Here is a 40,972-nt window from a genome sequence, read left to right as displayed (position 1 = left end):
CCTCTGGAACATCGCTGGCCTTCTTACTCCAGTCTGCTGTAGCCACGTCGCATACCTCCGAGATCAGGGTGTTGCGACGACCAGTTGAATCCGCCCTGACTTCCCCTGTCGGAGTGCACCACGGTGGCCGTGGGCTTCCGCCGGTTCACCGCATCCTCGAGCGCGGCGACCGCCAAGGAGGCTTTCATGCGGGAATCGATCGAATAGCCGACGATCCGATTGGAGAACAGGTCCTTGACCGCGCAGAGGTAGATCTTGCCTTCGGCAGTGCGGTGCTCGGTGATGTCGGTGAGCCAGATCGTGTTCGGTGCACCGGTGGCGAACACCCGTTTCACCAAGTCGTCGTGGACAGGTGGGCCGGCCTTTCTGGTCAGTCCTCTCTTCCTGGAGAACACCGAGAAGATTCGCTCCTGGGCGCACAACCGGGCCACACGGTTCTCCCCAGCGGTGATCCCGCGGTCGGGGAGTTCGTCGGCGATGAAGCGGTACCCGAACGCCGGGTCGTCGGCATGGATGTCGCGGGCGGCGTCGATCAGATGCGCATTGTCCCAATCCCGTTGTGATACCGGGTCTTTGCGCCATTTGTAGAACGCTTGAGTGGAGAATCCGAGCACCCGGCAGGTCACCGTGACAGGAATCTTGTCCGCGGCAAGGTCGAGGACCAGCGGGTACATCATTTTGGGTTGATGTCCTTCGAGAGGTAGGCCACCGCTCTGCGCATCACCTCCGCTTCCTGCTCGAGCAAGCGGATCCGTTTGCGGGCCTCCTTGAGCTCGTCGGTGGCCGACGCGCTGTCGTCCGGACGGACCCCGTCCGCGATGTCGGCGAGCTTGAGCCAGCGATGCAGGCAGGTCTCGGAGATTCCGAAGTCCTGCGCGACCTGACGGATCGGCGCCTCGCCCTTACGGGCGACCGCGACGACATCGGCCCGGAACTCCGGAGTGAATGCTTTCGGCACGAGGATCATCCTTCCACCGTGCGGAACGATCCGCACAGATCAGATGTCAACCGAACCGGGGGCAGTCCCCTCACCCTCGCCGGCAACCACCCCGACGACCTCGACACCTGGCTGTGCATCACCGACCTGCACGACCGACCCCTCCACCTCGGCCGAAGCCGCCGCACCGCCAACACCGACCAGCGCCTCGCCCTGTTCGCCACCGACCACGGCTGCACCTTCCCCGGCTGCACCGCCCCCGCCACCCGCACCCAGGTCCACCACGTCACCGACTGGGCCGACGGTGGCACCACCGACATCGAGTACCTCACCTACGCCTGCGACCGCCACCACCGACAGATCCACACCGGACCCCTCGGCTGGGCCACCACCACCGCCCCACCCGGACACCGCTACGCCGGCCGCACCCTCTGGCACCCACCCGCCCTCGCCGACCCCACCAGAGAAGGCCGCGTCAACCACCACTTCCACCCCGGCGACCTCCTCCGCGACCCCGACCCCGACCCCGGAAGCAGCTGATCCCGAGACGCAGAACACCCCGAACCGCAATGCGGTTCGGGGTGCTCGTCGTGCCTTGCTATGCCCGCTGGCCGGCGAGGACGGCCAGTGCGGCCAGCCACTTCTGCGCCAACGCGTCCACCTCGTCCGCATCGAACACGTCCGGCGGGAACGACAGGAACGCCTTGATGCGCGATCCGGTCTCGTCGGTCTCGGCCATGGACTGGATGTCCAACTCGGCCTGCGCCGGCATGCGATTGCGCGCCACGTCGGTCAGGTCCGGGGTGTCGAAGTCCGGCAACCAGGCCGATCCCCGCAACTCCTCCGGCACGCCCGTCTCGGCCACGCGTCCGATGTAGTTGAACACGATCTGCGGTTCCGCGAACCCCCGCAGCACCGCCGCGGAATCCTCGTCGAGATACCGCAGCATGCCGTAGCCGATGCCGTGGTCGGGCACATCAGCGAAGCTCGCCCGCGTCCGCGCCACCACGTCGTCGCCGCCCGATCGACCGTCGACGATCGCCGCCGGATCGAGGCCCGCCAGATCCACCCGAGCCGGGTACATCGTGGTGAACCAGCCGACGGTCCGAGCCAGGTCGGATCCGGGAACCACGGACTCCTCGCGCCCGTGACCCTCGAGGGTCAGCAGCGGCGCGGCCGCCGTGTCCCCTCGCTCGGCCCGCCACGCCGCCACCGCGACGGACAACGCCGCGACCAGCATCTCGGCGGTGGTGGCGGACTCCACCCCACGCGGCGCGAGAAGCGTCTCGGACAGCTCGTCCGGGACGACGACCGTGGTCCGGGTCAGTCGATCCGCCGTGTCCACGGCCGGGTCGAGGCGACGACGGCCCAGAGTCGGATCGTCCGATTCCAGCACCGATCGCCAGTAGCCCAGCTCCCCGCGGCGATCCGACGCCCGACGCACCAACTCGGTGCTCCAGGTCCGCCAGGAGGTGTCGACGGGAGCGAGGCTCGGGGCCTGTCCCGACGACACGGCCACACCGGCGGTGACCAGATCGGTGACGAGGATGCGCCACGACACCGAGTCGATCACCAGGTGGTGCGGGAGGACCAGCAGTCGACCTGCTGCGGCGTCGTCCTCGGGAGCGAACCACAGCAGTTCGAGCATGTCGCCGCGTTCGGGGTCGAGCCTCGACAGGGCGGCGTCGAACTCGCGCCGCAGCACGTCCGCGTACCCGTCGGTGCCCGGCTCGGACCCGGCCGCCAACGGGATCCGGCGGATACGCGAGGCCAGGTCGTACTCCGTCGCCGGCGGCACCACCAGGGCATGATCCGCGACGTTCACCCGCGCCCGCAGCACGTCGTGACGCTCGATCACCGCGGACAGGACCGCGGTCAGCGCGTCGCCGGTGACCCCCGCGGGCAACGTGAGCATGAGCGGCATGACGAAGCCCGACCAGTCACCGCCGCGCTCGACCATCTTCTCCGCGACGGGCGAGAGCGGAGCGACACCCACGCCGTCGTCCGCGACCGTCCGCGTGGTGGTCCCACGCGAGTCGACCGCCGCGGCAATCGCGGACACCGTCCGCAGCTCGAACACCTCGCGCGCCGTGAACGCGACACCCGCGGCTCGGGCCCGTGCGACCAGCTGCATCGAGACGATGGAGTCACCGCCGAGGTCGAAGAAGGAGTCGTCGGCACCGACCTGTTCGACGCCGAGCACCTCGGCCACGACACCCGCCACGGTGACCTCGGTCGGCGTGGACGGCGCGCGGTACTGCCCGCCGGACAGCTCCCGCACCGGCAGCGCACGCCGGTCGGTCTTGCCGCTCGCCGTCGACGGGAACGAGTCCAGGACGGTGACGACATCGGGAACCATGTAGCCGGGCAGCACCCGCGCCGCCGCGTCGGTCACCGACTGCGCATCCACCGTGGCACCGGCACGCGGCACCACGTACCCGGCGAGGACCGAGGCCGCCCCGATCTGGTGCACCACCACCGCGGCCTGCGCCACGTCGGGATGACCGGCGAGCACCGATTCGATCTCCTCGAGCTCGACCCGCAGACCGCGCAGCTTGACCTGGAAGTCGACGCGCCCGACGAACTCGAGATCGCCGTCGTCGGTCCACCGCACCAGGTCGCCGGTGCGGTAGAGGCGCTCACCCGCACCGCCGAACGGATCGGCGACGAAGCGTTCCGACGTGAGGTCGGCGCGCCCCGCGTAGCCGCGGGCCAGCTGTGCACCGGCGAGATACAGCTCGCCGGCGGCGCCGGGAGCGACGGGACGCATCCGGTGGTCGAGCACCCGCGCGGTGACGTTCCACGCCGGGTGTCCGATCGGCATCGCCGGCCCGGCGACGTCGGCCCGGGTCCCGTCGGTGGTCACAGCGTCGAAACTGGTCGCGTCGACGGTCACCTCGGTGGGGCCGTAGAGATTGACCACCCGCGCGTCGGTCACACGTCGGACCCGCTCGGTGAGCGCGACGGTCAGTGCCTCACCGCCGGAGAACACGGTGCGCAGCGAGCGCAGGGTGTCCGATCCGAGCTCGGCCGCCGCGTCGACGAAGAGCGCCAGCACCGACGGCACGAACTGCACCACGGTGACTCCACGGTCCGCGACCGTCCGCGCCATGTACGCCGGATCGCGGTGACCGTCCGGCTCGGCGACGACGGTGCGTGCACCGACCACGAACGGCGCGAACAACTCCCACACCGACGCGTCGAAGGTGTACGGCGTCTTCTGCAGCACCACGTCGGACTCGTCGAGCGCGAACTCGTCGATCAGCCAGAGCAGCTGATTGACCAGCGCACCCTGCGTGACCTCGACGCCCTTCGGCACACCGGTCGATCCGGAGGTGAAGAGCACGTACGCCAGGGAGTCCGGCCGCACGGCCCCGCGTCGATCGGCGTCGGTCACCGGCGCGTCGGACCGCCCGTCGGACAGCGTGGCGACGTCGACGTAGTCGACGCCGGCGATACCTGCGGTCCCGGCAGCGGCGATCACGCAGCGCGGCGACGAGGCGTCGAGCACCGCGCGGGTGCGTGCCTCCGGGTTGTCCGGATCGATCGGCACGTATGCCGCCCCGGCGGTCGCGACGGCGGCGAGCGCCACCATCAGATCGACCGAGCGCGGCAGCGAGATTCCGACGCGGTCGTCGGGCCCGACGCCGCGATCCACGAGACCGCGGGCCACCCGGGCAACGCGGGCGCCGAACTCGGCGTACGTCAGCGACTCGCCGGCGAACTCGACCGCCACGGAATCGGGCGACTGCCGCACACGATCGGCCAGCAGGTCGGCCACGGTCGTCGTCGGGACGTCCCGGCGCGTGTCGTTCCACGTCTCGAGCACGGCCCGACGCTCGTCGGCCGACAGAACGTCGATCTCACCGACGGACGCCGACCCGCGGGACGCGACGGCCTCGAGGATGTGTCCCAGTCGTGCGGCGATCGCGGCCACCCGAGCCTCATCGAGGATCGCGGGCACGTACTTCAGCGTCACGTGCAGCGCCGAGTCGGTGTGCGCGAGCACGGTGAGCGGGTAGTGCGAGGCGTCCTCGACGTCGGCGCCGGCGAACTGCATGCCGTCGATGTCGGTGGTCTCGTCGATCCCGGCGCTCTCGATCGGATAGGACTCGAACACCGTCAGGGTGTCGAACAGACCCGCCGTGCCCACCGCCTGCTGGATGCGCGGCAGCCCCAGGAAGTGGTGCTCGATCAGGTCGGCCTGCTCGGACTGGATGCGTTCGAGCAGCGCGTGGATCGACTCGTCCTCGTCGAGGCGCACCCGCACCGGGATGGTGGTGATGAACAGCCCGAGCATCGACTCGATGCCGCTGATCTCCGGCGGACGACCGGACACGGTGGCGCCGAAGACGACGTCCTCGGACGCGACGGTGCGAGCGAGCAGGATGCCCCACGCGGCCTGCACGATGGTGTTCATCGTGACGCCGCGCTCGCGAGCGACCGAGGACAGCGCGTCGGAGACCCCGTCGGGTAGCACAACGTCGAGCTCGGCGGGGACCACGTCGGCACCCTCGGCCGGGAGGTTCGGCGCGAGCAGCGTGGGCTCGTCGAGTCCGTCCAGCGCGTGGGTCCAGGCCGTGGTGGCCGCCGCGAAGTCCCGCTCCGACAGCCACGTCAGGAAGTCCTTGTACGGCCGCACGCGCGGCAGCACCGAGCCGTCGCCGCGGGCGGCGTACAGCACGATCAGGTCCTTGAGCATCAGCGGCATCGACCAGCCGTCGAGCAGGATGTGGTGGTTGCTCACCGAGAAGACGTACGACGACGGGCCGGTCGTGATCATGAGGAACCGCATGAGCGGCGGCGCCGCGAGATCGAACCGGGCGACGCGGTGCTCGTGCAGCAGGGCGGCGACCGTCTCGTCGCGGGTCGACGGGTCGGCGTCGGTGAGATCGACGGTCCGGAAGTCGATGTCGCGCACCGGGTCGTCGAGGTCGACGACCACCTGCACCATCGCCCCGTCCGCGTCGGTGACGAACCCGGCCCGCAGGTGCGGATGCCGCTGGATCAGCGCCGCGGCGGCCGACCGCATGCGGTCGATGTCCACTGCGCCGGTCAGACGCAACGCGACCTGAGCGGTGTAGACGTCGGTTCCGGCACCGGCCGTCCCCTCCTCGCCCGCGAGAACCGAGTGGAAGAGCATGCCCTCCTGCAGCGGCGCGAGCGACCACACGTCCGACAGTCGCGGATACCGCGACTCGAGCCGGTCGAGGACCGGCTGCGTCACCGACACCAGCGGAACGTCGGACGGCGTGAGCCCACCGGCGTCGGGACGACGTGCGTGCTCGGCCAGCGCCGTCGCCGCGGCGACGAACAGATCCGCGAGTCGACGCGCGTCGGCATCCGGCAGCACGCCCGTCGCGTGGGCGAACGAGGCGGTGAGCACCGGACCCGACGCGGTGTCGGAGGTCGCGGCGTTGATCGACAGCACCGCCGGAACCACCATGCCGGGATCCTGCGCGCCACCGAGCTGTCCGCCGTCGGACGCGGGCTGCCAGCCGAACGCCGCGTACTGCTCGGCATCCGACCCGGACGGCCCGGAGACCCGACCGAGGTAGTTGAACCCGATCTCCGGTGACGGCAGGGCTGCCAGGTCGTCGGCCGTGGCGGTGTTCAGGTGGCGGAGCAGCCCGTACCCGATGCCGCGCTCGGGCACCGCGAGCAGCTGCTCCTTGACGGCCTTGATCGCCGCACCGGCGGCGGGTCCGCCGCGCAGTGCGTCGTCGAGGTCGGCGTCGGTGACGTCGAGACGCACGGGGTAGAGCGTCGTGAACCAACCCACGGTCCGGCCGAGCTCGGCGGAACGGCCGACGGCGTCCTCCTCGCGCCCGTGGCCCTCGAGATCGAGGGTCACCGCACCCGAGTCCTGTCCGCGCTCTCGACGCCAGGCGCCGACGGCCAGGGCCAGCGCGGTCAGGAGTGCGTCGTTGACGCCGCCTCGGTAGGCCTCGGGCAGCGGTCCGAGAAGGGCCTCGGTGACCGGGACGGGCAGCTCGATCTCGAACCGTTCCGTCGTCGACACCGTGTCCACCGTCGGATCCATCGGCCGCGATCCCAGCTGCGGGCCGGCGTCGGCGAGCACCGATCGCCAGTACGGGAGCTCGGCGACGCGGGACTCCGACGCGGCCTCCTCGACCAGCGCGTGCGCCCACGTGCGCATCGAGGTGCCGACGGCGGTGAGCGACGGCTCCTGGTCGCTGGTGACCTGCGCCCAGGCGGTCGCGAAGTCGGGCACGAGAACGCGCCAGGAGACACCGTCGACCACCAGGTGGTGGATCAGGATCAGCAGGCGGCCGGTGCCGCCGGCCTCACCGGACGCGGGATCGAACCAGACGATCTGCACCATCCGACCGTCGGCGGGCGAGAGCCGCGACGCCGCTCGGTCGAGCTCGGCCTCGGCCAGCGCGACGAACTCGTCGCTACCCGGCGCCACGTCGGTCGCAACGCGAGTGACCACGTCGGCCGGGTCGATCGAGCCGGCCGGCAGGACCTCGAGCGTGTCGACGCCGAGCCGGGTGCGCAGCTGGTCGTGGTGGTCCAGGACGGCCGCGACGGTGCGATGCAGCGGGTCGGCGGCAACGCCCTCGGGGAGGGTGAGGAAGACGGCCTGCGAGAACCGGTCGTACTCGCGTCGGGTGTCCACCAGCCAGCGCATGATCGGGGTGAGCGGCATCGTGCCGACGCCCCCACCCTCGATCTCGGCCAACGTCTCACCGGCGACGGCGTCGTCGGCGAGGGTCGCGACCTCGGCGAGAGCCGCGACGGTCCGCCGCTCGAACACGTCGCGGGCGCGGAAGAGCACACCGGCGGCCTTCGCCCTGGTGACCAGCTGAATCGAGACGATGCTGTCGCCGCCGAGGCCGAAGAACGAGTCGTCGACACCGACGCGCTCGAGCCCGAGCACCTCGGCGAACAGACCGGCGAGGGTCTCCTCCATCGGTGTCGCGGGCGCGCGGTACGAATCCTCGGCCGAGGTGAAGACCGGCTCGGGCAGGGCGCGGCGGTCGAGCTTGCCCGCGGGGGTCAGCGGCACGCTGTCCAGGACGACGATCGACGACGGCACCATGTAGCCGGGCAGCGACGCGCCGACGTGCTCGGCCAACGCCGAGACGTCGACCGTGCGGCCACGCACGGGCAGCACGTAGGAGACCAGGACCGTCTGCCCGGTGTGCGATCGCTTGTGCCCGACGGTGACGGCGAAGTCGACGTCGTCGTGCCGGCCGAGGACCGAGTCGATCTCGCCCAGTTCGATGCGGTAGCCGCGCACCTTGACTTGGAAGTCGCTGCGCCCCACGTACTCGAGGTCGGCGGTACCGGACTCGGTGCCCGCGTCGACCCAGCGGACGACGTCGCCCGTGCGGTACATCCGCGCACCGGGTTCGCCGAACGGCGCGGCGACGAACCGCTCGGCCGTGAGCGACTCGCGATCGTGGTAGCCGCGCGCCACGGACGGACCGGCGACGTACAACTCACCGGGCACGCCGACGGGGACGGGCTGCAGACGCTCGTCCAACACCGCGAGCTCGACGCCGCGCGTCGGGCCACCGATGGTGACCGGGCGATCCGGTGACATCGGGATCGACGACGTGCTCCAGATGGTCGCCTCGCTGGGCCCGTACAGGTTGAACATCTTCCGGCCGGGCGCCCAGCGACGCATGACCTCGGGCGGGCACGCCTCGCCGGCGACGGCGAGGACGGCCAACTCGTCGAGACCCGACGGGTCGACGGTGGTCAGTGCCGCCGGGGTGACGAAGGCGTGGGTGACGTGGGCCCCGCGCAGCAGGTGCACGAGGTCCTCGCCGCCGATGATCGACGTCGGCGCGATCACCATGGTCGACGCCGCGGCGACGGCCATGAGGATCTCGAAGACCGACGCGTCGAAGCTCGGGGACGCGAAGTGCAGCACCCGCGCGTCGGCGGTGAGGCCCATCCGCTCGCGCTGTTCGACGACAACGTTGGCCAGGCCCGTGTGCGTGACCACGACGCCCTTGGGTCGGCCGGTCGAGCCGGACGTGTAGATCATGTACGCGGCGTCGGTCAGGCGCGTCGGGCGCGACGGTGCGACGAGCGGGTCGGCGGCGTCGATCTCGGCGACGACGGCGGGGTCGTCGACGGCGATCCAGCGCACCGTGTCGGGCAGGGAGTTCACCGACGCGGCCAGGGTCAGACCGACGGTGGTGCCGGAGTCGGCGACCATGTACTCGATGCGGTCGGAGGGGTAGCCCGGGTCGACGGGCACCACGGCGCCGCCGGCCTTCGCGACGGCCCAGAACGCCACCACCGAGTGGATCGAGCGCGGCAGCGCGGACGCCACCACGGTCTCCGCACTCACGCCGCGGTCGACGAGGAGTCGCGCGAGACGTCCTGCGCGCGCGTCGAGTTCGCGGTAGGTGACGCGCTCGTCGCCCAGCATCACCGCGATACCGTCGGGATTCGCGGCCACCGAGTCGGCCAGCAGCTCGGCGAGGGTGCGCGGGTCGGCGTTCTCCGGCCCGCGGACCGGCAGCAGCGCGCGCCGCTCGGCCGGATCGAGCAGGTCGATGTCGCCCACGGCGACGGTCGGGTCGGCGACGACGGCCTCGAACAGCCACACCAGACGCTCGCCGAGGCGGGCGACGGTCGCGGCGTCGAACAGGTCGGTGGCGTAGGTGATGACGGCGTCGATGCCGGCCGGGGACCGGTCCTCCCCCACGTTCTCGGCCAGCGAGAGCTGCAGGTCGAACTTCGAGGTGCCGGTGCCGCCCTCGAGTCCCTCGACGGTGAGGCCGGGGAGCTCGAGCCGCGCCTGCTGGTTGTTCTGCAGTGCCAGCGCCACCTGGAACAGCGGCGAGTGCGCCGTGGACCGCTCGGTAGCGATCACCTCGACCAGCCGCTCGAACGGGATGTCCGTGTGGGTGAACGCCGCCAGGTCGGTGCTGCGGACGCGGGCCAGCAGGTCGCGGAACGACTCCGCCGGGTCGATCTGCGTGCGCAGCACGAGGGTGTTGACGAACATGCCGACGACGTCGTCGAGCTTCTCGTCCGGGCGGCCCGCGATGGCGGTGCCGACGGCGATGTCGTCGGTGGTCGAGGAGCGCGCGAGCAGCACCGCGAGCACGGCGTGCACCACCATGAACAGCGACGCGTTGTTCCGGCGCGCCAGATCGTCCAGTGCCGCTTGCAGTTCCGCGGGGATGGTGAAGGTGTGGTCGGCGCCGCGCATCGACTGCGTGGCGGGCCGCAGGCGGTCGGTGGGCAGGTCGATCGCGTCCGGAAGGCCGTCGAGTTCTCGCGTCCAGAACCGGAGTTGGCGTGCGGCGAGGGATTCCGGGTCGCTCTCGTCGCCGAGCAGCTCGCGCTGCCACAGGGCGTAGTCCGCGTACTGCACGGCCATCGGCGACCAGGTCGGCTCACCGCCACCGACTCGAGATCCGTAGGCCAGCATGATGTCTCGCGCGAGCGGGGCCATCGAGGCGCCGTCGGCGGAGACGTGGTGCACGACGAGCACCAGCACGTGGTCCTCGGGCCCCGCGGCGAGCAGGCCGGCGCGCACGGGCACGCGCTGCGCGACGTCGAAGCCACCGGTGACCAGCTCGGTCACCCGGGCCAGGATCGCGCCGTGATCGGCGAGGTGCTCGACCTCGACGTCGGTCAGCACACCCTGCTCGGCGAGACCGGCGGTGGTGAGGATGCGCTGCACCGGACCGTCGCCGTCGTCCGGGTAGTAGGTGCGCAGCGACTCGTGCCGGTCGATCACGTCCTCGACGGCGGCACGCAGGGCGTCGACGTCGAGAGTGCCGGTGAGCCGGATGACCATCGGGATGTTGTACGCGGCCGACGTGGTGTCGAACTGGTTGACGAACCACATCCGAGACTGCGCCGTGGACAGCGGGATTCGGGCGGGGCGGTGCTGCGCGGTCAGGGCCGGTCGGGCCGTGCCCGCGCCGTCCCGGTGTTCGGCGCGCGACGCCAGACCACCGACGGTGGGGGCCTCGAACAGCTCGCGCACACCGAGATCGACTCCGAGGGCCTCGTTGATACGTGCGACCACCCGCGTGGCGCTGAGGGAGTTGCCGCCGAGCGCGAAGAAGCTGTCGTCCAGACCGACGCGGTCGGTGCCGAGCACGTCCGCGAACACCGACGCCACCACGTCCTCGACGGGCGTGCGCGGGGCGCGGTACTCGCCGCCGCCGAGCTCGAACTCGGGCTCCGGCAACGCCTTCCGATCCAGTTTGCCGTTGACGTTGAGCGGCATCGCGTCGAGGACGACGACGGTGGCGGGCACCATGTACGTCGGCACCCGCGACCCCACGAATGCGAGCAGTGCCGTGGTGTCGACGACGGCGCCGGCGCGCGGCACCACGTAGCCCACCAGCTGATCGCCGGTGCGCTGGTCACCGCGGACCGCCACGACGGCGGACTCGACGTCGTCGTGGGCGAGCAGGGCCCGCTCGATCTCCTCGAGCTCGATGCGGAAGCCGCGCACCTTGACCTGGAAGTCGCTGCGGCCCACGTAGAGCAACTCCGAGCGGCCCGATCCGTCGGTCGATCGGCTCCAGCGCACGAGGTCGCCGGTGCGGTACATCCGGGTCCCGGTCGCGCCGAGTCCGGCCGCGAACGGATCCGCGACGAAGCGTTCGCTCGTGAGGTCGGGTCGGCCGACGTAGCCGCGGGCCAACTGATCGCCCGCGAGATAGAGCTCACCCGTGACCCCGACCGGCACCGGATGCAGACGGTCGTCGAGCACGTAGACGCGACTGTTCCACTCGGGACGTCCGATGGGAACGGACGAGTACGCCGCCGTGTCGGTCGGCGACACCGGGTGGTGCGTGATCGACACAGCCGCCTCCGTGGGTCCGTACAGGTTGTGGAGCTCGACCCGCTGCTCGCGGTCGTCCGACCCGTCACCGAACACCTCGAACACGCGCCGCGCGGTGTCCGGTGTCAGCGCCTCGCCGATCGCGAGGATCCGGCGTAGCGAGGAGAGCCGGGCGGGATCGGCGACGGCGAGGAACGACGCAAGCAGGGACGGCACGAAGTGCGTCGTCGTGATGCGGCGGTCGTGCACCAGGTTCGCCAAGTACACCGGGTCGCGGTGCCCGTCGGGCTTCGCGACGACGAGCGTCGCACCGACGGTCGGCGCCCACCAGAACTCCCAGACCGAGAGGTCGAAGGTCGCCGGTGTGCGCTGCAGCACGGCGTCGTCGGTGGTCAGCGGGTACTGGAACTGCTTCCAGCGCAACTGGTTCGCGATGGCGCCGTGCGGGACCGCGACACCCTTGGGTCGTCCGGTGGAGCCGGAGGTGAATATCAGGTAGGCGGTGTTCTCGCTGCGCAGCGGGCGCACCCGTTCCGCGTCGGTCACCCGCACGTCGGTGACGGGCACGGAGTCCACGTCGAGCGTCCGCACACCGTCGGGCAGCTCCACCGGGCGGGCGGAGGAGGTCAGCACGACCGCCGGTCGTGCGGTCTCCAGCACGTACACGGTGCGCTCCGCCGGGTGGTCGGGGTCGATCGGAAGATAGACCGCTCCCGCGACCGCGACCGCGTACATGCCGACCAGCAGTTCGACGGACCGTTCGAGAGCCAGGCCCACGACGTCCTCGGTACCGAGGCCGTCCTCGATCAGCCGCGTGGCCACCGAGTGCACCCGCGCCGCGAACTCGGCATAGGTCAGCTCGGTGTCCTCGAAGACGATCGCGGTCCGCTCGGGATGCGCCGAGACGGCGTCGTCGAACAGGCTCGCCAGCGTGGCCGGCGGCAGGTCGACGTCGGTCGCGTTGCGCTCCTGCAGCACCGCGCGCGTCTCGTCGGCCGACAGCATCGGCAGATCGCCCACCAGCGCCGCGGGTTCGGCGACGATCGCGTCCACCAGCCGCACGAAGCGGTCGGCGATGTCGCGCACCGTCGACTCGTCGAACAGATCGGTGGCGTAGGTGAAGACGGCCGACATTCCGGCCGCGGCACCGTCCTCGTAGAAGTCCGACAGGATCAGGTGCAGGTCGAACTGTGCGTTGTCGCCCTCGACGTCGAGCGCCTCGATCCGTAGGTCCGGAAGGACCAGCTCGCCGCGCTCGATGTTCTGGAAGGACAGACCCACCTGGAAGAACGGGTGCCGGGCGGTGGAGCGCACCGGGTTCAGCACCTCGACCAGCCGCTCGAACGGCACGTCGGCGTGCGAGAACGCCGCGAGGTCGGTGTCCTTCACCGAATCGAGAAGGTCGCCGAACGACGCCCCGAGGTCGATCTGCGTCCGCAGCGCGAGGGTGTTGACGAACATGCCGACGACGCCCTCGAGCGCCTCCTCGCCGCGTCCGGCGATCGGGGTGCCCACGGCGATGTCGGTGGTCCCGGACAGCCGGGCCAGCAGCACCGCGAACGCGGCGTGCGTGGCCATGAAGGTACTGGCGCCGTGGGCGCGCGCGACGGCTTCGAGGCCGCGGTGCGCGTCGGCGGACAGGGCGAACTCGACGCGCTTGCCGCGCAACGACTGCACCGGCGGGCGCGGACGATCCGTCGGCAGCTCGAGTTGATCGGGCGCGTTCGCGAGCGCACGGCGCCAGAAGGACACCTGCGCGGTGAGGACGGACGACGGATCGTCCTCCTCGCCGAGCACCTGCCGCTGCCAGACGGCGTAGTCCGCGTACTGCACCGCGAGCGGGGCGAACTCCGGGGCGTGCCCGGCGGCGCGGGCGACGTACGCCGTGGCGACGTCGCGAACGAAGGGCGCCATCGACTCGCCGTCGGCGGAGACGTGGTGAACCACGAGCGCCAGGACGAAGGTGTCGGCGGCGGTGCGGTAGAGCCGCACCCGCACCGGCACGGCGGCGGTGACGTCGAAGCCCCCGGTCGCCAACTCGTACAGATGGCCGGGCAGGGCGTCCTCGGTGACGTCGATCGGCGTCAGATCCGGGGTCACGTCGGCCGCGGGCAGGATCACCTGCACCGGACCGTCGGCGGTGTCCGGATAGACGGTGCGCAGCGACTCGTGCCGCTCGAGGACGTCCGCCACGGCGGTGGTGAGCACGTCGACGTCCAACGCGCCGACCATCTTCACCGCGAGCGGGATGTTGTACGCCGCGCTGTCCGGATCGAAGCGGTTCAGGAACCACATGCGGGACTGCGCGAGCGACAAGGGAATCCGCTCACCACGGGGGACGCGTCCGAGCACCGGACGGGCCGTGGTGTCCGCGGCGCGGTCGGCCAGGGCGACCGCGAGTTCGGCGACGGACGGGGCCTCGAACAGCTCCCGCACCCCGACCCGCGTGCCGACGACGGCGCCGGCGCGGGAGACCACGCGCGTGGCGGACAGCGAGTTGCCGCCGAGTTCGAAGAAGCTCTCGTCGACGCTCACGCGGTCGAGTCCGAGCACGTCCTCGAACACGCCCGCCAGCGCGCGCTCCAGATCGGTGGTGGGCGCGCGGTATTCGGTCCGCGTGGAGACGAATTCCGGCTCCGGCAGGGCGCGTCGGTCCAGCTTGCCGATGGGGGTCAGCGGGATCTCGTCGAGCACGATCACCGCGGACGGCACCATGTGCGCGGGCAGGTGCTCGGCCACCACGGCCGTCATGTCCTCGGGCTCGATCACGGCACCGGAGGCGGGTAGAACGTAGGCGGCCAGCGCGGTGTCGCCGTCGGGGCCGGGGGCGCCGACGGTGACGGCGAACTCGACGCGATCGTCCGCGGACAGCACGGCGTCGATCTCGCCCAGCTCCACGCGGAACCCACGCACCTTGACCTGGAAGTCACTGCGACCCACGTATTCCACCGAGTCGGCGGGCACGTCGTGCCGACCGCTCCACCGCACCACGTCGCCCGTGCGGTACATCCGCGAGCCGGGCTCGCCGTACGGGTTGGCGACGAAGCGCTCCGCGGTGACGCCGGGACGCTCGTGATAGCCGCGGGCCAGTCCCGGACCGGTGAGGTAGAGATCGCCGCGCACCCCCCGCGGCACCGGCCGGAGCCGGGCGTCGAGGATCAGCGCCGACACCCCGCGCAGGGGCGCGCCGATGGTGACCGCGTCGCCGTGCGAGAGCGCCGGGGTGATGGTGACGATGACCGTGGTCTCCGTGGGGCCGTAGGCGTTCCGGAGTTTCCCGGACCACCGGGTGGCCAGCTCGGGCGGGCACACGTCGCCGCCCACGACGACCGAGCGGACCGTGTCCAGTCCCGTCGGATCCACCGTCATCAGCGCCGTCGGGGTCATGACGACGTTGGTCACCGACTCGCGGGCGATCAGGGCTGCGAGCTCGTCGCCGCCGAACACGTCGTTCGGGGCGACCACGAGCGTCGCGCCGGCCGTGAAGCAGGCGAGGAGCTCACCGACGGAGGTGTCGAAGCTCGGCGACGCGACGTGCAGGAACCGCGAGTCCGCCGAGACGTCGTAGTGCTCCCGAACGTCGGTCGCGAGGTTGGCCAGACCGCCGTGCGTCACGACGACGCCCTTCGGCTTGCCCGTCGATCCCGACGTGTAGATGAGGTACGCCGGATGCTCGGGTCGCAGCACGGCCGTGCGGTCGGCGTCCGTCACGGGGGCGGTGTTCGCCCCTGCAGCGCCGTCTCCGATCACCGTGAGGGCAGCGGTGAGGTCCATCGTCGCGACGCCCGCCGGAATCACCCCGGCGTGCTCGTCCGTGGTGAGGGCGAGGATCGCGCCGGAATCGCGCAGCATCTCCTCGATGCGCTCCGCGGGATACTCGGGGTTCACCGGCAGATAGGCACCGCCGGTCTTGGCCACCGCCCAGATGCCGAGGATCGACTCCAGCGAGCGAGTCGCGACCAGCGCGACGAACGCCTCCGGACCGACGCCGGCCTCGATCAGCCTGCGCGCCAACGCCGTCGACGCGTCGTCGAGGTCTCGGTACGTCAGCGTCTCGCCGCGGAAGGTCACCGCGTCGGCCGACGGGTCGATCGCGGCGCCGGCGGTCAGCAGCTCCGCCAGCGTGCGCGTGGGCACACCCTCCGCGCCGCGGACCGGCGCCAGGGTGCGGCGCTCGTCGGCATCGAGGATCTCGATGTCACCGACGATCGCGGTGGGATCGGCCGTCACCGTGCCGAGAATGCGTCGGAAGCGGTCCGCGAACGACGCCACCGTGCGCTCGTCGAACAGATCGGTGGCGTAGTCGAACGACGCCTCCAGTCCGGCGGGCCGACCGTCGGCGTCGACGTTCTCGCCGAGGGAGAGCTGGAGATCGAACTTGGCCGCCTCGAGCGACGTCTCGATCGGCGCGATGCCGAGGCCGGGGAGCGCGAAGTTCGGACGCTCGGTGTTGTTGAACGCGAGCGCCACCTGGAACAGCGGCTGATGCGCGGTCGACCGCGGCACCTTCAGCACCTCGACCAGCCGCTCGAACGGAATGTCCGCGTTGCCGAACGCCGACAGGTCCGTCTCGCGAACCTGTGCGAGCAGGTCGACGAAGCGGATGTCCGCGTCGACGTGCGCCCGCAGGACCAGGGTGTTGACGAACATGCCGACGAGCGGGTCGAGTTCCGCGTCGCCGCGGCCGGCCACCGGGGTGCCGACGGCGACGTCGTCGCTGCCGGACAGTCGCTCCAGGAGCACGGACAGCGCCGCGTGGATCACCATGAACAGCGAGACGTCGTGTGCGCGAGCAATGTCCGCCAGCGCCGCGTGCGTGTCCGCGTCGACGGTGAACCCGTGCGTGGCTCCGCGCAACGACTGCACCGCTGGGCGCGGGCGATCCGTCGGCAGATCGATCGCCTCGGGCAGGCCGTCGAGAGCCCGCCGCCAGTGCTCGATCTGCTGCGCCGCCACGGACGTCGGATCGGACTCGTCGCCGAGTACCCGGCGCTGCCAGATCGCGAAGTCGGCGTACTGCACCGCCAGCGGAGTCCACTGCGGCGCTTGTCCCTCGACACGCGCGAGGTAGGCGGTGAACACGTCGGTGAACAGCGGCGTCATCGACGCACCGTCCGCGCTGATGTGGTGCGCGACCAGCATGAGGACGTGCTCGGCGTGCGCGTCGTCGTCGTTGTCGCTGCCCGAGTTCTCCAGGGCGAAGAGGGCGACCCGCAGCGGAACCGACTCGGTGACGTCGAAGCCGGTGAGCGCCAACTCCCGCATGCGAGCGACGAGCGCGCTCTCGTCCGCGAGCGTCTCCACCTCGAGGTGCGGTGCCACCTCGTCGGTCGGGCGGATCACCTGGTGCGGTCCGTCCGCCGCGTCCGGGAAGACGGTGCGCAGCGACTCGTGGCGGTCGAGGACGTCTCGCAGCGCCGACCGCATGGCGGCGACGTCGAGCGCACCCGTCACCCGCACGGCGAGCGGCAGGTTGTAGGCGGGCGACTCGGGATCGAAGCGGTTGATGAACCACATCCGCTGCTGGGCGAGCGAGAGCGGGATCGTCTCGCCACGCTCCTGCGGTTCGAGAACCGGACGCGCGCCGGTGTGGTCGCGACCGCCGGTCAACTCGGCTACCTCGGCCACGGTCGGGTGGTCGAACACCTCACGCACGGTCAGGGCGACGCCCAGCGCGGCCGACACGCGGGCCGCGACGCGCGTGGCGCCCAGCGACGTACCGCCGATCTCGAAGAACGAGTCGAGGGCACCGACGCGCTCGGCGCCGGTCACCTCGGCGAACACCGCGGCGACGGCGCGCTCGGTCTCCGTGCGAGGCTCGACGTACTCCGCCGTGGAGGACCCGAACTCCGGCTGCGGCAGCGCCCGGCGATCGAGCTTGCCGTTGGCGGTCACCGGCAGGGCGTCGAGGAGCAGGACGACGTCCGGAACCATGTACTCGGGCAACCGATCCCCGAGTGAAGCCGTCAGCTCGGCGGGGTCGAGCGCTGCCCCCGCGACCGGCACGACGTACGCGACCAGGTGCTGGTCACCCGCGGCGTCGATCACCAGCGCGACCGACTCGGAGACCCCGTTCAGGTCCGTCAGCGCGGTCTCGATCTCGGGCAGCTCGATGCGCAGGCCGCGCAGCTTCACCTGGAAGTCGGTGCGCCCGAGGTAGTCGAGCTCGCCGTCCGGCCGACGGCGCACGAGGTCGCCGGTGCGGTACATCCGCGCGCCGGCATCCTGCGGGTCGGCGACGAAGCGGTCGGCGGTGAGGTCGGGGCGTCCGACGTAGCAGCGCGCCAGCTGGACCCCGGTCAGGTACAGCTCGCCGGCGACGTTCGGCGGAACGGGCCGCAGCCGCTGATCCAGCACGCGCACATCGGTGTTCGCGACGGGTCGACCGATGGGCACGCTGTCCACGTCGGCCGGGACGTACTGGTGGTACGTGACGTCGACAGCGGCCTCGGTGGGGCCGTAGAGGTTGTGCAGACCCGCGTCCGTGAGCCCGGCCAGTCGGGCCGCGGTGGCCGGCGGCAGCGCCTCACCACTGGCGAAGACCAGTCGGAGCGAGGCGATGGACTCGGAGTCCGCAGCGGCCACGAAGACCGAGAGCATGGACGGCACGAAGTGCAGCGTGGTCACACCCTCGGCCGCGATCAGCTGCGTCAGGTACGCCGGATCACGATGACCGCCGGGCTCGGCGACCACCAGGCGGGCGCCGATCTGCAAGGCCCAGAAGAACTCCCACACCGACACGTCGAACGTGGCGGGGGTCTTCTGCAGCACGACGTCCGACTCGGTGAGGCGGTACTCGTCCTGCATCCACACGATGCGGTTGACGATCGAGCGGTGCGAGACCGCGACGCCCTTGGGGCGACCGGTGGAGCCGGAGGTGTAGATGACGTAGGCGGTGTGGTCCGGTCGCAGCGGAGCGCGACGATCGGCGTCGGTGAGCGGGGCGGTGTTCCGCGCCGACACGTCCAGCGAGGTGAGGTCCAGCAGCGGGACGTCCGCGACCTCGTCGGGGAGCGTGAATCCGCTGTCTGCGGTGGTCAACACCAGCGCGGGGCGGGCACTGCCCACGACGTACGCGATGCGATCGGCCGGGTGCTCGAGGTCGAGCGGCACGTAAGCACCGCCCGCGGCGACCACCGCGTACATGCCCACGAGCAGCTCGATCGAGCGCGGAAGAGCCAGCGCCACATGCACGTCCGGTCCGACGCCGCGGTCGACGAGCTCACGGGCGAGCGCGAACACCCGCGCGCCGAACTCGGCGTAGGACAGAGTCGTCCCCTGGAACGTGATCGCCGGCGCGTCCGGTGACGCGGTGAGCCGGTCGACGAACATCGACGCGAGGGTGGCAGTGGACCCGGCGGAAGACGCGTCGCCTGCGGACCCGGCCGCCGACGACTCGGCGATGGCCGAGGCCAGCATGGTCGAGAAGCGGTCCGCGAACCCCTCGGCGGCGGCGCCGTCGAGGATGCCGGGCAGCAGGGTCGACAGGGCCACGGTGACCGCCGCCTCCGGCCCGACGCCGACGGCCGCCAGGGTCACGGCCAGCTCGGACGACTTCTGCTGCAGCGCGCCGTAGGTCACGTCTGACCCGTTGTGCGAGATCGCGATGCCGTCCGGGTTCACCCGGGCGGCCCGCTCGAGCAGCTCCGCGAGCGAGAGTCCCTCCAACTCCGCCAGGGCGGACCCGAGAGCCGGCGCCGGCGCCGCGGCCACCGGTGTGCCGCGCTCGGCGTCGGTGAGGATGTCGATGTCGCCCACCACGACCCGGCGATCGGCGACCACCGAACGCAGGACCGCGAGGAACCGCTCGGCGAACGTCTCGATCGACTCGTGGTCGAGAATGTCGGTGGCGTAGGTGAAGTGGGCGGTGATGCCGGCGGGGGCACCGTCGTCGCCGAACTCCTCGTGCAGCGCCAGGCCCAGGTCGTATTTCGCGTCGCGCAAGCCACCGTCGACGGCCTGCACCGTGAGCGCGGGCAGCTCCACCGAGGGGTACTCGACGTTCTGGAACGTGAGCAGCACCTGAACCAACGGCGAGAAGGACTTCGAGCGCGTCGGGGACAGCAGTTCGACCACGCGCTCGAACGGCAGATCGGCGTGACCGAACGCGCCGAGGTCCGTCTCCTTGGCCGTCGCCAGCACCTGCTCGAACTCGGCGTCGGCGTCCACCCGCGTGCGCAACGCGAGCGTGTTGACGAACATGCCGACCAGCCCGTCGAGTGCTTCCTCGCCGCGACCGGCGGTGGGCGTGGCCACGGCCACGTCGTCGGTGCCCGACAGTCGTGACAGCAGCACCGCGAACGCCGCGTGCATCACCATGAACAGCGTGGTGTCCGTCTCGCGGGCGAGATCCGTGAGGGCGGACTGGATCTCGGCCGGGATCGTCGTCTCGACGGCACCGCCCTCGATGGACCGCACGGACGGACGCGGACGGTCGAGCGGGAACTCGAGCAGATCCGGCAGTCCCGCGAGGTTCTCGCGCCAGTACCGCGCCTGCTCGGCGGCGAGGGACTCGGGGTCCTCCTCGACTCCGAGCACCGCACGCTGCCACAGCGCGAAATCGGCGTACTGGACGGGCAGCGGCGACCAGTCCGGCGCGCCGCCCGAGACCCGAGCGGCGTACGCGCGCACCAGATCCGCGGCGAGCGGGGCCATCGACGACCCGTCCGCGCTGATGTGATGGACGACCAGCAACAGGACGTGCTCGTCCGTGTCCCCGGTCCGGAACAGATGCACCCGCACCGGCGGTGCGGCCGTCACGTCGAAGCCGGCGCTCGCCGCGGCGACGATCCGGCCGTGCAGGTCCTGCTCGTCGGCCACGGTCTCGGCCTCGAGATCCACGGCGGCGAGGGTCTCCTCGACCCCCAGAACCTCCTGGGACGGACCGTCGACCGAATCGGGGAACCGTGTCCGCAGCGACTCGTGGCGCGCCAGGACGTCGGTCAGCGCCGCACGCAGCGCCGTGACGTCGAGGTCGCCGGTGAGCCGCAGGCCGAGCGGGATGTTGTACACCGCCGACTCGGGATCGAGTCGGTTCACGAACCACATGCGCTGCTGCGCCAGCGACAGCGGCACCCGATCCGGGCGCGGACGGGCCACCAGCGGCGGGCGACCGCCGCTGCCGGCGACGTCACCGAGCCGGCGGGCGAGGCCGGCAACGGTGGGGTTCTCGAAGATCTCGCGCACCCCGAGCCGAGCGCCGACGGCGGAGTTGAGCCGCGCGATCACCCGCGTCGCGCCGAGCGAGTTGCCGCCGATCTCGAAGAACGAGTCGTCCGCGCCGACGTGGTCGACCCCGAGGATCTCGGCGAAGACCTCGGCCACCGTGTGCTCGATCGCGGTGGCGGGCAAGCGCCCGTCCGTCGCGTGCTCGAAGTACTCGGGCTCGGGCAGCGCGCGGGTGTCGAGCTTGCCCACGGGCGTCAGCGGGACCTCGTCGATCACCATGATCGACGAGGGCACCATGTACGACGGCACGAACGCGGCGGCGTGCGCGGCCAGGGCGTGCGGATCGGGTGTCGCGCCGGGTGCCGCAGTGACGTAGGCGACGAGGACGGTGTCCCCCGACGGCGCGGTGCGGCCGATCGTCGCGGCGAAGGCGACGTCGTCGTGCGCCGTGAGGACGGCGTCGATCTCGCCGAGTTCGATACGGAAACCGCGCACCTTCACCTGGGTGTCCGAGCGGCCGACGTACGACGCCTGCAGGCCGTCGGGTCCCTGGACCCACCGCACGACGTCACCGGTCCGGTACATCCGCGTGCCGGTCGACGACGACGGGTCGGCGACGAAACGCGAGGCCGTCAGTCCGCGGCGGGCGTGGTAGCCGCGGGTGACGCCGGGGCCGATCAGATAGAGGTCACCCGCGACCCCCACGGGAACGGGCCGCAGCCGCTGGTCGAGCACGAGCGCCGAGACGCCGTCGATGGTGCGGCCGATGACCACCGGACGGTCCGGGGTCAGCGGGGCGACGTTGGAGATGACGGTGGTCTCGGTGGGGCCGTAGCCGTCGAACAGGTGACGGCCGGGAGCCCAGGTCGCGACGACGTCGCGCGAGACGGCCTCGCCGCCCGCGATCACCCACTGGAAGTCGTCGAGACCCGTCGGGTCGAGCGACGACAGGACGGTCGGAGTGAGGAACGAGTGCGTCACCCGGTGACGAGAGATGAACTCGCGCAGCTCGTCGCCGCCGTAGACGTCCGACGGCGCGATCGCCATCGTCGCACCCGCACCGAGCATGAGCAGCAGCTCGAGGATCGAGGCGTCGAAGCTCGGCGAGGCGAAGTGCAGCACGCGGGACGACGACGTGACCTCGTACCGCTCGCGCTGGAACACCGCGAGATTGGCCAGACCCGTGTGGGTCACCACGACACCCTTGGGCAGACCGGTGGTGCCCGAGGTGTAGATGACGTAGGCGGCCGCGTCCATGCGCACGGGGCCGCGGCGCTCTGCGTCGGTCAACGGGGTCGTCGAGGCAGAGACGACGTCGGCCGGATCCTCCTGTCCCCCGGACGGTCCCGTGCCGAGCACGATCCAGTCGACGCCGTCGACGGCGGGCAGATCGGCTACTCGATCGGCGGTCGTCAGACCGAGGTGGGACTCGGAGTCGGTGAGCATGTGCTCGATGCGGTCCGCGGGGTGATTCGGGTCGACCGGCACGAACGCACCGCCGGCCCGAGTCACCGCCCACTCGGCGAGCAGGGACTCGTAGGACCGTCGGATGGCCACGGCCACCCGCACCTCCGGCCCGACGCCGCGGGCGATCAGGGCGCGGGCGAGGCGAGTGGAGCGTGCGTCGAGCTCGGCGTAGGTGACCTCGTGCACGACACCGTCGGCGGTCGACGTCACCACGGCGATACCGTTCGGGTTGCGCCGGACGGCGTCGTCCATCAGGTCGACGAGGCTCGTGCTCGCGACTGTCGGGTCCACGGGCGCCGGTGCGCGGAACGGGTAGAGCTCCGCCACCTCGGCGGGATCGAGAATGGCGAGATCACCGACGGCCGTGGCCTTCTCGGAGCTCCCGGACGGACGGGCGGCGTCACGATCGTCGGCGGAGACGAATCCGCGCAGCACCGCGGTCAGCCGCCGCTGCATCGCCTCGATCGTGTCGGCATCGAAGATGTCCGTGGCGTAACCGAGGTACCCGCCGATCCCGGCCGGGGCGCCGTCGGCGTCCACGCGCTCGGAGAACTCGAAGGCGAGGTCGAACTTGGCGAACTCGACGTCCACCGCACCCGGCGTCACCGACAGGCCCGGCAGCTCGATGGTGGGCTGCGCATCCGAGTGGTAGGACACGATGGTCTGGAACAGCGGCGAGTGCGCGGTGGTGCGCGAGGGCTGCAGCGCCTCCACCAACGACTCGAACGGGATCTCGCTGTGCGCGAAGGCCGCGAGGTCCGCGTCCCGCACCGCTGCCAACACCTCGGCCACGGACATGTCCTGGCCGATCGGTGTCCGCAGCGCGAGGGTGTTGACGAACATGCCCACGATGGACTCGAGCGCGGGCTCACCGCGACCGGCCACCGGGGTACCGACGACGATGTCGTCGCCCCCGCCGAGGCGGGAGAGCAGCACGGCGACGGCGGCGTGCACCACCATGAACCGGGACACGCCGTGGCGGCGTGCCAATCGGGCGAGCGCGGCGTGCAACTCCGGGTCGACGTCCCAGTGCAACGCCGCACCGACTCCGGTGCGCGTGGTGGTGCGCGGGCGGTCGAGCGGCAACTCCCCGACCTCGGGAATGCCCGCGAGTGCGGTGGTCCAGTAGTCGGTCTGCTTCGACCACAACGATTCCGGGTCGTCCGGAGACCCGAGCAGCTCGCGCTGCCACGTCGCGTAGTCGACGTAGGCGATCTCGAGAGGGGTCGCAGCGTGGTCCCGTCCCTCGCGGCGCGCGGTGTAGAACTCGACCAGATCGGTCACCAGCGGCAGCAAGGAGGCGCCGTCGGAGGCGATGTGGTGCGCGACGAACACCAGCAGGTGCTCGGTCGGCGACGTGCGGACGATGCGGGCTCGGACCGGGATCTCGGTGGTGACGTCGAACGGCTGCGACGCGAACGCCGTCACCGCGGCCTGCGCCCTGCCCCCGTCTGCCGTGCCACCGTCGGCCTCGACGACGTCCACGTCGAGCACGACGTCGTCCATCGGCAGGATGCGCTGCACGGGACCGTGTCCGGTGTCCGGGAAGACCGTACGCAGCGCTTCCTGGCGGGTCACCACGTCGCGCAGAGCCCCGCGGAGGGCCTCGGTGTCGAGCTCCCCGGACAGGCCGAGCGTGAGCGGGATGTTGTAGCCCACCGACTCCGGATCGAAGCGGTTGATGATCCACATCCGCTGCTGCGCGAGCGAGAGCGGAAGCGGAGCGGGGTCGCCGTCGGCGGTGGTGCGCGCGACGGGCACGAGCGGCGGGCGCGGCGGCGCACCGCGCGACGCCTCCGCCGCGGCCGCGAGGGTGCGGACGGTCGGGGACTCGAAGATGTCGGGCATCGTGACGGCCACGCCCAGAGCGGAATTCAGCCGTGCGACCACGCGCGTGGCCACCAGCGAGTCGCCGCCGAGCTCGAAGAACGAGTCGGTCGCGCTCACGCGCGGCAGATGCAGCAGCTCGGCGAACACCCCGGCCACGATCTCCTCGGCCGGCGTCTGCGGCGCGACGAACTCGCCCGAGCCGGTGTCGCCGATCGTCACCGTCGGCAGCGCCTTGCGGTCGAGCTTGCCGCTGGCGTTCAGGGGCAGCGCGTCCAGCACGGCGGCCACGGCGGGAACCATGTAGTCCGGCAACGCCGTCCGCACGGACCCGAGCACCTCGGACGGGTCCACCTCGGCACCCGCCGCGAGCACCAGGTGCGCGACCAGGCGGTCCACCGTCCCGCCGTCGGGCGTCGTCTCCGACTGGACCACCACGACGGCTTGCGCGACGTCGTCGCGCGCGGTGAGGGCGGCCTCGATCTCGCCGAGTTCGACGCGCAGACCGCGGATCTTGACTTGGAAGTCCGAGCGCCCCACGAAGAGCACGTCCCCGTTCGGCTGCACGCGGACGAGGTCGCCCGTGCGGTAGAGACGGGTCCCGTCCGCTCCGGCGACGAAGCGCGTGGCCGTCTGGCCCCGCAGTCCGCCGTACCCGCGACCGACCGCGATGCCGCCGACGTAGAGCTCGCCGACGACACCACGGGGAACACGGCGCAGGCGCGCGTCGAGCACCCGGTACTCCACGCCGTCGATCGGCGCGCCGATCGGCACTCGGGAGGCGTCGAGGGGCTCGCCCGTGGTGGACATGACGAAAGCGGACGTGACGTCCGACGCCTCGGTCGGTCCGTACGAATTGATCAGCCGCACATCGCTGTTCATCAACGTGCGGTACACGGCCGGGCGGATCGGCTCGCCGCCGAGCACGACGGCACCGAGCCGGAGCAGGGTCTCGTCGGTGTCGGAATCGACTAGGGCCTCGAACGCGCTGGGCGCCAGGTTGATCGCGTCGATGCGCTCGCCCGCGGCGTGTGCCGCGTCGATCGCCCCGAGGATCGCGGCAGGATCGAATCCCTCGTCCACCAGGTGGACCACGCCACCGGACGTCAACGGTCCCCACACGTTCTTCTGGGTCAGGTCGAAGCGCGGCGAGGACACCACCAGCGTCGTCGATCCCTCGGTGAGACCGAGGAACTCGCGGTACCAGGCGTAGGTGTTCACGACGCCGGCCATCGGCACCAGCGTCGGCTTCGGCCGGCCGGTGGACCCCGACGTCGTGATGACGTAGGCCAGTGCGGCGTCCGAGCCCGGCGTCGTCCAGGGATCCGGCAGCGGGGTCGCGTCCCCGTCGCCCTCGGCCGTGGCCACGTCGATCACCGGCAGCTCCGGCGGCAGGTCGAGCCCGGCCGACTCCACGACGACGGCAACGGCGTTCACGTCGGCGAGCACCGAGGCGGTGCGCTCGGTCGGCGCGGTCGGATCGACGGGCAGGTACGCGGCGCCCGCCTTCCAGCACGCGAGCATCGCGGTCACCCACGAGATCGAGCGCGGCAGCACCAACGCGACCACGGTGTCGAGCCCGGCACCGGACTCGCGCAGGATTCGGGCGAGGCGCGTCGCCCGACGATCGAGCTCGGCACGCGTCACGGTGATCTCGCCGTGGCGCAGCGCCGGGGCGTCGCCGTCGGCCTCGACCGACCGGGCCCAGAGCCCGAGCAGCGACTCCGAGGCGACGGCGGCGGCGTCGGCGGACGGGGCCTGCTCGACCGGGGCCGCCTCGGGGGCCGTCTCGACGGGGGCGCTCTCGACCGGCTCGGGAATCTCGATGTCGCCGACCAGGGCGTGGGCATCGGCGACCACCTGGTCGAGCACCTGACCGAAGGCGTCGGTGCCGTCCGCGTTGGGCGGCGCCGCCATCAGGGTGGGCAGCAGACCGGTGAGGACCACGGACGCGATCGCGTCCGGGCCCATGCCGCGTGCGGACATCGGGCCGGACAGCAGTTGCAGCCGCTCGTGGAACTGCGCGTAGGTCACGTCCATGCCGTCGAACGACGCCGCGATCCCCGAGGGGTCGACCTCGGCGGCCGCTGCGAGGAGCGCGGGGAGGTCGCGCACCGTCATCCGACGAGGGGGCAGAGCAGACGGCACAGAGGGCCTTTCGGGCTGGTCGAGAGCAGGGTCGGTTCCGGCGGTGCCGCTGCCGTCGAGGTCGATGTCCCCCGCCACCGACGTCGGGTCCTCGGCGACCGCGGTGAGCACGTGCAGGAACCACGACACGAACGTCTCGATCGTCGCGCGATCGAACAGGTCCGTGGCGTAGGTGAAGCGGCCGTCCAGTCGGGTGCGGCCGTCGTCGGTCGCCGTGGGCTCCAGCGCGACGAGCAGGTCGAACTTGGCGCCGTCGGCCAGCTCGGTCAGCACCGACACCGTGAGGTCGGGCAGTTCGAACTGCACCGGCGCGTTGTTCTGGAAGGACAACATGGTCTGGAACAGCGGCGTGAACGCGGTCGACCGCGGCACGTTCAACTCCCGGACCAGCGTCTCGAACGGGATGTCCGCGTGCGCGAACGCGTCGAGGTCGGCGTCGCGCGTGCGGCGCAGCAGGTCGGTGAAGGTTGCCGACGGGTCGACGGACGAGCGCAGCACGACCGTGTTGACGAACATGCCGACGAGGTCCTCCGCCGGTCCGGCGGTACGGCCCGCGACGGGCGTCCCCACGGTGATGTCGTCGCTGCCGGTCGCGCGGGCGAGCAGCACGGCGAGGGCGGTGTGGACCGCCATGAAGAGCGACCCCTGCGCGTCCTTCGCGACGGCGTCGAGCGCCTCGACGACGTCGGCCGGGATCGAGACGGGAACGAAGTCGCCGTTCGTGGTCCGTCGAGCCGGACGCGGCCGGTCGGTCGGCAGCTCGAGCACTTCCGGCGCCCCGGCGAGAGTGCGTCGCCAGAACTCGAGCTGGCGCCCGGCCGGCGAGGTCGGATCGTCGGGCTCACCGAGGACGCGGCGCTGCCAGAGGGCGACGTCGGCGTACTGCACCGGCAGCGGCTCCCACCCGGGCTCCGTACCGTCCGCGCGGGCGGCATAGGCGATCATGACGTCCCGCGCGAGCGCCGCCATCGACGCGCCGTCCGCCGCGATGTGGTGCACCACCACGACGAGCACGTGGTCGGCGGGTCCGGCCTGGAACAGCCGGGCCCGGACCGGCGGAGCGGCCGCCACGTCGAACCCGGTCGACACGAAGTCGACGACAGCCTCGAGCAGGCGCTCCTCGACACCGGTGTCGCCGCCCAGCAGAGCCACCGGCGTCAGGTCGACCGTCACCTCGGACGCGGGCCGCACGTCCTGGTGGGGTCCGCTGTCGTCGGTCTCGGGGTAGCGGGTGCGCAGCACCTCGTGCCGTTCGACCACGTCCACGACGGCGGCCTGAAGCGCATCGGTGTCCAGAGATCCGGTGAGCCGGACGGGCAGCACGATGTTGTACGCGGGCGACGACGTGTCGAATCGGTTGAGCAGCCACATCGACTGCTGCGCCGGCGAGAGCGGCACGTGATCCGGTCGAGGGCCGGCGGTGAGGGCGGGGAGCTCGGTGATCGCGGCGTCGTCGGCCGTCGCGGCGGCGACCACCGCGGCGAGACCGGCGACGGTGGGGTTCTCGAACACGTCGCGCACGCCCACGCGGCGACCGGCGCCGAGCGCGTTCACCCGAGCGACCAGCTTGGTCGCGACCAACGAGTTGCCGCCGACGTCGAAGAAGGAGTCGTGCACCCCGACGGACGGCAGGCCCAGAACGTCCGAGAAGACCTCCGCCAGAGCGCGTTCGACGTCGGTACCGGGTCCGTCCTCGCCGGTGGAGGTGAACTCCGGAGCAGGCAGGGCGCGGCGGTCCAGCTTGCCGGACGGCGTCAACGGCACCGATCCGAGCACGACGACGGCGCCCGGCACCATGTGCGAGGGCAACGTCGCGGCCGCGTGCGTCCGGATCGTCTCGGCCGCGTCGTCGTCCGACGCCAGCGGCGATCCCGCCCGCGGGAGCACGTAGGTGACCAGGGTGGTGGCCCCGGACGGAAGCGGCACGCCGAGGGTGACGGCGAACTCGACGTCGGTGTGACGACCGACGGCCGCGTCGATCTCCCCCAACTCCACGCGGAAACCGCGAATCTTCACCTGGAAGTCGCTGCGCCCCAGGTACTCCACGGCCCACTCGCCGCGGTCCTCGACCCACCGTGCGACGTCGCCGGTGCGATACATCCGGGCGCCGGGGACGGCGCCCGACGGGTCGGCCACGTACCGCTCGGCGGTGAGGCTCCGACGCTCGTGGTACCCGCGGGTGACCGACGGGCCCGACAGGTAGAGCTCACCCGGCACACCGGGACCCACCGGCCGCAGCCGGGCGTCGAGGATGGACGCCCGCATGCCGCGGATCGGCGGACCGATCACGACGCGGCGGTCGGCGGTGAGCTCGGTGGTGTTGGACAGGATCGTGGTCTCGGTGGGCCCGTAGCCGTTGAACATGCGTCGACCCGGCGCCCAGCGCCGGACAAGATCGTCCGGCACGGCCTCGCCGCCCACGACGACCCGATCGAAATGCGGTGCGGCAGCGGGGTCCACGGTCGCGAGCGCGGCCGGCGTGACGAAGCCGTGCGTGACCTCGTGACGACGCAGGAACGACTCGAGCTCATCGCCGCCGTACACGTCGGCGGGGACGACCACCAGCGTCGCGGCGGCGCCCGTCGCGAGCAGCAGCTCGAGCACCGACGCGTCGAAGCTCGGCGAGGCGAACGCCATGACCCGCGACTGCGGACCGGCCTCGAAGGTGGCGGTCACCTCGGCGGTGAAGTTGACCAGTCCCCGGTGGATCGCCGCAACGCCCTTCGGCGTCCCCGTGGTGCCGGAGGTGTAGATCATGTAGGCGATCGAGTCCGGGCTCGGGGCCCCGGCGAGCTCGCCGGCCTCGACCGGGGTGTCCCGGTGCGCCGAGAGCAGCTCCCGGGCACCTGCGTCGTCGATGCGGAACCAGTCGACGTCCTCCGGCAACGGCTCCGCGAGCACCGCCTCGGTCCCCGCCGAGGTCAGCCCCAGCACCGCCGCGGAGTCGGTGACCATGTGACGCACGCGCTCGGCCGGGTAGCGAGGATCCACCGGCAGGTACGCCGCACCGCTCTTGACCACGGCCCAGAGAGCGACGAAGTACGCCACGGACCGCGGAATGGCCAGCGCCACCACGGTTTCCGTGGTCGCGCCGCGCGCGAGCAGTTCCCGCGCGAGCGCCGACGACCGCCGGTCGAGCTCGGCGTAGGTGATGGAGTCGTCGTCGGTGACCACCGCGTCGCCGTCCGGACGGCGACGCACCGCGTCGGCGAACAGGTCACCGAGCAGGCGCGGCTCGAGCGAGGGCGCCCCCTGCACCGCGCTGACCGCAGCCAGGCGTTCCGTCGGCAGCGCCTCGATGTCGTCGACCCGACGGGCGGTGTCCTCGCCGACCGCGGCGAGGACGCCCAGGAAGCCGTCCATGACTTCGCGGACCTCGTCGGCGCCGAGGCGCCCGGGCAGGTACTTCGCGATCAGACGCAGGTCCGGGTCGGCGACCGCGACGACCGTCAACGGGTAGTGCGTGGCGTCGCCCGACTCGACTCCGAGAACTCGCAATCCGTCGAAATCCGCTTCACGCGTGAGCGCTTCGCGGTCGAGCGGGTAGGACTCGTAGACCATGAGCGTGTCGAACAGCGGACCCACGCCGACACTCTGCTGGATGTCCGTCAGACCGACGTAGTGATGGTCGAGCAACGCGGTCTGCTCGCGCTGCAGCCGCTCGAGCAGCGTGCCGACGTCGTCGCCGCGCCGCAGGCGAACCCGCACGGGCAGGGTGTTGATGAACAGGCCCAGCATCGATTCGATGCCCGGCACCTGCGGGGGGCGGCCGGAGACCGTAGTGCCGAAGACCACGTCGTCGCGACCGGTGTTGCGCGCCAGCACGATTCCCCACGATGCCTGCAGAACCGTGTTCAAGGTGACACCGCGATCGCGGGCGAAGGCGTGGAGCCGCTCGCTCACCTCCGCCGGCACCGGCACGACGTGATCGGCCGGAACCGCGTCGGAGGAGGCCTCGTCGGCGGGGCCCGCGGCCGGCACCAGTGCCGTCGGCTCCTCGACGCCCTCGAGCGCCCCTGCCCAGGCGGCGAGCGAGGCGCGATCGTCCCGCGCCGACAGCCACGCCAGGTAGTCCCGGTAGGGACGCACCCGCGGCAGCGATGCCGGGTCACGAGAGACGTACAGCGACAACAGGTCCTGCACCACGATCGGCAACGACCACCCGTCGAGCAGGATGTGGTGGTTGGTCATCGCGAAGACGTGACGGTCCGGCCCGGTGCGGATCAGCAGGAACCGCAGCAGCGGCGGCGCGGTCATGTCGAAGCGCGCCGTGCGCTCGGCGAGCACCGCCTCGCGGGCGGCGGCCTCCACGTCCGCGGCCGTGAGATCCGGATCGGCGGTGAGGTCGCGCTGGGTCCACGGCGCCACCGCCGATTCGACCACGACCTGCAGAGCGGTGCCCTCGTCGTCGACCACGAAGCCGGCGCGCAGGTTCGGATGCCGCGCGACCAGACCGTCGGCGGCCTCGTGCAGACGCTCGGCGTCCAGACGCCCGCCCAACTCCAGCACGATCTGCGTGGAGTAGACGTCGAGGTGGTCGCCCGCCAGCGCCGAGTGGAACAGCAGGCCCGCCTGCAGCGGGGCCAGCGGCCAGATGTCCTCGAGCCCCGGATAGGTGGTCTCGAGCGACTCGATCACCGGCTGATCGACGCGCACCAGGTCGACGTCCGACGGGGTCAGACCGCCGGCGTCCGGCTCGGCCGAGTGCGCGGCCAGGGCGCCCAACGCCTCGGACCACATCTGCGCGAGATCGTCGATCTCGGTGCGCGAGAACAGCGTCGACGGATACTCGAACGTGGTGCGCAGGGTGGGACCGTGCTCGCCGTCCACCACCATCGCGGTGACGTCGATCGCGACCTGCACGGGCACGTCGTCGCCGCGCAGGCCGTTCAGCGCCGCGTGTCGCGCATCCGGGAACCAGCCGCCGGCGCGAATCTCCTCGGGCACGTCGGCGGTGCCGACGCGGCCCAGGTAGTTGAAGCCGATCGACGGCACCGGGGCATCGGCGTCGATGACCGGCTCGGGGCCGTGGCGCAGCAGTCCGTAGCCGACGCCGCGATCGGGCACGTCGGACAGTTGCTCCTTGACGGCCTTGATCGCCGTGCCCGCCGCACCGCCACCCGACAACGCGTCGGCGAGGTCGACGTCCGTGACGTCCAGGCGCACCGGGTACATCGAGGTGAACCAGCCGACGGTCCGCGAGAGATCCGCGCCCGGCACCAGTTCCTCCTCGCGGCCGTGGCCCTCGAGGTTCACCGCGAAGGATCGAGCCGCGTTGCCGCGCCGCCGTTCCCACTGCCCCACCGCGAGCGCGAGCGCCGTCAGCAGGCCGTCGTTGACGCCGCCGCGGAACGTCGTCGGGACCGTGGTGAGCATCGCGAAGGTCACCGGGTACGGCGACGTCACGTCGATCCGGTCGAGGGTCGCCACCGTGTCCACGGCGGGATCCAGTGGGCGCGAGGCGAACTGCTCCTGCTCGGTACCGAGCGCGGTGCGCCAGTGCGGCAGCTGCGCGCGCACGGTCTCGCTCGTCGCCCGATCGCGCAACGCGTGCGCCCAGCGGCGGAACGAGGTTCCGCTCGGCTGCAACGCGACCGGTTCGCCCGCCGACAACTGAGCCCATGCCGTCGCCAGGTCGGGCAGCAGGATGCGCCAGGACACCCCGTCCACGACCAGGTGGTGCAGCACGATCAGCAGTCGGTCGCGCTCCGACTGCTCGGATCCGGCCTCGAGCCACACGAACGCCGCGGTACGACCCGCCGCGGGGTCGAGTCGGGTCAGCGCGTCGCGGGAGATCTCGGCGAGAGCGGCGTCGAACTCGGCGGTGCCGATCCGCGGGGCGAGCGTGCGATGCTCGAGCATCGACCGCACCGGCACCGCGTCACCCGCGGGCGGCACCGTCAGCGACCAGCCGTCGCCGGTGCGCTCGAGCCGAGCACGCAGCACGTCGTGATGCGCCACGACCGCGGCGATCGTCGCGACCACCCGGTCCTCGTCGGACCCGGTCCGGTCGAGGTTCGGCGGCAGATCGACGACGATCGACTGCGCGAACGACGCGGTGAGCGCCGGGTCCGCCGCCATCCACGCGATGATCGGGGTGGGCGGGACCGATCCCACTCCCCCGCCGGGCAGTTCGGCCAGCACCGGCGTCTCGGCCGCGTCGGACACGACCTCGGCCAACCGCGCCACGGTCTTGGCCTCGAACACGTCGCGCGGCGTGATCTGCAGACCGGCGGCCTTGGCCCGCGCGACCAACTGGATCGACATGATGCTGTCGCCGCCGAGGGCGAAGAACGAGTCGTCGACACCCACGCGCGCGACGCCGAGAACATCGGCGACGAGGGCCGCGATCTGCTGCTCGACCGGCGTGGTGGGAGCGCGGAAGGTGGCGCCGGTGTCCCGGAAGACCGGCTCCGGCAACTGCCGCCGGTCGAGCTTGCCGCTCGAGTTGAGCGGCATCGAGTCGATGACGGTGATCGCGTCCGGCACCATGTACGCGGGCAGCATGCCCGCGACCACGTCGGCCAGGGTGGCGACGTCGACGGCCCGTCCGGAGGCGGGCACGACGTAGGCCACCAGACGCTGGCCGAGGTCTCCGTTGTGGACCACCACGACGGCCTCACGGACGGAATCGTCCTGCAGCAGCGTCGCCTCGATCTCGCCCAGCTCGATGCGCTGACCACGCACCTTGACCTGGAAGTCGGTGCGCCCCAGGTAATCCAGCTCGCCGTCGGGGTTCCAACGCACCAGGTCGCCGGTGCGGTACATCCGCTCACCGGTGGTCGAGAACGGGTCGGCGACGAAGCGATCGGCCGTCAGATCGGGACGGTCGGCGTAACCGCGCGCGAGCTGACGTCCGGCGAGGTACAGCTCGCCGGCCGCGCCGATCGGCCGCGGGCGCAGCAGGTGGTCGAGGACGTAGGCCCGCGAGTTGCGGACCGGCGACCCGATGGGCACGGAGATGCGGGGCACCGACGTGATCGATGCCGCCGTCGCGTGCACGGTGAACTCGGTGGGGCCGTACAGGTTGTGGACGGCGTCGACCGACCCGAATCGGCTCCAGGCCTCCACCAACCGCGGTGGGAACGCCTCGCCGGCCACCAGCACCGCGCGCAGCGACGAGCACCGTCCGGGCTCGATCTGCTCGACGAACAGAGTGAGCATCGACGGGACGAACGACGTGGCGGTGACCCCGGTGCGTTCGATGACGTCGGCGAGGTACGCGGGATCGCGGTGGCCGTCCGGTCGGGCGATCACGAGCGTCGCGCCGCGGCTGGACGCGAACAACTCCCACACCGACACGTCGAAGGTGACGGGGGTCTTCTGCAGCACCACCTGACGCTCGGTGGACGACCCGTAGGTGTCGAACACCCACTCGACCTGGTTGGTGATCGACTCGTGCGCGACGGCGACGCCCTTGGGCCGACCCGTCGACCCCGAGGTGTAGATGACGTACGCGGTGGTGGACGGATGGATCGCACCACGGCGCTCGGCGTCGGAGACCGGGCCCGACGAGAGGCCGGACAGGTCGAGGCGGTCCACCTCGAGCACGTCGACGTCCACGCGGTCGGCCGGGGCCTCGTGGTCCGGAACCGTGAACCCGTCGGCGGAGGTCGTGAGCACGCACAGCGGGTCGGCCGTGCGCAGGACGTAGTCGGTCCGGGCCGGCGGGTGGTCCGGGTCCAGCGGGACGTAGGCGCCGCCCGCCTCGAGCACGGCGTGGATCGCGACGAGCAGGTCGAGCGACCGACGCATCGCGACGGCCACCCGCACCTCGGGACCGACCCCGAGATCGATCAGGTGGCGAGCGAGCCGAGCCACGGCCTGGCCGAACTCGGCGAAGGTCAGCTGCGCACCCTCGAAGTCGAGGGCCACGGCGTCGGGGGTCTCTGCCACGCGCGCCCGCAGATGGTCGATCACGGTGCCCGGCTCGACGGTGTCGGCGGTGTCGTTGAAGCGCCCCAGCGTCAGGCGGCGTTCCTCGTCGTCCGCGAGCGGCAGGTCGGCGACCGCCCGATCCGGATCCGAGGCCACGAAGGCCTCGAAGAACCGGAAGAAGCGGGCGTGCTGGCGGGCGAGATCGTCCGCCGAGTACAGGTCGGGGTTCGCCTCGAAGTCGATGTTGGTCGACGATCCGGCGACACCCGCGTAGATGTTCACCGCGAGGTCCTCGACGGGACCGGTGGTGAGCACGTGCAGACGGCCCGTGGCCTCGCCGAGCTGGATCACCGGGTGGAAGAGCATGATGTTGACGGACGGGCCGAACAGCCCGCGGTCACCGTTGCCCCGACCGATGTCGCGGCGCATGTCCTCGTGCCGGTACCGCTGACGGCGCAGCGCGCCGGTGAGCTCGATCTGGGTGTCGCGCACGAGCTCCGCGACGGTCACCGAGCGGGTGACCGACAGCCGCAGCGGGACGATGTTCGACGTCATGCCGCCGGAGTTGCGCAGCTGCGCGGTGGTGCGGGCCGACACCGGGAGGCTGAGCACGACGTCCTCGGTGTCCGTCATCCGCGCGAGGTAGGCCGCGAACGCCGCGACGACGAGCGGCGCCTGCGCGGTCTGCAGTGCGTCGACGGCCGCGTCCGCGGCGTCGCTCAACGCCGGCGGGAGCGCCGCCGAGGCGACGCGGGCGTGACTGCCGACCGGGGCCGTCCGGCCCGCGAGCGAGACGGGCGCGGGCAGGTCCGCGGTCCGCGTCTGCCAGTACTCGCGGTCCTTCTCGAAGCGCGTCGAGTCGCGGTACTTGGCCTCGTCCTCGAAGACCGTCTTCACGTCCAGCGCCTTGGCGGGCGGAATCTCCTCACCCGCGGACATGGCGGTGTAGATCTCCGCGATGCGCGTGATCATCGCCATCGCGCCGTAACCGTCGAGCGCCACGTGGTGGATGCGCGAGAACCAGAACCACCGCTGCTCGTCCAGGCGGAGCAACCACAGCGCGACCAGTCGCGAGTTCAGGAGGTCGATCGGAGCGCTGTACTCGCGCCGCATCCACTCCATGGCCGCGGCGGCGGGATCGGCCTCGTCGCGGAAGTCCTGGAGCCGAATGGTGTCGTCGATCGAGCGGTCGACCATCTGGTACGGCATGCCGTCGACGTCGAGGATGCGGAGGTACCCGGAACCGAACTCCTTGCCGGCCATGACCGACGCCGCCGTGAGCATCTCCAGGTCCAGATGCCCGTCGACCTCGATGTACTGCGCGATCGTGACCGGAACGTCGCCCAGCGCCTGTTGCGCGAACCACATCCCACGCTGCGCCGCGGACAGCGGGAAGGCGCCGTCCGGGACACGGTCGGAGCCGGCTGCGTTCCCAGCGCTCAAGTCTTGCACCATCCTCAAAGATCGTCGACGATCGCCGGTTCGACGCACCGTGTGAATCGGTACCCGAATTCCGACCCGGTCATGCGCACACCGAAGGGTGCACACGACGCGAACTGCAACATGGTCACATCGTTCCGTGGTCGAGTGCCGTTACCGCGAGCGGCGGCTTCTCGCGCCCGCGTGGCCGGTGGTCCTCCTCGTCTTCTTCGCCGTCTTCGCCGTCTTCGCTGTCGACGAAATCTATCGCCCGTCCCGTCGCCCGATCCTGGACGACGCGCCGGTGGTGCAGGTCGCGTGCCCTCGTGGTGAGCACGGTGAACGCCCTCCGGAGACTCGGTATCACCGTCCGAGACCTCTCGAGGCGCCGACCGAGCCTACTCGAGCGCACCCGGGAGCTGCGAATCGTGAGATCGCACGACGACGGGGCCCCCGGAGGCGCGACGTACCCGTGAGAGCCCACGAACCCCACCGCTGACCCTACCGCTCGGTAGCGACGGCGGCGTTCCATCAGTGGACCTCATGATCGTCATTCGTTCGCCCTACGCCGACAGATGGGTGAGACGCCCCCCGGAGATCGTCACGAGCACCGGAACCGACCGCAGATCCGCATTCGAAAGCAGGTGCGGCCACTGCGCGAGCACGGTCAGATCGGCGGCCGATCCCACCGTCACGGCGTCGCGCCCACCGCACGCCGACCGCAGCGCCGCCGACAGCGGGAGCGCCTCGTCCGGCTCCCACGGCGGCCGGTCGTCGTCGGTGCGGTGCACGGCGTCGGCCACTGCGGCGCGCGGGTCGGGAGGCGAGACCGGGGCGTCGGAGCCGAACTGCAGTGTGACCCCCAGACGGTGCAGCGACCGGTAGGGATAGGCCCGCGAGGCGCGGTCCGCCCACAGGACGTCGACGACGTCGCGATCGCTCATCGCGTGCTGGGGCTGAACCGACGCGACGACGCCGAGGTCGGCGAACCGGGCGAGGTCCGCCGGGCGCACCTGCTGGGCGTGCTCGATCCGGGCGCCGACGGTGGGCAGCTCGCCGGTGCGCATCCGCGCCCGGACCGAGGCGACGGCGTCGAGCACGACGGTGTTGGCCCGGTCGCCGATCGCGTGGACCGCGGACGCGATGGAACCCGACGCGGCCGTCGTCATCAGCCGGACCAACTCGGGCTCGTCGACCAGGAGCAGCCCGTGCGACTCGCTGCTGCCGCCGTCGTCGTCGGGATACGGATCGTGGCAGCAGGCCGTCCGCGTGTTCAGCGAACCGTCGGCCATGATCTTCAGCGGACCCATGCGAACCGTGCCGGCCGTGTCCGGCACCGGCTCACCGGTGCGACGCCCCGCCGCGACGCACTGCTCGAGCCAGGTCGGCCACGTCGACGCGGTCGCCCGCACCCCGGGCAGTCGGCGCGCCGCCCGGCGCGACCAGGCGGACCAGTTGTCGTCGTACTCGAAGTCGAGAATCTCGGTGATGCCGCGTCGGGCCAACTCGTCGGCGCCGTCGAGAACGTGGCGGTCCAGCTCGGCGTCGTCGACCCGGGCGTCGAGCGCACCCATCATGGCGATGGCGTCGTGATCGCGAAACACGCCCGTCGGGTGCACGACGCCCAGCGCGTCCATCAGCGCCGGCGACAGCCACACCGAGTGCAGATCCATGCTCGTCACGGCGACGTGCGCGCCCGGCAGCGCCGCCTCGAGCATGTCCTTGTGCGGCGGCGTCGACCACAGCGCTGCGCGGTATCCCTGCGCCCGCACGACGGACCGCTCCCCCGACGCCACGAGGATGTCGACCACGTCGGCCGCGCTGGTCGCATGTCCGACGTCGATTCGGCGACGCGCCATCGACCACTGCGCCATGTGCACGTGCGCGTCGACGAACCCCGGCAGCAGCACCCCACCGGCGCCGTCGACGATGTCGTCGCCCGCGGCGCTCAGCCGCTCGCCGGGAGCGGAGATCTCGGTGACGCGGTCGCCCTCGACACGGACGTCGGACAACCCCTCCTGCGCGGGATCGACCCGCACCCGTTGCAGCAGCACGGGTGGAGACTCTAGGCGCCGGGCGTCGGCCCCGATGCTCAGGTCAGTTCGCGGGATGAGTCCTTGAGGTCGACCCCCGACCGGCCGAGTTGCCGCGCGCCCGCGACCAGCGACGCCGCCACGCGCGCCGCGTGGTCGTAGGTCATCCCGCCGGGTGGGTGGATGTTGGAGATGCAGTTGCGTTCGGCGTCGCTGCGTCCCGGCCGCGGCTCGTGGGTGAGGTAGATCCCGAGGCTGTCGGCGACGGACAGTCCGGGTCGCTCCCCGATGACCACCAGCACGGTGGCGACGCCGAGCGCCTCGCCCACGTGGTCGCCGAGCGCAACTCGCGCCTGCGTGGCGACGACGGGCGGTGCGATCGTGAACGTCCCCAGCGCGTCGGCGAGGGCACGGGTGAGCCCGACGCCGTGCTCGGCGAGCGCGCGCGGGGACAGCCCGTCGCACAGGACGATGCCGAGGTCCGCCTCGGTGCGCGGCACCGCCGACAGATCGGCCGGCAGGCGGCCGAGGTCGGGACGTCGCAGGTACTCCCCCCGCGATTCGGCGCGACTGGACACGACGACGGGGTCACCGAGGCCGAGGTCGGCAAGGTCCGCGACGACGGTGTCGACGTCGAGCGGCATGTGGACGGCGTCGCGGGCCGCCGCGTGGGCGGCCTGGAACTCCAGCACCCGCGACGTCGGCAGTGCGTCGCCCGCCCGGCCCAGTCCGATGCGCGCCTGCGTCGTCAGCCGGAGGTCGGACCAGAAGTCCGGGGCGGTCATGCCGGAGCCGCCGATGCACGGAGCGGCGAGGCGGTCACGCCGGAGCCGCCAATGCACGCAGCGGCGAGGTCGAGGCGTCGACGGGGAGGACGCGGCCGGCGTCGTCGGTCATGCCGAGGCGGTGCATCCACGCCTCGAACTCGGGCGCCGGTTTGAGGCCCAGCACCTGCCGGACGTAGAGCGCGTCGTGGAAGGACAGGCTCTGGTAGCCGAGCATGACGTCGTCGGCACCCGGCACCGCGATGACGAACGCCGCCCCGGCCGCGCCGAGAAGCGTCAGCAGCGTGTCCATGTCGTCCTGATCGGCCTCGGCGTGGTTGGTGTAGCAGACGTCGACGCCCATCGGCAGGCCGAGCAGCTTGCCGCAGAAGTGATCCTCGAGGCCGGCCCGGACGATCTGCTTGCCGTCGTAGAGGTACTCGGGGCCGATGAACCCCACCACGGTGTTGACCAGGAGCGGGTCGAGGGCGCGGGCCAGTCCGTAGCCGCGGGTCTCGAGCGTCTGCTGATCCACCGGTTTCCCGCCGGTCCCGAGGTGCGCACCGGCCGACAGCGCCGACCCCTGACCAGTCTCGAGGTACATCACGTTGTCGCCGACGGTGCCGCGGTGCAACGACTTCCCCGCCTCGTTCGCCTCCAGCAGCATGGGGACGGTGACGCCGAAACTGCGGTTGGCGCCCTCGGTCCCCGCGATGGACTGGAACACCAGATCCACCGGCACGCCCTTCTCGATCAGGCCGACCGTCGTCGTCACGTGGGAGAGGACGCAGGACTGCACGGGAATCTCGAATCGCTGCCGGATCTCGTCCAGCAGGTACAGCAGATCGGCTGTGGCGGAGGGGGAATCGGTGGCGGGATTGACGCCGATGACCGCGTCGCCGGACCCCATGAGCAGGCCGTCGAGCGTGGCCGCGGCGATGCCGTGCGGGTCGTCGGTCGGGTGGTTCGGCTGCAGGCGCGTCGCCATGGTGCCGGGCAGACCGATGGTGGTGCGGAACGCCGACGTCACCACCGCGGCCTTGGCCACCGCGATCAGATCCTGGTTCCGCATGATCTTGCTCGTCGCCGCGACCATCTCCGGTGTGAGCCCGGGGGCGAGGGCACGCAGGGTCTCGGCGCTGCCGGATTCCGCTGCGACGGTGAGCAGGTGGTCGCGCAGACCGCCGACGGTGAGGTGCGAGACGGCGCCGAACGCGTCGGCGTCGTGCGCGTCGCAGATGAGCCGGGTGACCTCGTCGTCCTCGTACGGCACCACCTGCTCGTCGAGGAAGGTCTGCAGCGGCAGATCCGCGAGAACCCATGCGGCTGCCGCACGTTCGGCGTCGGACTCGGCCGCGCAGCCGGCCAGCCGATCCCCGGATCGCGGCGGCGTCGCCTTCGCCATCACCTCGACCAGTCCGTCGAAGGTGAAGGTGGTGCCGGCCAACGACTGTCGGTACACGGTCATTCCAGGTCACGCTCCGCATCGGCCAGCGCGGCGAACTCCTCGTCGGGCGAGGACGCCACCAGGCGATGGCGGCTGTACAGACCGAAGTACGCCAGGAACGCGGCGAACACGGCCAGGCACCACAGCGCCGCCTGACTGTCCACCAGGAAGGTGGCCACCACGGCGAGGGCCGCGACGACCAGCGCGAAGCCCGTGGTCAGCGTGCCGCCGGGAGTCCGGTAGGGGCGCGGCATCTCTGGCTCGCGACGGCGGAGCACGATGTGGCTCACCATCATCAGAACGTAGCTCAGGGCGGCGCCGAAGACGGCCATGTTCAGCAACATCGAGCCCTTGCCGGTGAAGGTCAGGGCGAAGCCGATGACACCCGGCACGATCAGCGCCAGCGTCGGCGCCTTGCGGGAGTTCACCACCGACATCGACTTCGGGAGGTAGCCCGCGCGGCTCAGGGCGAACAGCTGGCGCGAGTAGGCGTACATGATGGAGAAGAAGCTGGCGACCAGGCCGGCGAGGCCGATGTAATTGACGACGGTCGCGGCGCCGCTGTCGCCGAGGGCCTCCACCAGCGGGTTGCCCGAGGACTGCATGGCCTCCGCGCCGCCGGCTCCGGTGACCAGGATCAGCATCGCGGCCGCCGTCACCAGCAGCACCGCCATGGCGGCGATGATGCCGCGGGGCACGTTGCGCGCCGGGTCCTTGGCCTCCTCGGCCGCCAACGGCACGCCCTCGATAGCGAGGAAGAACCAGATCGCGAACGGCACCGCCGCCCAGATGCCCAGGTAGCCCATCGGCAGGAAGCTGGAGGCGCCCGCGGCGTCGGTCGGTTCGATGTCGGTGAGGTTGGCGACGTCGAACATCGGCACGGCCGCGATCGCGAAGATCACCAGGCCCACCAGCGCGATCGCCGTGATAACGAACATGACCTTGAGCGCCTCGCCGACACCGGCCAGATGCACGCCGATGAAGATCGCGTACACCGCCAGGTACACCCACCACCCGTCGGTGATGCCGAACAGGCCGAGCGACTCGACGTACGCACCGATGAACGTCGCGATGGCCGCCGGCGCG

7 protein-coding genes and 1 pseudogene (1 of these 8 cut by a window edge) are annotated in these 40,972 nt (G+C 71.5%); 1 reads left to right on the top strand and 7 read right to left on the bottom strand.

Annotated features, from left to right (window positions below; genetic code table 11):
* Positions 1–95 precede the first annotated feature (95 nt).
* Positions 96–967 (bottom strand): annotated as a pseudogene (locus BMZ18_RS10495) (IS3 family transposase); the annotation flags it as partial.
* A 9-nt stretch (positions 968–976) separates the two neighbouring features.
* On the opposite strand from BMZ18_RS10495, the gene BMZ18_RS10485 reads away from it, so the two are divergent.
* The gene (locus BMZ18_RS10485) at positions 977–1,477 is read left to right on the top strand and encodes an HNH endonuclease signature motif containing protein (RefSeq protein WP_074922148.1); all 501 of its coding nucleotides are present in this window, start codon (positions 977–979) and stop codon (positions 1,475–1,477) included.
* 58 nt (positions 1,478–1,535) lie between these two features.
* Here BMZ18_RS10485 and BMZ18_RS10480 read toward each other — a convergent pair whose 3' ends face one another.
* The 6 genes from BMZ18_RS10480 to eat form a co-directional block, all read right to left on the bottom strand.
* Entirely contained in the window at positions 1,536–35,666 is a 34,131-nt protein-coding gene (locus BMZ18_RS10480) for a non-ribosomal peptide synthase/polyketide synthase (protein ID WP_244516485.1), read from the bottom strand.
* A gap of 124 nt (positions 35,667–35,790) precedes the next feature.
* Positions 35,791–35,979: a hypothetical protein gene (locus BMZ18_RS19355; RefSeq protein WP_139203908.1), complete on the bottom strand. Its 189-nt coding sequence runs from the start codon at positions 35,977–35,979 to the stop codon at positions 35,791–35,793.
* Positions 35,980–36,205: 226 nt separating this feature from the next.
* A complete protein-coding gene (locus BMZ18_RS10470) occupies positions 36,206–37,696 on the bottom strand; it encodes an amidohydrolase (RefSeq protein ID WP_068361418.1) in 1,491 nt (496 codons plus the stop codon).
* A 38-nt stretch (positions 37,697–37,734) separates the two neighbouring features.
* A complete protein-coding gene (eutC, locus tag BMZ18_RS10465) occupies positions 37,735–38,460 on the bottom strand; it encodes an ethanolamine ammonia-lyase subunit EutC (RefSeq protein WP_068361457.1) in 726 nt (241 codons plus the stop codon).
* 34 nt (positions 38,461–38,494) lie between these two features.
* Positions 38,495–39,907, bottom strand: coding sequence for an ethanolamine ammonia-lyase subunit EutB (locus BMZ18_RS10460; RefSeq protein WP_068361420.1), 1,413 nt, complete (start codon positions 39,905–39,907; stop codon positions 38,495–38,497).
* Positions 39,904–40,972, bottom strand: the 3' portion of a protein-coding gene (eat, locus tag BMZ18_RS10455) for an ethanolamine permease (RefSeq protein WP_074922144.1). It continues 350 nt past the right edge of the window; the window shows 1,069 of its 1,419 coding nt (coding positions 351–1,419); its start codon lies off the right edge, out of view; the stop codon is at positions 39,904–39,906. The genes BMZ18_RS10460 and eat overlap by 4 nt, the downstream gene beginning before the upstream one ends.

Origin of the sequence: Rhodococcoides kroppenstedtii, assembly GCF_900111805.1 — a bacterium.
In the GTDB taxonomy this organism is placed as follows: Bacteria; Actinomycetota; Actinomycetes; order Mycobacteriales; family Mycobacteriaceae; genus Rhodococcoides; species Rhodococcoides kroppenstedtii.
The sequence above is the reverse complement of the archived record's forward strand: the minus strand, read 5'-3'. Positions and strand labels throughout refer to the sequence as shown.

Bases quoted from the DNA above. Each gene is read 5' to 3' on its own strand.
- BMZ18_RS10460 (WP_068361420.1), bottom strand. From the start codon at position 39,907: ATGACCGTGTACCGACAGTCGTTGGCCGGCACCACCTTCACCTTCGAC.
- eutC (WP_068361457.1), bottom strand. From the start codon at position 38,460: ATGACCGCCCCGGACTTCTGGTCCGACCTCCGGCTGACGACGCAGGCG.